Annotated in this window: 42 protein-coding genes and 2 CRISPR repeat arrays (1 of these 44 only partly in view); of the genes, 9 read left to right on the top strand and 33 right to left on the bottom strand. The window is 42.3% G+C overall.

What is annotated here, in order from left to right; translation table 11 throughout:
• The 4 genes in view from CEQ75_RS12040 to CEQ75_RS12025 are tightly spaced (at most 38 nt apart) and all read left to right on the top strand, a layout consistent with a single transcriptional unit that may run on beyond the window.
• Positions 1–1,181, top strand: the 3' portion of a protein-coding gene (locus CEQ75_RS12040) for a spore germination protein (RefSeq protein WP_089610944.1). The gene continues 421 nt to the left of window position 1, outside the view; the window shows 1,181 of its 1,602 coding nt (coding positions 422–1,602); its start codon lies off the left edge, out of view; the stop codon is at positions 1,179–1,181.
• Between the two features lie 17 nt (positions 1,182–1,198).
• Positions 1,199–2,296, top strand: a complete 1,098-nt coding sequence (locus tag CEQ75_RS12035; protein ID WP_089610942.1) for a GerAB/ArcD/ProY family transporter — start codon at positions 1,199–1,201, stop codon at positions 2,294–2,296.
• Positions 2,293–3,492, top strand: coding sequence for a Ger(x)C family spore germination protein (locus CEQ75_RS12030; RefSeq protein ID WP_089610940.1), 1,200 nt, complete (start codon positions 2,293–2,295; stop codon positions 3,490–3,492). The genes CEQ75_RS12035 and CEQ75_RS12030 overlap by 4 nt, the downstream gene beginning before the upstream one ends.
• A gap of 38 nt (positions 3,493–3,530) precedes the next feature.
• Positions 3,531–3,755 (top strand): hypothetical protein, encoded by a 225-nt coding sequence (locus CEQ75_RS12025; protein WP_089610939.1) that lies wholly within the window; start codon positions 3,531–3,533, stop codon positions 3,753–3,755.
• Between the two features lie 12 nt (positions 3,756–3,767).
• Here the strand turns inward: CEQ75_RS12025 and CEQ75_RS12020 are convergent, their stop codons facing one another.
• The 15 genes from CEQ75_RS12020 to CEQ75_RS11950 form a co-directional block, all read right to left on the bottom strand.
• Entirely contained in the window at positions 3,768–5,537 is a 1,770-nt protein-coding gene (locus CEQ75_RS12020; RefSeq protein WP_089610937.1) for a S8 family serine peptidase, read from the bottom strand.
• Positions 5,538–5,859: 322 nt separating this feature from the next.
• Positions 5,860–6,075: a hypothetical protein gene (locus CEQ75_RS12015; protein ID WP_089610935.1), complete on the bottom strand. Its 216-nt coding sequence runs from the start codon at positions 6,073–6,075 to the stop codon at positions 5,860–5,862.
• On the bottom strand, positions 6,076–7,191 hold the full coding sequence (gene trpD / locus CEQ75_RS12010; RefSeq protein WP_198306528.1) for an anthranilate phosphoribosyltransferase: 1,116 nt from the start codon (positions 7,189–7,191) through the stop codon (positions 6,076–6,078). It abuts the gene before it with no gap.
• A 106-nt stretch (positions 7,192–7,297) separates the two neighbouring features.
• Positions 7,298–7,690: a zinc-binding dehydrogenase gene (locus tag CEQ75_RS12005; protein ID WP_089610933.1), complete on the bottom strand. Its 393-nt coding sequence runs from the start codon at positions 7,688–7,690 to the stop codon at positions 7,298–7,300.
• Positions 7,691–7,745: 55 nt separating this feature from the next.
• A CRISPR array of direct repeats spans positions 7,746–12,503; the repeat unit is 30 nt; unit sequence ATTTCAATACATCCAATGTGGAGGTTCCGC.
• A 229-nt stretch (positions 12,504–12,732) separates the two neighbouring features.
• Entirely contained in the window at positions 12,733–13,512 is a 780-nt protein-coding gene (istB, locus tag CEQ75_RS12000) for an IS21-like element helper ATPase IstB (protein WP_089608935.1), read from the bottom strand.
• Complete coding sequence (istA, locus tag CEQ75_RS11995; protein ID WP_089608934.1) at positions 13,509–15,098, bottom strand: IS21 family transposase; 1,590 nt, start codon at positions 15,096–15,098, stop codon at positions 13,509–13,511. The genes istB and istA overlap by 4 nt, the downstream gene beginning before the upstream one ends.
• A gap of 119 nt (positions 15,099–15,217) precedes the next feature.
• Positions 15,218–19,123: direct repeats of the CRISPR family, unit length 30 nt; unit sequence ATTTCAATACATCCAATGTGGAGGTTCCGC.
• A gap of 176 nt (positions 19,124–19,299) precedes the next feature.
• Positions 19,300–19,584 (bottom strand): CRISPR-associated endonuclease Cas2, encoded by a 285-nt coding sequence (gene cas2, locus CEQ75_RS11990; RefSeq protein ID WP_089610931.1) that lies wholly within the window; start codon positions 19,582–19,584, stop codon positions 19,300–19,302.
• Entirely contained in the window at positions 19,581–20,588 is a 1,008-nt protein-coding gene (gene cas1b, locus CEQ75_RS11985) for a type I-B CRISPR-associated endonuclease Cas1b (RefSeq protein ID WP_089610930.1), read from the bottom strand. The genes cas2 and cas1b overlap by 4 nt, the downstream gene beginning before the upstream one ends.
• 18 nt (positions 20,589–20,606) lie before the next feature.
• Positions 20,607–21,092 carry a CRISPR-associated protein Cas4 gene (locus CEQ75_RS11980; RefSeq protein ID WP_089610928.1) on the bottom strand — a complete coding sequence of 162 codons (486 nt, stop codon included), beginning with the start codon at positions 21,090–21,092 and terminating at the stop codon, positions 20,607–20,609.
• A complete protein-coding gene (locus CEQ75_RS11975) occupies positions 21,093–23,477 on the bottom strand; it encodes a CRISPR-associated helicase/endonuclease Cas3 (RefSeq protein WP_089610926.1) in 2,385 nt (794 codons plus the stop codon).
• Positions 23,478–23,544: 67 nt separating this feature from the next.
• The gene (cas5b, locus tag CEQ75_RS11970) at positions 23,545–24,285 is read right to left on the bottom strand and encodes a type I-B CRISPR-associated protein Cas5b (RefSeq protein ID WP_089610924.1); all 741 of its coding nucleotides are present in this window, start codon (positions 24,283–24,285) and stop codon (positions 23,545–23,547) included.
• A 12-nt stretch (positions 24,286–24,297) separates the two neighbouring features.
• On the bottom strand, positions 24,298–25,227 hold the full coding sequence (locus CEQ75_RS11965; RefSeq protein WP_089610922.1) for a type I CRISPR-associated protein Cas7: 930 nt from the start codon (positions 25,225–25,227) through the stop codon (positions 24,298–24,300).
• 1 nt (position 25,228) lies between these two features.
• Positions 25,229–27,025: a hypothetical protein gene (locus CEQ75_RS11960; protein WP_089610920.1), complete on the bottom strand. Its 1,797-nt coding sequence runs from the start codon at positions 27,023–27,025 to the stop codon at positions 25,229–25,231.
• Between the two features lie 4 nt (positions 27,026–27,029).
• Positions 27,030–27,725, bottom strand: coding sequence for a CRISPR-associated protein Cas6 (locus CEQ75_RS11955; RefSeq protein ID WP_089610918.1), 696 nt, complete (start codon positions 27,723–27,725; stop codon positions 27,030–27,032).
• 469 nt (positions 27,726–28,194) lie between these two features.
• Entirely contained in the window at positions 28,195–30,663 is a 2,469-nt protein-coding gene (locus CEQ75_RS11950) for a leucine-rich repeat domain-containing protein (protein WP_089610917.1), read from the bottom strand.
• A gap of 454 nt (positions 30,664–31,117) precedes the next feature.
• Between CEQ75_RS11950 and CEQ75_RS11945 the strand changes: the two genes are divergently transcribed.
• On the top strand, positions 31,118–32,377 hold the full coding sequence (locus tag CEQ75_RS11945) for a copper amine oxidase N-terminal domain-containing protein (RefSeq protein ID WP_089610915.1): 1,260 nt from the start codon (positions 31,118–31,120) through the stop codon (positions 32,375–32,377).
• Positions 32,378–32,631: 254 nt separating this feature from the next.
• Here CEQ75_RS11945 and CEQ75_RS11940 read toward each other — a convergent pair whose 3' ends face one another.
• From CEQ75_RS11940 to CEQ75_RS11880, 13 genes are all read right to left on the bottom strand, one after another.
• Positions 32,632–33,324, bottom strand: a complete 693-nt coding sequence (locus CEQ75_RS11940) for a CDGSH iron-sulfur domain-containing protein (RefSeq protein ID WP_089610913.1) — start codon at positions 33,322–33,324, stop codon at positions 32,632–32,634.
• Positions 33,325–33,503: 179 nt separating this feature from the next.
• A complete protein-coding gene (locus CEQ75_RS11935; RefSeq protein ID WP_089610911.1) occupies positions 33,504–34,001 on the bottom strand; it encodes a dihydrofolate reductase in 498 nt (165 codons plus the stop codon).
• Positions 34,002–34,112: 111 nt separating this feature from the next.
• Positions 34,113–36,473: a trans-4-hydroxy-L-proline dehydratase gene (hypD, locus tag CEQ75_RS11930; protein ID WP_089612616.1), complete on the bottom strand. Its 2,361-nt coding sequence runs from the start codon at positions 36,471–36,473 to the stop codon at positions 34,113–34,115.
• 71 nt (positions 36,474–36,544) lie between these two features.
• Entirely contained in the window at positions 36,545–37,447 is a 903-nt protein-coding gene (locus CEQ75_RS11925) for a glycyl-radical enzyme activating protein (protein ID WP_089610909.1), read from the bottom strand.
• 332 nt (positions 37,448–37,779) lie between these two features.
• Positions 37,780–38,442 carry a nitroreductase gene (locus tag CEQ75_RS11920; protein WP_089610907.1) on the bottom strand — a complete coding sequence of 221 codons (663 nt, stop codon included), beginning with the start codon at positions 38,440–38,442 and terminating at the stop codon, positions 37,780–37,782.
• A gap of 264 nt (positions 38,443–38,706) precedes the next feature.
• Positions 38,707–39,297: a cupin domain-containing protein gene (locus CEQ75_RS11915; RefSeq protein WP_089610905.1), complete on the bottom strand. Its 591-nt coding sequence runs from the start codon at positions 39,295–39,297 to the stop codon at positions 38,707–38,709.
• A gap of 101 nt (positions 39,298–39,398) precedes the next feature.
• Entirely contained in the window at positions 39,399–39,680 is a 282-nt protein-coding gene (locus CEQ75_RS11910; protein ID WP_089610904.1) for a ferredoxin family protein, read from the bottom strand.
• Complete coding sequence (locus tag CEQ75_RS11905) at positions 39,677–40,969, bottom strand: FAD-dependent oxidoreductase (protein ID WP_089610902.1); 1,293 nt, start codon at positions 40,967–40,969, stop codon at positions 39,677–39,679. The genes CEQ75_RS11910 and CEQ75_RS11905 overlap by 4 nt, the downstream gene beginning before the upstream one ends.
• Before the next feature lie 101 nt (positions 40,970–41,070).
• Complete coding sequence (locus tag CEQ75_RS11900; RefSeq protein ID WP_089610900.1) at positions 41,071–42,396, bottom strand: FAD-binding protein; 1,326 nt, start codon at positions 42,394–42,396, stop codon at positions 41,071–41,073.
• On the bottom strand, positions 42,393–43,229 hold the full coding sequence (locus tag CEQ75_RS11895) for an electron transfer flavoprotein subunit beta/FixA family protein (protein ID WP_089610898.1): 837 nt from the start codon (positions 43,227–43,229) through the stop codon (positions 42,393–42,395). The genes CEQ75_RS11900 and CEQ75_RS11895 overlap by 4 nt, the downstream gene beginning before the upstream one ends.
• 247 nt (positions 43,230–43,476) lie before the next feature.
• Positions 43,477–44,379: a D-alanyl-D-alanine carboxypeptidase family protein gene (locus CEQ75_RS11890; RefSeq protein ID WP_089610896.1), complete on the bottom strand. Its 903-nt coding sequence runs from the start codon at positions 44,377–44,379 to the stop codon at positions 43,477–43,479.
• A gap of 220 nt (positions 44,380–44,599) precedes the next feature.
• Positions 44,600–45,061 (bottom strand): hypothetical protein, encoded by a 462-nt coding sequence (locus CEQ75_RS11885; protein ID WP_089610895.1) that lies wholly within the window; start codon positions 45,059–45,061, stop codon positions 44,600–44,602.
• A 269-nt stretch (positions 45,062–45,330) separates the two neighbouring features.
• The gene (locus tag CEQ75_RS11880; protein ID WP_157677443.1) at positions 45,331–46,647 is read right to left on the bottom strand and encodes an MFS transporter; all 1,317 of its coding nucleotides are present in this window, start codon (positions 46,645–46,647) and stop codon (positions 45,331–45,333) included.
• Between the two features lie 414 nt (positions 46,648–47,061).
• On the opposite strand from CEQ75_RS11880, the gene CEQ75_RS11875 reads away from it, so the two are divergent.
• From CEQ75_RS11875 to CEQ75_RS11860, 4 genes are all read left to right on the top strand, one after another.
• Positions 47,062–47,661, top strand: a complete 600-nt coding sequence (locus CEQ75_RS11875; protein ID WP_089610891.1) for an anthranilate synthase component II — start codon at positions 47,062–47,064, stop codon at positions 47,659–47,661.
• A 1-nt stretch (position 47,662) separates the two neighbouring features.
• Entirely contained in the window at positions 47,663–49,132 is a 1,470-nt protein-coding gene (pabB, locus tag CEQ75_RS11870) for an aminodeoxychorismate synthase component I (RefSeq protein WP_089610889.1), read from the top strand.
• Positions 49,133–49,253: 121 nt separating this feature from the next.
• Positions 49,254–49,979 (top strand): aminotransferase class IV, encoded by a 726-nt coding sequence (locus CEQ75_RS11865; RefSeq protein ID WP_198306527.1) that lies wholly within the window; start codon positions 49,254–49,256, stop codon positions 49,977–49,979.
• Positions 49,980–50,720: 741 nt separating this feature from the next.
• On the top strand, positions 50,721–52,106 hold the full coding sequence (locus CEQ75_RS11860; protein WP_089610887.1) for a hypothetical protein: 1,386 nt from the start codon (positions 50,721–50,723) through the stop codon (positions 52,104–52,106).
• A gap of 35 nt (positions 52,107–52,141) precedes the next feature.
• Here CEQ75_RS11860 and CEQ75_RS11855 read toward each other — a convergent pair whose 3' ends face one another.
• From CEQ75_RS11855 to CEQ75_RS11835, 5 genes are all read right to left on the bottom strand, one after another.
• Positions 52,142–52,636 (bottom strand): MarR family transcriptional regulator, encoded by a 495-nt coding sequence (locus CEQ75_RS11855; RefSeq protein ID WP_198306526.1) that lies wholly within the window; start codon positions 52,634–52,636, stop codon positions 52,142–52,144.
• Between the two features lie 683 nt (positions 52,637–53,319).
• A complete protein-coding gene (locus CEQ75_RS11850) occupies positions 53,320–54,009 on the bottom strand; it encodes a cysteine hydrolase family protein (RefSeq protein ID WP_089610883.1) in 690 nt (229 codons plus the stop codon).
• A 51-nt stretch (positions 54,010–54,060) separates the two neighbouring features.
• On the bottom strand, positions 54,061–54,624 hold the full coding sequence (locus CEQ75_RS11845; protein ID WP_198306525.1) for a solute carrier family 23 protein: 564 nt from the start codon (positions 54,622–54,624) through the stop codon (positions 54,061–54,063).
• Entirely contained in the window at positions 54,578–56,713 is a 2,136-nt protein-coding gene (locus CEQ75_RS11840) for a molybdopterin cofactor-binding domain-containing protein (RefSeq protein ID WP_089610879.1), read from the bottom strand. The genes CEQ75_RS11845 and CEQ75_RS11840 overlap by 47 nt, the downstream gene beginning before the upstream one ends.
• Positions 56,706–57,590 carry an FAD binding domain-containing protein gene (locus tag CEQ75_RS11835; protein ID WP_089610877.1) on the bottom strand — a complete coding sequence of 295 codons (885 nt, stop codon included), beginning with the start codon at positions 57,588–57,590 and terminating at the stop codon, positions 56,706–56,708. Before CEQ75_RS11835 ends, CEQ75_RS11840 begins: the two co-directional genes overlap by 8 nt.
• Positions 57,591–57,671 lie beyond the last annotated feature (81 nt).

Below are 57,671 nucleotides of genomic sequence, written 5' to 3'. Positions count from 1 at the left end.
TTTTATTCCTGGACGGAGCAGACAAGGCATTAATTCTATCAATTCGCGGCTGGTCAAGCAGGGCGGTTATGGAGCCGGTTACTGAAACAGTAGTACGTGGCCCCAGAGAAGGTTTCGTAGAGACACTGCGCACAAATACTTCCTTGATCCGCCGCAAAATAAAAAGCCCGAATCTGAAGTTTGAGTCCATGAAAATCGGCACAGAAACACAAACGGATATTTGTGTTGTTTATATGAAAAACATCGTCAATCAAGAAATCGTGCAAGAGGTAAAAAAACGTCTGGAGAAAATAGAAATTGATGGTATCCTGGAATCCGGTTATATCGAGTCATTCATAGAAGATGCCCCTTTTTCTATTTTTCCCACCGTGGGCAACAGTGAAAAGCCGGATACCATCAGCGCGAAAATATTGGAAGGAAGAGTGGCAATCCTTGTTGACGGCACCCCATTTGTTTTAGCTGTCCCTTACCTATTGGTAGAGGCTTTTCAAAACAGCGAAGATTATTATGCCCGGCCTTTTTTCAGCAGCTTAATTAGAATCCTCCGTTATATCTCCTTTGGCATCAGCATCCTGGCCCCTGCTTCTTATGTTGCGATCACCACCTTTGAGCAGGAATTATTACCTGCGCCTTTAGTGATCACCACGGCGGCATCTCTGGAAGGGGTACCTTTTCCTCCTGTGATAGAAGCTTTGATGATGGGAGCGGTTTTTGAAATTCTGCGGGAAGCAGGCGTGCGTCTGCCCCGACCTGTCGGTCAGGCTGTCAGCATTGTGGGGGCCTTGGTAATAGGCCAATCCGCTGTCGCCGCGGGTTTTGTCGGTGCCCCGATGGTAATTGTCGTAGCTCTTACCGCCATTGCTTCTTTCGTTGTTCCGGTATTAACAGATGCCGGTGCGATTATCAGGTTCCTTTTAACTGTTTTGGCGGGATTATCGGGGATCTACGGAATCATGCTGGGCATTGCAGTTATTTTAACCCATCTTTGTTCCCTGCGTTCTTTTGGAATGCCTTATACATCCCCCTTGGCTCCGATGAAGCTGTCTGATATGAAAGATGTTTTTATACGTGTTCCCTGGTGGGCAATGCTTACCAGGCCCCGGGCTTTAGGGATGAAGAACCGGGTTCGGCAAAAAAGCAACAGAATGACCGAACAGGCTGAAAATGATCAAAAAAAATAGAGAAGGGATGGATATGAATGTTGGAAGCCGGCCGTGTTACCTATAAACAGCTGATTTTACTGATCTTCATCAGCAGATTAATAGTAGGCTTGACCTATCTCCCGGGAATAACAGCTCCGCCGGCAAATCAGGATATTTGGCTGGTCGGGATATTCCATTTACCTATAGAACTGCTGCTATCTATCCCTATTTATCTTCTTTGGAAGAGATTTCCTGACCAAAGCATCATCCAATATAGTGAGACCCTGTTAGGGATCGGCGGGAAAATAATAGGGGTACTCTATGCGTGGCTTTTTATTCAATATTCGGCGATTACTTTGACCCAATTAGGGTTTTTTATGTCAACAATGATTCTGCCTGACACCCCGCCCCTCTTTATTGTTGCTTCTATGGTGCTGGTTTGTGCCTATGGGGTGCTACATGGTCTTAAAGTCTTAGGGCGCTTGTCGGAAATCATTGCGCCAATTATAATCATTGCTATCATCACGATTTTTGTACTTATAGCTAAGGATATGGATCTAAAAAAACTTACGCCCCTTCTGGAAACAGGGATCTTCCCCATCATGCAGGGGGGGTTTATTGCGGCGGCCCGGTCAATGGAAATTATCGGGCTTGCCATGGTTTTTCCCTGCTTGAACGATCAGGGCAAAGGTAAAACAGTGCTGATCGCAGGATATACTTTACCCGTAATTATTTTTATGCTCCTGGAAATAGTCTTAATATCAATCTTTGGCGGAGAGGCAGCTAAGAAAGCCACTTTCCCTGTTTTTTTGATGATCAGGACAATAAGTTTAGAAGGTTTTTTGGAACGCATAGAATCAGTTCATCTGGCGGTTTGGCTTTTGGGGATATTTATTAAAGTATCATTTTACTATTATTTAGCAGTGCTAAGTATCGGGCAATTATTTGATTTTAAGGAGTATAAACCGCTGATTCTTCCGGTGAGTGCCATTATTATTCCCTTATGTATCATAATTGCCCCTAACTTAGCCGAACTGCGGGTATTTACCGGACATAAAATATTTACCTGGTATGTTTTGTTCTTTTCGGTAGTGATCCCCTCCCTTCTTCTCTTTACCGCTATTTTGAGAAAAAAGGGAGTGCCCGGAAAATGAAGAAGTTAACTAAGTTAATCATTTTATGCTTGATATTTTTATTGCCAATGTCTTTCCTTACAGGCTGTTGGAACAGTAAAGAATTGGATCAATTGTCCATTGTCCAGGCGATCGGTATCGATCGCACGAACAATGAACAAATAAGCCTTACCTCCCAGATTCTGATACCTTCAGCAATTAGTTCACCGGGATCCTCTTCAGGCGGCGGAGGTACAGGGAGAGGCAGTACCGGGGCACAAGGTGTTTTGATATTAAAAAGTACCGGAGAGACTGTTTATGATGCCCTTAAGAATGCCACATATGAAGCAGATCGGAGAATATATCTTCCTTTTAATAAGATTATTGTAATCGGAGAAGATACGGCTAAAGGCGGTATTGCTCCTCTGCTTGATTTTTTCTTGCGTGATCCGGAGCCCAGGGGTAATACCTATATTTTAATTGCCCGTGGAAATGCCGAAGATATCATTAGAACAACCCATAGGCAAGAATCGGTTCCGGCAAAAGCGTTGGAAAATATGATCACAGGTACTCTTAATACATCGAAAGCGGTAGAGGTTAATTTACATGAAGTCTCTATTGCTCTTGCTGATCATACGAGTGATCTTTTTCTTACCGGTATCGAAATGATCAAGCAGGAAGATCAGGGCCAGGAAATAAAAAAGCCCAAACTCAGTGATACTGCTATCTTGGATTATGATAAACTGATCGGCTGGTTTAATGGCCAAGAAACACGGGGGATGCTCTGGATCCGCGGCGAAGTAAAAGAAGGTATTATCGTCGTTCAATCACCAGGCCCGGATAAAGGGAAAGTAAGCTTGAAAATTATTAATGCATCAAGTCAGGTTAAACCAGAAATGAAGGACGGCAAATTGATGATTACCGTCAAGGTTAAAGAAAACGGCACAATTGGAGAACAAATGTCTCCTGCAGCAAATATTGATACCCCTGAATATTTTAAAGAACTGGAAAAAAGACAGGAAAGGGTTATCAAGGAAGAAATAATGGCAGCCCTGGAAAAAGGACAAAAAGAATGGGGTGTTGATATATTTGAATTTGGTGAGGAAGTCCATCGCAAGTTCCCGAAGGAGTGGAAAGAACTGAAAAAAAATTGGGGTGAAGAAATTAAAAATATTGAGGTCAAGGTAGAAGTAGAGTCAAATCTTAGAATGTTTGGTAAAACTACTTCTCCTGAATAATAAAAAAAATAAAGAAGAAAAAGGAGACAAAGGATCAGATGATAATTGCCGTATTAATCCTGATTTTTAGTGTATTGGCCTTGATAGCAGTTCTGGAACTTTTTAAAAAAAGGCAATGGCAGCAATTAATAACAGTTTTAATGCTGCTGGCTTTCGGTTTTACTTTGAGTTTCCTGCTGGCAATTGGCATTGAGGTGCCCAACCCCAATAAAGGAATTGAGTTTCTGATCAAGGGGTCGGGCTTGCCAAAATTATTTGATTAGACTGGTCTCATTTTATTGTTTTTCTAAGACAATATTAATCATTTGCATCACATCGAAAATATTCAAAGCGCCATCTTTGTTGAGATCGGCCATGTCAAATTCTGCTTGGGTATATGTGCTTTTCTCCAACACGAAGTTGATGGTGAGCACAACGTCCAAAATATCCACCTTGCCATTACCGTCCACATCACCGCTGGTAGGGGCCTCAACTTTCTTTTCAATATTCACAGAAAAAGTTACTGTTTTGCCGCCAACCGTAATCGTTAATGTTTGATTGACAGCAGGATAACTGCTATCAAAACCTGTGATATTCCCCGAAGTTATCTGCTCCACCTTTTTGCTGCTGTCACTATAGGTACCGGTTACTTCCAGCCCGGTGATATCCAATGGTTCACCTACGGTATAGACTAATTTCAACGCCGGTTTCGTGATCTTAATGCTTTGCAGGGTCGGCGCAGCAAAATTTTGCAGCAATTTTTCGGCGTTGATTAAGCCATATCCATAATATTTATCAAACCCCTTACTCCCCAGGTCTGTGCAGGTTGCTTTTAAAGCTGCTTCAAACTCTGCTACCGTAATAGATGGCTTACAAGCGACAGCAAGGGCGGCGACGCCGGACACATAAGGTGCGGAAAAGGATGTCCCGTCAGTATAAATGTAGTCTTGACCATCTGCAAACAGCCCAAAAGCAGTTGTGTAGATGTCTTCCCCCGGTGCGGTCACATCGATTTTGTTGTTATACTGAGAAAAAACCGAACGGGTAAGGTTTCTGTTGACGGATCCCACGCTGATAACCCCATCATAGGATGCCGGATAATCATATGCGAAGGTACCATCATTGCCTGCCGCCGCCACAACTATTGTTCCATGGCTGATGGCATAAGAAACGGCATTACGCTCAGCTAATGAAGATTCGCTTCCTCCTAAACTAAGATTAATGACGTCACATTCTATCTCAGTGGCATCATAAATAGCTTCAATTTCATCTGAGGTGTATGTTATTCCACCCCCCGAGTCCACATTCAAAGGGACGATTGCTACATCCCAATTAAGCCCTGCGATACCCAGGTAATTATTTGTTTTTGCTCCAATAATTCCTGTGACATTAGTGCCATGACCGTCATCATCCCAGTAACAGAAATCATCAAAATAATAGTCCCATCCAGCTCTAATGTCCGCATTCACCAGATCAGGATGATCCCGATATACACCGGTATCAATTACGGCGACATAAACTGAATTTGATCCTTTATTAATATCCCAAGCCTGGGGCATATTAATTGCCGGTAAGGCCCATTGGTTTGGATAGTAAGTGTCTGAGGGAATAACACTTGTTTTTTTAACCTGATCTGCCTCAATAAATTCAATGATTCCTGATGTTCGTTGTTCAAAATCCGGGAGATCTTCCAGTATAATCATAAAAGTGCGCTGCTCACTCATACCTAATAGTTCATATGGATATAAATTAACGATGTCAAATATTTCTTGCATCGCAATTTCTTCCTTAAACTTAACAAGATAACGTTTTCCTGTCTCGGCTGAAAGCTCCTTCCGATCCCCTTTTTCTTTCTTTTGTCCTTTGAGAGATTGACTCTTTTTTAATAGATCCTGATCACTAATTTTTTCTTTAGCACTTTTGAGCATTTCTTCACGAGCTTGATCAACGACTATGAAGGGATTGTTATCATCTGCTTGGGCATATGAAACATCGGTAAATCCAAAGATAATCCCACCCAAAATAACTAGCATCAATAAGGCTGAACTTGGCTTTTTACAAAACATTGGACACCTCCCGTAATTATTGCTAACCCCCAGAACTATAGGAAATATTTGTATTTCTACAAATGTTTCCACATCAATCTAAAAATTCCTCTATTTTCATACACATTTTTCACTTCATAAACAGAGTTCTTGGCATCAGGTGGAATTTTTACTCTATCTGATACTTAGAAATCGTTATCCAGGAACTTAAGGGTTTATCAGTGGCAGTTAGTTATCGGATAAAAATATTGAAAGAGTAAATTAAATGGCGGTTTCTGAATTGAAAAAAATTCAATTCAAAAACCGCCCTCAATTTACTCGTTTTTCTTTTAAAGGGGTGATATCAGAATGTTTTAATACACTTTCCTTCGGTTAACAGCATTTCAATGATCCTGATATTCTTGTAACCGGCTTGTTTAGCACTTTCCGCCAGAGCCTCCAGTCCGTCCAGGCCGCTCTCCTTAACCACCGTTGCTTTTTCCAGATTCACGCATTGGCAGCCGGATTCCACTTTGCGAAGATAACCCTGTTCACATTTCATCCCATATAATGTAATCATTTAAACCGTCTCCAAAAGGCTGTTCAGTTTCTTTAATCCCTGTGATGGGTCAGCATTTTGCGCTTCCACCCATTCTTGTAATTTGTCGATTCCCCGATTGGTTCTGATAATTTCTCCTGCTAAATAAAAACCGTCTTTGATGCTCTGGGTCTTGTTAAATATATACAGGATTAAACCGGCATTCAGGCAAACAATGTCCGTGCAGGCTTGGGTCCCCTTGCCGGACAAAATCGACAGCAGACGGAGTGCTTCGTCCCGGCGATTGCCATAAGGACTCAGTTCCTTTTTATCAGGTCGACTAATGCCAAACTCTTCCGGGGTCAGGGTATATTGGATAATCTCTCCGTTTTCTTTTAACTCAGCAATATAGGTCTCTCCGATGGTGGAGGCTTCATCCATCCCTTTAGGACCGGTCCCGTCCATTCCGAAGAGCACGATGGCCCGTTTAAACCCGATTTCCTTCATCACTTCTGCCACCGGCAGTACCAGCTCACGGTCATATACGCCTCGCACCGCATATTTAGGAGCAGCAGGATTTGCCAGGGAAGCCGCGATGTTTAAGGTTGTGCCAAAGGCAATCTGGGATAAAATCCGACCCAAAGCCTGGGGATGCACTTTGGAGCTCATCCCGTTAAAAATGCCAATCCCGGCTTTTTCAATACTGTTTTTTACCAGGTCGGCTTCGCATTCCATTTCAATGCCCAGTTCTTCCAAGAGATCGATGGTGCCGCATGACGAGGTGATCGCCCGAGATCCATGCTTGGCCATGGTCACACCCCCGGCTGCTGCAATGATTGCTGCGGCAGTGCTGATATTAAATGTTTTCATGGAGTCCATACCGGTACCGCTGTTTTCAACCAGATCACCGCTGATGTCGGGGTTCACTTTCACCGTATCCAGTTCATAAATTGCCTCCCAGCTGCCGGCAATTTCCTCGGCGGTTTCCCCTTTTGCCGTAAGCGCCGAAAGAAATGCCCCCTGCTGCAGATCCGGTTGTTGATTCATCAAAACCTGAACAAACATATCTTTCGCTTTGCTGCGTGATAAATTCTCTTTATTAATTAATTGTGCGATCCCTGCTCCAAATTCTCTCATATCCATATGCATTACACTCATTGTCAGTTCCTCCTCGTTTTATCTTTTTCGTTTTATAATTTTTTGTTTGTTAAGTTATTGTTATGTTTATATTTAATTTTGCCATCCTGCCAATTGGTTAAATTAGCTAAATGGTTAAGTCGATGATTAGATTGGTATCATCCCGGCGGGCCACCATTTCAATGCCCTGAACAAGTTCTTCGAAGGGCAGAATCCGTGTCGTCATATCACTCACCCGAACCATGCCGGAGCTTAACAGTTCCAGAGCAGTCCGGTTATGATTTGAGGAGCAGCCATAGGCACCATACACAGCAAGCTCTTTGTAATGAATGAGATTCCAATCTATGTGCGGCGCATCTTCTCCCATGACCAAACCGCTGAAGAAGCCAAATCGTCCCTTCTTACCCAGGACGGCCAGGCTGTCCGCCACCGCCTGGGGGTCCGGACAGCAGGGAATCGCTGCATCCGCCCCCTTTCCTGCCGTAAGGGTCCGAATGCGCTCTACCGCGTTCTCTTCCATCAAGTGTGGAGGTTCCGCAATACCCGCAACGCAGCAGGCCTGACAAAAGATATTTATTTCAATACATCCAATGTGGAGGTTCCGCGCCTGGGACGCCAAGAACCGACACGGCCTTAAGGAATTTCAATACATCCAATGTGGAGGTTCCGCGGTATGCAATTGCCCCGGCAGGAATAGCTGAAAAATTTCAATACATCCAATGTGGAGGTTCCGCGGTTTTTGCTTCTTTCACCTTATCCAAAAATCTTCTATTTCAATACATCCAATGTGGAGGTTCCGCGTTTTTCAACGATCGATTCAAAGATATGTTCATTGGATTTCAATACATCCAATGTGGAGGTTCCGCAAATATTCCTCTTGCATTATTGTTGCAGTTATTCCCATTTCAATACATCCAATGTGGAGGTTCCGCCTTATTGGAGCCTTTGTTACAGCATATAAAACAAAATTTCAATACATCCAATGTGGAGGTTCCGCAGCACATTGAAAAATATAAGAAAGGAGGTGAGTAAAATTTCAATACATCCAATGTGGAGGTTCCGCGTTCGTCCGGGCAGGCTGCCTAAAAGGAGGATAAAAATTTCAATACATCCAATGTGGAGGTTCCGCGCTGATTCCGGTATCACGCTAACTGGCAGTAGTCCATTTCAATACATCCAATGTGGAGGTTCCGCGCTTACAAGGTTAACAAAACCAACATCCTCTATGTAATTTCAATACATCCAATGTGGAGGTTCCGCAAACCTCCTTTCTGTATGATCAAAACAAAAACTTATATTTCAATACATCCAATGTGGAGGTTCCGCGTATATTGTTAGCCTTTAGTTTCATTCTGCTATATTATTTCAATACATCCAATGTGGAGGTTCCGCGGAGTCTATGGGCAGGACGGTAAAAGTCCACTGTTATTTCAATACATCCAATGTGGAGGTTCCGCTTGTTCGTACCTTTATTGTGTAAACCCCACCATTATATTTCAATACATCCAATGTGGAGGTTCCGCGTTCGCACAAATCAAATTTAACACACTCCTGGCAATCATTTCAATACATCCAATGTGGAGGTTCCGCGTGGAGGGCGTATGAGTTTATTAAGCAAAACTGCATATTTCAATACATCCAATGTGGAGGTTCCGCGCGGCGGCTCTGATAGCAATAAATCAGCCCACAGTTTATTTCAATACATCCAATGTGGAGGTTCCGCTTCCCATGTACCGCGAAAAATAAAGCCCATCGTCCATTTCAATACATCCAATGTGGAGGTTCCGCTGTTTTTTAAATTCATCAGCCAGGCTTTTTAATTCAATTTCAATACATCCAATGTGGAGGTTCCGCTGAGAAGGGGAAAATTACTAATCGGGTGTATCGGCTATTTCAATACATCCAATGTGGAGGTTCCGCAAAGCATGCAGCTCATCATCTTTGTTGTTTTTATCGCATTTCAATACATCCAATGTGGAGGTTCCGCGCGGAAGCGGCGTATTTGATAGTACTTGGAATGCGAATTTCAATACATCCAATGTGGAGGTTCCGCTTGGCACCCGCTTTGCTTTCCATGGGGAAACTTCTATTTCAATACATCCAATGTGGAGGTTCCGCAAAATAGGTCAATATTGTTGAGAGCAGTGATTATGCATTTCAATACATCCAATGTGGAGGTTCCGCTAAGGGCATAGTTGGATATATGCACAACTATGATCAATTTCAATACATCCAATGTGGAGGTTCCGCAAAGACGCCGTCACCACTTTATAAGCCACTTCATTATTTCAATACATCCAATGTGGAGGTTCCGCGATGATCAGCGACATGTGTTATCGGAGGCGATCCCAATTTCAATACATCCAATGTGGAGGTTCCGCACATTTAACAGGATTATGAGCACGACAATTGGCTTATTTCAATACATCCAATGTGGAGGTTCCGCATTCATACTCCATGCCGGATGCTACTGCATAATCCATTTCAATACATCCAATGTGGAGGTTCCGCTTAACGCGCTATTCCATACTCACCACCAACGCCGATTTCAATACATCCAATGTGGAGGTTCCGCAAGGTGGGGCTTTCCCCATGTAAATTGCGGTTTTCATATTTCAATACATCCAATGTGGAGGTTCCGCTTCATGCGTTCCAAGATGATTTTGGCTTCAACTTCATTTCAATACATCCAATGTGGAGGTTCCGCTGATAGTCTTTATCTTTTCGTCGTGCAACTCAAAAATTTCAATACATCCAATGTGGAGGTTCCGCGGCGATGAACCCCAGTTTGGTCGATGCTGAAACGGATTTCAATACATCCAATGTGGAGGTTCCGCGAAATAAAATATTCTCGTTCTTTTATATTTTTCTTAATTTCAATACATCCAATGTGGAGGTTCCGCTTCTTTTAATTTCTTTAGACCCAAGTGCTGATATATATTTCAATACATCCAATGTGGAGGTTCCGCGCAGCCGGAGGTGGTGGTGGTGGAGCATATAACCTATTTCAATACATCCAATGTGGAGGTTCCGCATTTCTGGATAAGTACCCCCGACAAAACTTACTTTAATTTCAATACATCCAATGTGGAGGTTCCGCGTTGTTGCAAGGTTATTGCCCAATGCAACAATCGTATTTCAATACATCCAATGTGGAGGTTCCGCGAAGGATCGGGTCAAGCAATGCACTCAATACCTATATTTCAATACATCCAATGTGGAGGTTCCGCATATCCTTGGGTTGTCTACCTTACCAAGGCCGCCAAATTTCAATACATCCAATGTGGAGGTTCCGCAGCGGTAACTCTTATGAAGAAAGAAATGGTGAAACATTTCAATACATCCAATGTGGAGGTTCCGCATATCCCAAAATTTCATATAGTCGGTGACGAGGTTTATTTCAATACATCCAATGTGGAGGTTCCGCTACCTCGTCAATAAATTGAGTCTTTTCTTCTTCGCCATTTCAATACATCCAATGTGGAGGTTCCGCGACCCATAGTAGCATGCTCTATATATCCCATGATTATTTCAATACATCCAATGTGGAGGTTCCGCTCGTGGCCATCGGCTTTCAAATCCCGCCTCAGCTCCATTTCAATACATCCAATGTGGAGGTTCCGCTTTTTCTTGGTAGTCTTTGGAATAACCCAACTTCCATTTCAATACATCCAATGTGGAGGTTCCGCCAAATTACATCATTTAGCCCGTCCAAAATCTGCACATTTCAATACATCCAATGTGGAGGTTCCGCGACGCGGTTATCCCCATGACCAATGGCCTAACATAATTTCAATACATCCAATGTGGAGGTTCCGCAGAGGCGAGGAAATGCGATACAGTTATGTGATATTAATTTCAATACATCCAATGTGGAGGTTCCGCGGCTGGAACAGTACCAGTGCTTGACAGACGAAAAGTATTTCAATACATCCAATGTGGAGGTTCCGCTGCTTTATTCAAATCTAGTGCCGCTAAACCATCACTTATTTCAATACATCCAATGTGGAGGTTCCGCTAATACATTTTTTATCCCTACCGCCAATCCTCTTGCATTTCAATACATCCAATGTGGAGGTTCCGCCGAGACTTAAAGCCAAAACAGATGTTTTTTGCCTAATTTCAATACATCCAATGTGGAGGTTCCGCTGCAGAGGCCGCGAGAAAACTAGGTATAGTAACATATTTCAATACATCCAATGTGGAGGTTCCGCACTTAGATGATATGTTAGTAAAATATCCTAATGTTTATTTCAATACATCCAATGTGGAGGTTCCGCAAAGTATGCCAGAGCAAAAAGAAGAAACGGAAAGGCTATTTCAATACATCCAATGTGGAGGTTCCGCATCAAAAAATGATTCCTCTAATGATTTTGCTGAGTCATTTCAATACATCCAATGTGGAGGTTCCGCGCACCTCTGTTTCATTAAGTAAAATAGATATATTTGATTTCAATACATCCAATGTGGAGGTTCCGCTACAACAGCATTGCCATATCTTCCCATATCTTTAGCATTTCAATACATCCAATGTGGAGGTTCCGCGATCTTCCTAACCTAGCAATCCTATTAAGCAACTCTATTTCAATACATCCAATGTGGAGGTTCCGCACATATAATCTTCAAAAAACTTATGCTTATGTGAGATTTCAATACATCCAATGTGGAGGTTCCGCTAACAAGTTATCTTGATTGGGCAACTGACAAAGGACATTTCAATACATCCAATGTGGAGGTTCCGCGACCTTTTATCTGCGGTTAAAATAGATATCTGTTCCATTTCAATACATCCAATGTGGAGGTTCCGCCATCCTCTCGGTGTTTAAGTTGCTTACACTTAGCTATTTCAATACATCCAATGTGGAGGTTCCGCAAAGTCCTGCTCTGTTATCCAATATTTACTGCATATATTTCAATACATCCAATGTGGAGGTTCCGCTTATAACCCTCCCATAATTTTATTTTGTCGGGACCATTTCAATACATCCAATGTGGAGGTTCCGCTGCTTGTACGAGAGGATATCTATGACGTACAGTTTTTATTTCAATACATCCAATGTGGAGGTTCCGCCGTGTAAACACCATCTAAACTGGTTTTTATATCCTGATTTCAATACATCCAATGTGGAGGTTCCGCAGGAATGACACATGACAAGAGAACAGTTACACACGTATTTCAATACATCCAATGTGGAGGTTCCGCTTGGAGGAAAAGTTTTATACAAACAGATAAATTTATTTCAATACATCCAATGTGGAGGTTCCGCTTTATTCAAAAACAAGAAGAAAAAGCAACTCAAGATATTTCAATACATCCAATGTGGAGGTTCCGCTTTAAAAAGCGAATTAAATGACATTTGTATTTGTCAACTTAAAATTAGGCCATATAGTCATTTAATTTTCGGCCACTAAGAAAAAAAAATTTAGTCGTTTCATAAGCATATTTAGTTTTCAAAGAGCATTGTTTCACGATGAATGCTAACGCGCTATCGCTTGTTACACCCTGTATAAATGTTTATCAAAAACATGATAAACCTTTATACAGGGTTATTGTTTTTTTCTTCATGCCAGTTGCTGTTGTTGTAACCACTCCTTCGTTTCTTTCATGCGGTACGAGTTTCCATTCATGTTGACGATGTATGACTGATGCGTCAACCGGTCAATCATGGCCGCCGTCATCACGGGATCCTGAAAAATTTCACCCCATCGTTCGAAGGATAAGTTGGTTGTGATGATTGTCGATTTGCGACCAGCCCTCAGCGACAAATGGGTAAACAATAATTCAGATCCTTCCTTATCAAAAGATATATAACCCATTTCATCGGCAATAACCAAATCATATTTTTCAAAGCGGTTCTGGAAGGCTCGAAGAGTTTGCTCTGCTCGGCATTCTTTAATCCGGTTAATGAGGAGGGGAACAGTTGTAAACCATACTTTATATCCCTCCAGGCAGGCCTTTAAGCCTAGCCCAATACTCACATGCGTCTTGCCTGTTCCCGGGTTCCCCGCCAGAATAATGTTGCGCCCCTCCTGAATAAACTCTAATGTTTTCAGCTGCTTTAACTTCTTTTGGGCATCATCTGGCAAATCCGCGATGACCAAATCTTCAAGGTACTTTTTATGTGTAAATTCAGCCAGACGAATGCGATTATGCCGCGAGGCTTCCCGACGAGCATCACATTCCTTCTCCAGTAACTGCGCCAGAAATGCTTCATAACTGGCATCCTGCTGCGTTGACTCCCGAACTTGCTCATCCAAATGCTTACGAATCATAGGGAGTCTCAGTTCTTTGCTATATTCCAATATCGCTTCCTTAAACGCCTTGCGCGGCGCGTTACTCATGCAACGTCCTCCTTTGCTTTTGGTGTATGGGTATCAAACATGTCATCGTACATGCGAAGCTGCTGTGCTGACCGCTCTACAATCTCTTTTCCCGTTTTCGAGAGATTTGGTTGAACAACAGGCATCGCGTCACGATTCCTAGCACAAAGCACTTTAATTTTATCCGTAGTCACTTGAGCCGGATGAATTTTCTCCAGCTCCCGAATAGCTTGCTCGACTTCCGCAAATGGGACATCGTCTCGAATATATTGCAATAGCTGTATAAATTCCTTGTCTTGTTTGGTATAATATGTTTCGTATATTTCTTTTATCCTTTTAGGAGCCTGCTGCCATGCCGCACTACCGGCAAATGCACCAGGTTTTTTCCTTAGCGTATCCAAATAATGATTCAGATCAAGCCGCCACTCGTGGTTGCCGGTTAATCGCACATGCTCCGCTACCAAGGATTCCTGATGGAAGCATCGCACCCGGGTCGCATATGCTTTAATCATGATCGATTCACCTACCAAATGATCCGGTACTGAGTAACGATTCTGATCAACGATGATGGTGGAATATTTGTTCACCCGTCCATAAATCACGCGAGCTGCATCAAATGGTGGAAGGGTGGGCAGCAATGCGGGGCGCTCTTCTTCCAATCGTTCCTCCGCCGTCTGGCCGTTGTACTCATCATGGGACTTACGATTACGCTTAGTGCACACATCCTGCAAATATTGATTTGCCTCCTCCAGGGATTCAAATTCGTCCCGAAAAGCGAAGGCTTTTCGGCGAACGACCTCGACGCTTCGCTCCACATGACCTTTTTCGTTGCCCTTGCGAATATTGCAAAACCGATACTGAAAACCATAGTAGAGCGACAATTGAAGCAATCCTTGCGTCGGCTCCTTCTCCGTTCCAATAAACCTTTTCACCGCGACTTTCATGTTATCGTACACCATGGTACGATACACTTGGCCGATATGCTGGAAAAACAGGGCGTGTGCTTCCTGAAAACACTCTGTTGTTTGTTTGGTGAACAGATAAGCAAAGCGATAGTTCCCGTAAGCCGTTGTGAATACGGCCATCTGAAAAACTTGAAATTTTCCATTAATTTTTAGTTTAACCTCACCCCAATCAAATTCGCAAATGTCTCCAAGTTCATACAGAGCCTTAATAAACGCTTCCTTTGGTTTCCGTTCCAAGCTTCTAATGGTTCGAAGAACGGTACTGTAACTTAGTTGAGTACCCTCGGCTTCCAGTGCTTCAAAGATATCAATGGCTTTTTTTTGCTGCTTGTGCCGCCCCTGATTTCGCTTAGTTTCATTCTCGTCAAGATAGAACTGGATCCTGTTCACAACCTCGTCAGTCATTTTTCTTTTGGGTCGAATGCCCACAGTATACTTGGGGGCAGAAGTGAGGGTGTCGACTAGTGCCTGGATATCTGCCGACCCGCTCGACAATAATTGCTGTCTCCCTTCCTCATATTGTCCAATGTACTTTCCTACGGTGTCCCGATTGATCCCTGTTATTTTCGCAATTTCCCGGCGCGATTTCCCTTCATGAATATGCATCATTAAAATTTGTTGCTTGATGTTCATTGTGATCATCTCTCCCAGCCCCTACCTGTTGAATTTCCTCTCAAGTAGGTTAATCTATTGTGGCCGGTTTTTCAATGACTACGGTGGCCTACTATTAGATTACCATAGACAGACATTATCTCTGGCACATTTCAATACATCCAATGTGGAGGTTCCGCCGTTTTGTCTTTTCCGCTTTTCAAGATCCTTGACTCATTTCAATACATCCAATGTGGAGGTTCCGCGCTTAGAGATATACCGCAACGAGAGGAATTTCCGCAATTTCAATACATCCAATGTGGAGGTTCCGCTTCAAATAATCAAGATTATAACAATATTGTACCCAATTTCAATACATCCAATGTGGAGGTTCCGCTACTATCAAAGATACTGAAAATTTAAAGGAGGGTATATTTCAATACATCCAATGTGGAGGTTCCGCGTTATCCACTTCCCGTTTTCGTCCCATTCTTTTATATTTCAATACATCCAATGTGGAGGTTCCGCTAGCTACCGCCATATCCCCAGCCTTTATGGCATTTAATTTCAATACATCCAATGTGGAGGTTCCGCGAGTTTTTCGATAAGAGGTTTAGGAGGTTAAACTAAATTTCAATACATCCAATGTGGAGGTTCCGCATGAGATTAATGTTCCAAAAGGGATCCTATATTGAATTTCAATACATCCAATGTGGAGGTTCCGCTGGGCTTGCATAGAGTAAGGACCTACAAGGTCACTCATTTCAATACATCCAATGTGGAGGTTCCGCAAAAATAAAGCAGAGCATCAATGCATTGTAATAATATTTCAATACATCCAATGTGGAGGTTCCGCAGCCAACATTATCACCTGCAAGGCCGAGTGCAAACCATTTCAATACATCCAATGTGGAGGTTCCGCTATATCCGTTTAATGGATTAAAAAGGGGTTGATATGGATTTCAATACATCCAATGTGGAGGTTCCGCGGACCCATCCGAATACGCAGCCTAGATCAAACTTTATTTCAATACATCCAATGTGGAGGTTCCGCACTGCGAATATTCATGGCCTATATACGGGATATGCATTTCAATACATCCAATGTGGAGGTTCCGCGCCAATGTGATCATGGCATTTTAAAAAAGGAGGTGTATTTCAATACATCCAATGTGGAGGTTCCGCCTTGCGGTGTATCCGGATCAAGAGACGCACCCCACGATTTCAATACATCCAATGTGGAGGTTCCGCTCAAACCCCAGCTGCGATTAAATTTAAGGTAATATTATTTCAATACATCCAATGTGGAGGTTCCGCTCATTTAACCACCCGCCAATAAAATTATTTTCCCTATTTCAATACATCCAATGTGGAGGTTCCGCTACTTTTCCCCCTTCAGGATATAATTCCGGTAATTTCATTTCAATACATCCAATGTGGAGGTTCCGCTGATAAGCATTTTTTAAAAATCCTTAGATCAAAATCATTTCAATACATCCAATGTGGAGGTTCCGCGACTTCGATTTCCTTTTCAATTTCTTCATTAATTCATTTCAATACATCCAATGTGGAGGTTCCGCGGCGAGGGGTATATGGAAGCGTGTAGCGATTATGTGCATTTCAATACATCCAATGTGGAGGTTCCGCGCTTATAGATGTGGGGCAACTAAGGACGCCAACATATTTCAATACATCCAATGTGGAGGTTCCGCCCGCAGCGGACGAGTACAGACAGAAACCTGGGTCAATGATTTCAATACATCCAATGTGGAGGTTCCGCGTCCAGGTACCAATTTCACGAAAGGAGGTGATATTTATTTCAATACATCCAATGTGGAGGTTCCGCTTAAGACATCTAGGCTAGGAGTAATTAGTCTCGCACAATTTCAATACATCCAATGTGGAGGTTCCGCTCTTCCTGCCAATCCTTTATGTGCTTATTTAGCCAATTTCAATACATCCAATGTGGAGGTTCCGCCGTGCCTGGATCAATCAAGGGAGTTCTCCCTGTTTTATTTCAATACATCCAATGTGGAGGTTCCGCTCCTGAGGCGCTACTGTTTAAAGACGGTAGTTTAAATTTCAATACATCCAATGTGGAGGTTCCGCTTCGTCACCGGTAATAATTTTGTAGAGCGGATCAAATTTCAATACATCCAATGTGGAGGTTCCGCTGTTTGCACCAACTCATAACTTATTAAGTCATAATCAATTTCAATACATCCAATGTGGAGGTTCCGCGGAGCTGCTGGCCGCCTTTTTGGCCGTTGGGATCAAATTTCAATACATCCAATGTGGAGGTTCCGCTGAGTGCTAATAATTGGCATGGGTGGCGCGAGTTTATTTCAATACATCCAATGTGGAGGATCGGATTCCGGAAGGCGCAGCCCAAGTTTGACTTATTTCAATACATCCAATGTGGAGGTTCCGCAGCCGGCTCTGGTGTCACGCTAACTGGCAGTAATGTATTTCAATACATCCAATGTGGAGGTTCCGCGGTTTGCTTGGCACTTCTCTTCTCCCCTTTCTTGGATTTCAATACATCCAATGTGGAGGTTCCGCTAAGTCTTTAAAAAAGCAAATGCCCCAAAAAGCCATATTTCAATACATCCAATGTGGAGGTTCCGCAAATATAAGATCTTTTACTTGTGTATAAACAACACCATTTCAATACATCCAATGTGGAGGTTCCGCAAGACAACCAGAAGTATTAATTTGTCTTTTCCCTTTATTTCAATACATCCAATGTGGAGGTTCCGCCCGTTGGGGCAAGCGGCGCGATATCATGCTGTATCGATTTCAATACATCCAATGTGGAGGTTCCGCTTTAAAAAGCACAGCGGCGGGGAGTTTTGGCGTGAATTTCAATACATCCAATGTGGAGGTTCCGCTACAGAAACAGACCCGAATGTAACTGACGTTAGTTATTTCAATACATCCAATGTGGAGGTTCCGCTATATGTGAAGAATCTTTCCGGAGCCTGACAAGCTAATTTCAATACATCCAATGTGGAGGTTCCGCTTTTACAGCGTGTATTACCTGCATAATGCAAACTAATTTCAATACATCCAATGTGGAGGTTCCGCTTTTCCTTTTAAAGACATATACATTTCTATTAACTTATTTCAATACATCCAATGTGGAGGTTCCGCGTTTAGACAAATAAATAGATTTGGTTTATTAGCTTATTTCAATACATCCAATGTGGAGGTTCCGCCTTTTACAGCGTGTATTACCTGCATAATGCAAACTAATTTCAATACATCCAATGTGGAGGTTCCGCTAGCACTGTCGAATACGGAGGAACAGGATTCTTTTAATTTCAATACATCCAATGTGGAGGTTCCGCAATACTTGCTTAAAGTAAATCAGATTTGCAGGGAACAATTTCAATACATCCAATGTGGAGGTTCCGCTGCATTTATTTTTTCCGAGAAAGCGGACAAGTTTATATTTCAATACATCCAATGTGGAGGTTCCGCGGAGCAATGGCAGAACAATGAAAATGAGTTTGAGATATTTCAATACATCCAATGTGGAGGTTCCGCTATCAATGGTTTAGAAGGTGTGGTTATGGAAATTAATTTCAATACATCCAATGTGGAGGTTCCGCTAAATATCCCCACATCCGGGAGCAATGGCAGAACAAATTTCAATACATCCAATGTGGAGGTTCCGCACTCCTCGAATTTGTCTATCAATCATTCTGTCGTTTATTTCAATACATCCAATGTGGAGGTTCCGCCCAGACGTAATACTTACACCAGCTAAAATTAACGCTATTTCAATACATCCAATGTGGAGGTTCCGCGCAAGGAGAAAAAAATCTAATAACAGTTAGAATTAAATTTCAATACATCCAATGTGGAGGTTCCGCTATTCTGTCCAGTAATTCAAACTCAGCCAAGTCCTATTTCAATACATCCAATGTGGAGGTTCCGCTATCGCATCTCTCCCGCGCCGCTTATTACTTTCTTGGATTTCAATACATCCAATGTGGAGGTTCCGCTAAGTTTGATGAAATAAGCGATGAAGATTTGCTCAAATTTCAATACATCCAATGTGGAGGTTCCGCCAAGATAAAATGGCCGCTTTCCAGTTTAGTAAAAACCGCTAAGCCGTATTACATCAGCTTTTACCGCTCATTTTTCCATGCTGAACTAAATTATAACAAAATTTATCTCTATCGTCCCTCATCACTCTTGTATCAAGCTTCTTACCCTTTAACTATATAGTCTAACATGGAAAAAATCAAATAATTAATGACTCAGGATCAATGCCCGTATTACCCATACTTTCTTCGTGAAAAGATGACTCACTCATTGTTTGAATAAATGTTATAAAATCATACTCCGGGTCAATTACTTTTTTGAGTTTCCCCTTAAGTTCCAAAAAGTTTCCAGGAGTGATATGTCCCCTGAAAACAGATTTTTGATAATGCTTCAGATACTGCTTACATATCTTGAATACCTTCGTTACACGTTTTTCGCCAACATCATAAAAAAGAATTACATAGTTATAGTTGAAATTTTTCATTTCTTATCCTCCAAACTAAAAGGGGTAAAACTTTTCTCCTCCATTATAAATTTAATTAACTTATATCCATCCAGTCTAATAGCATGTTTATAGCTGCACCTTCTTTTTAAAGTTTGGTGCTCAAAAGCCTGGTTCAGACGTTCCTCGAACGCCTCAATAAAGACTTTACGCCCGCTTTCATTGAGTAAGGCATAATTCAATTTTTTGTCAAAATGTTTCTCTACGGTAATCTTCCTATTATTAACACAGTCGAATATCGTCTTAAAAACCAACACCGGTTTAAACACTTCTGATAAATCTAAGCTTAATGAAAAGCGGCGTTCTGCAGGCTCATGCAAAAAAGATATGGCTTGATCTAGGTGGGTGTGATAGATTTCTGTAATCACCTTCGTATACAGTAAGGAATTACCAAAAGATATCAAAGCATTTATGGGATTGTCAGGAGGCCTTTTTACCCTTTTGTTCATCGCAAATGATTCCGGTAAGATGGTTCGGAAACTTTGGTAGAATTTTGCCCAGATCGCCCCTTCTACACGAAGCAGTTGATTGATATCATTTGTCTTATCAACCAAATTCGGAACATCTTTGCGTAACCAATCAAGGTAATCCTTAAATTCATTTTTTCCATGACGATAATAATGATAAAGCACAAAATAGATATTACGGGCAATTCCTTTAACTATTGCCCCGGCAATCATCATTCTTTTATCTTTATAAGCTAAGGCCTGAGCGACAGTCAGCCTACCGCTTATTAATTGCTCCTTCGGATAAAATGTTCCGATATAGTTTCCATGATAACCAAAGAAATGAACGATGATGCCTGCCTTTGATAATAACTGCAGCATTTTCGTACTGAGGGTTATATCATTAAAGCAATATAATTCTCGTGTATCCTTTATTGGTAAATAAATATTTTTCTCATCCTTACGGAGTACAATGGAAAAATCCTTTTGAAATAACTCTCCGGACGAAAAAATATAACGCGTCTCATTACTCTTACTGATTCTTCATCCCTCCCTTAACTAGATAAAGCAATAATCATAGTAGGCACATTTCTTGCAAATAGGCTTAAAAACCGGAGATGGAGGTTGTTCTTGTTCTAGGAAATCCTCGATCTGACGATAATAAGCTTTCCGTTCTTCGATATCTTCCTCCGACATCACTAATGTGTGGACACTTTTACTTTGCTTATTCTTCTCCAGGCATTCTAAGCAACCTTTGCGTATAATCCCCTTGTCATACAGAGTAACTAAATAGAATTCCAACTGGGCTTTCGCCGCAGCTAAATCGGCATCCGATTTTTTGATTTCCGTGACATACTCCGCCGTCAGCTTATCCAGCTTGATTCCTTCTAATGCGATTTCTTCCGTTCCTTGCTTTTTCAGTTCATGCAGCACTTTGCCGATCCTAACGTCCTCCGAATTGTCTTCCATGTTTAGATTATGTGAAAATAACCAGCACTGTCTTTGACAATGTGTATAGTAATTCACAATAGTTCCTGTCAGCATTTATAAAAACATCCCTCCGTAAAACTCCTCTAATGCCGTCCGATCCAACACTCCGTCTGTGACGAATTGCTCTCCGCCATCAATAAAATAATATCCGCCATACTCTTCTACCCCGTATGGTATCTTGTTTCGAAATACGGTAAAAGTAAAATAAGACATCTTTAATGCCAACCTGGAAAATTCAATTTTTCGCTGAGCATATCCCATATCCCGATTCATACCTAAAGCTCTATATTCTTCCCACACATCATAACCATTTAAATCTTCCCAAATATATGGAATGAATAATTGATAACTCTGATCAATTAAACGCATCTGATCCTCTATGCGCTTACAATTTAACTGAACACAATCATTATCTAAGTATGCCAAATTCATCTTATTTGCCATACTGGTCTTAGCAATCAAATCAGCAAAAACCTGGGCATAAATTTCGTCAAAACGCTTCTCCTCTACCTTTCTTCGAATAGCAACATCCCTGACGGAATAACGCAAGCGAGCGTCTCCCCGATAAATTACTTCCTCATTGTCAAGATCAAAGAAATAGGCAACAGCACCGCTAGTGTTCAAGCATGACCGATTGATTCGTCCCAAAAATTGTTCTTCGGCATCCGGAAGAGAAATATCCTTAAAACCAATTTCCATATCAATGTTGACTCCAGCTTCGATTACTTGCGTTGCAATCAAAACCATCTTTTCCCCGTTATTAATCCTTTTTATGATCTGTTCTCTTCTTGCCCCATTATCGTCACCTGTAAGTAAAACAGCATGACATTCTTCCTTGCAAAGTTCGAAAAATTCCCTGGCTGTCTTTTTTTTAATGAATTCCACTAACACTCTTTTATCTTTAAACCGTAATACTTCATCTTTAAGTTCTTCTATAGTAATCTTACCCTTTTCCAACAAAGAGAAATCCAAATGAACTCTTCCTTTAAAAAGAGGATGCTGATAATACTTTTGTGGATCCTTCACTAATGAGACAAACTTGCCCTCGACCGTCTTAAGCAGCAAGTCTAATTGAGGAAGTGTGGCCGACATAATTATGATCTTCATATTTAGCTGCCGGGCGTAGCCTTGGAGAAAAGTAATGATTTCTCGCCAGATACTATTCTTGTAACTTTGAATTTCGTCCAAAATGATTACACTATTACATAGCTTAAGCAGCGGAAAGCAACGTTCCCGTCCGCACCCAAACAAAGCATTAAAGAAATTGATATGTGAAGTTAAAACAATCGGATAGTTATTAAAAAGGCGATCCAGCCAGGCTGCTTCATAATTGTCTTTCTCACCATCTCCACCCATAACAACGGGAGTAAGGGAATTAACCACTGCAATTTGATCTCCGAAAAAAGGCAACAGTGTATCTTTTGTTTGCTCCACCAAAGTATTAAAAGGGAATATGTAGAAAATATTATTAATCTGCGGATCGATCTCAAGAACACGCAAACTAAGATTGATGGCCATGTTCGTTTTTCCAGCTCCCGTTGGTGCCTCCAGATAATAAATATGAGCTTCCGGATTTTCCTTAAGATTAGCTTCTGACTCAATAAATATTTCATTGCGCAGAGCATTGATTGGAGTTCCTCGGAAAGTTTTTGGATCCTTATGGAACTGCCTGATGCTATTGACCAGGGTACTTTCATCATAGCTTTGCTTTAGGTCTTCTCCTCTGTTTTGGATCACCATCGGCTGCACCGGCTGACCTGTCATAAATTCTTCAGTAGCACAATAATCACAGCCCGTTATCAATGCGTAAAGTAATCGACAAAGAATGTAAAAGCTGACAGGATCTTTAATCGACTTAGACTCCTGCATATAATATTGAATGTCTTCAAAAACACTTTCATCAAGCACACTTTGAAAATACTCTTCATCCCAAAGCTCCAACTTAGAAAACTGACTTCCATCACCTAATTCCCCATGGTGTTTATAGATGCAATATGCGAATGCACTCAGACATTTCTTCATTGCTTCTGAAGGATTTTTTAATAGAACTTGATACATATAATCAATATACAAATAACTTGAAGCTAAAGCATGATGAGAATTGTTTGCTTTCCTGATCATAAGCCGGAAATCTTTATTTTCTAAAACCTGATACTGATAACGCGGGTTGATCTTTCCAAAATCATGTAAATAGATGGCATAGCAAAATAATTGATAAACCTTTTCGCCTTCTTCATCAGAAAATCCACAACATTTGATCAAGTCTTTTGTAATGTTCTCAATTCCCTTCTGATCACAATAGATAGCAAGGTAATGCAGAGTTAGATCAGAATGTGCCAGAAGGGTTTCGGTTTCTTTCCTTTCACCAACAATCCTGGTATGGGCGAGATAGCGCGTATCTTTTATGGCTTCAGGAGTTAATAATTCGACAGTTTTCACAATGTCACCCCCTGTCAATGGGATAGAAAGCCATTTTCCCTACTTTCCACCCCATTGTACATCGTGCTTAATAGAAATAATATTGCCGTTGACCATCTGTATATAAATGGTCGGGCAGGTATCCTATGGGAATATTGCCATTTGTGTAAATAAAACGAGCAAATTCATAAAAGTTATGTTTCCGGACTAAAGCTAGAGGGGCATTTTCTACAAATAGATATTGGGATGGTCCTCCTCCATCCAATGCTCTAAGGTCGCCGTCGAATCTAAACAAGGAATCAATTCGAGATGCACGGGTAGGAGTTAGTTCCACCATACTCACCGCATCTATCTGAGCAGGAAAATCATTACGCCCAAGATAAGGAATATAAATACATTGTCCATGGAGTAAACTGTGACAAAGCTTGTCCCATGTCCCATCCGGCAAGTTATTCTGGGCAAGGAAGATCGTCCAGCTGGGATGTTCCAGCCATTGTTCCCGCACCTGAAGATTCCCGCCTTGTTCTTTCGAGGCATATCCGACGCTATTATTAAAATACTGAATTTTCTTTGTGAAATAGCCATTTTCCCCATTGGGGATAATTGCTACATACAGACTCGACAGCACTTGATAAAATTCCGGGTAATCTGGTTCCTTCTGGTCGTATAGCTTGTAATTTCGGTATCCGCTTAACCCCAGAATTGCCCCGAGCAGCCCTAATAAGGCGACCTTATGAATATTATTATAGGTAAAATAAACCTGGGCGTTTACATCGGGTTGGCGAAAGCAAGCGGCCTTCCCCGACAGAGTAAATCGGATGCTTTTCATCAACACCACCTCTTAATATATAGATTCTACTTTGCCGGGCAGCGAACCACAATTTACCTTGATTGTCGCGAGATTGCAATAAATCTCCACAGATTGAATCTGATCATAGTGCGGCTCCAGAGCTTGGGCCAATTTTGAAAGATCATAAAGGATATGATCCCCATCCCTTTGCGCACTGACATAACGATCCAAATTGGCTAAGAATAATTGGCTTTCTTCTTTTAATTCAATAAAGACGGCCAGTTCATTTTCGCAACCGCTTTTGGAGTTGGTATTAAAGGCAGTCGTTGCTACTCGAGCTGCACATTTGAACTTGTCATAAGCTTCCTGCGTGTACCCTTCAAAGCCATTAGCTAATCCAATATAGTCGTGATAATTCGCCGGATTAACCGAGAATGAGTAAACATAATGAGCTTCGTCTGTGACAATTTTTGTCCCCATGGAAGAGGCCAGCTTGTCTTCACTCTTCTCATTAGAATTGCGAAAAGGTGAGAGAATATCTTGAACAAGTATCTCTGTATCCTTGTAGAGATTTAACCCCTGATTAATCTGCACTGCCCCTGTAATACTGATGTTTTGTTTTTTTTCAGCAAAGGTAGCACCAAAATTCATGACATCAATGGCTGAAAAAAGTTTTCCTAAGACTTCCTTTGAAGAAGTCTTTTCATCTAAACTACCGAAAAGGAAGGAATATCTTTCATTAAGATCTCGGGGCTGTAGCTTTTCTCCTCCTTTATCTTCCTTAATTTGCATGCTCTTGATATATAGCACCGGTTCCCCTTGAATCATCCACATCCGCTTCATAGGATACTTTAAAGCTTTGTCACTGCCTAAAATAATATTATCCGCGGTGGTTTTGGGATACCCTGACAAATCCGCATTAAAATTTGCCATATAAGCTCCAACGGCGAGAATACCGTATACTCTATTGTTTTTCTTCATTTCATTTACCCCCTTCATTTTCATCCGGTTTTACTTCATTATTATCCTGTTTACTCTTATCATCATCTTTAAAGTAAATAATATTATTAGCTGCAAATCCGTATAACAGTGCATCACGGTCAATTGATTCTTCATTTTCGGGGGCGTAAGAAGTCACAATGCTTAACATGTTATTAAAACGCTGATTATTATAGTCGATAGCATAAGAATATTTATGAAGATATTTATAATGTTCATCTTTAATAGTTTGAATGTTCTTAGCCGAAACAATCCCCCTCAAAAAGACATCATAGTGCATCTTCTGAGCTTCACTTAAACTGAAATAGTAATAGAGAATCTGGCCTGCCGCTATATAAAATTCCAGAGAATTTTGGCAAGCAATATGCTCATTTTTGTTTTTGCTAAGCACCTTGTCCTTTAAACTTAGATATGTCTCTTCCATGACATAACCCATATCATTTTCCTCCTTGTTAAAATAGTTTAAAAGTGCCAGCCTTACATTTAGCATTTGGGCTAAAGCAGATACATATTCAAGGTTCTGTAACCGAGCCAAGAGCACGCCCATCGAAACCTTGTCCACACAACTTCTAATCGGTACTTCATTTCCTTTCCTCAACCAATCATGCATTGCATCCCGTGACGTTACAATTTGCACGGCTAGTTCTCGTGACAAATTATCCGTAACCTTTACTCTTTCGGTATAATAGTTTCGTATCAAATGTCCGCCATATAGGTATAAATTGATATGAGTCTCCACTTCGTTTAACTTGTTCAATTTTTGACTGGGGTAATTTGATGATTCAAAATAATCTTTAAAGCGAATGGGTTTGTCCATGCTGTTATTAAATCTTGGTAAAAAGTCATAGTCATCGATGGTCACATTGATGCCACGATCCAGGTTGACATACATGGCCGAACTCCGAACTTTTATATCCTTGGCTACGGCAAATAGTCCCGGCAAATGAACTCCCACAGGGATGTAACCGGTATAAAGGGTTTTTCCTTCTAGTTCCAGTCCATTCAGCCACAAGAAGAACTTATGTAGTAGAACTCCATCCTCCGCAGTAATTCGGTAGGGAACTTTAAATTGTGTTGTTTTATGCTCCAGATAAGGTTTTTTAGCATTCATACCCATATTTGCATTAGAAAGACCAATTACCTGTTCATCCATCATAATGTTATAATTGTTACTGTTGAATATGCGCGGCAATAAATAGCGGCCGCTTTCATATTGATATTTTTCAAGGGACACATCCAGGAACAGCTTTACATAGCTATTATCTTTAATATCGTATTGGATAATCATGTCTTTAATAGCATCTAAAACATTCAAAAATTTCGTTTTACATTCTTCGACAGTTTCCGTATTTAAAGGCTGATATCCGGCAGTTGCAAGAATTTCTTCACTTTTTTTATCCTTGATCTTTGGTAAAGCATCAAAATAACGATCAATATGCTCCATTAAATCTGGGTTAATACCGCGCTCACCTATAAAAACATCGTGTTTACAAAACAAGGTATAAATATTGTTACTATGGATTTGTTTTTTGGGGTCAATTGGTTTATTCATTTCTATCAAGGTACTCGCAAAATCAGCTTCTTTAAACCATTCCACTAATGGGTCATTGTCAGGTGCTGTTGACTTTTTGACAAAATAGCAATCTGTCTCATTATTTTCCCTTATGCGGAAATATAGTCCTGGTTTAAGTTTATAATTCTGGATCACAATCGTGTCCACATCAAATTTAGTATCTTGCACCTGGTGATTCATAAACTCCTGGAGCAGTTCCTTAAACATCCTTTCACCTCCTGGCCAAACAGTATCCTAATCCCAGACTATTTTTTTCCAAAGCACCGGATGCCAGCACGATATTGGCCATCTGCTGAGCCCATGGTTGAGGTTTTACAGATAGCTTAATTTTGTGTCCGAGCAATATAGTATTCTTACCTTTGTACTTGATTTTAATTGCGACTTTGTTAAGAATTTCTATTCTGTCAAAAAAGAATTCTGCCGTTTCTTCAAATGAATCGTCTAGGCTTTTGCATTTCTTATATGCGTTTAGATGCAGTCTTTCTGATAGAAGTGCGATTCCATCATTATGTAACCAACATCTATTGTTCAAAGTGCATACGATAGGTGTTAGGGTTATTAATTCATTAATGTGCTTAAAAGAATAGTTTTTTAAGTCACTTGAAATGACCTTAGCAATCCCATGAGTCTTCGATAAATATTGCTTAATCTTTAAAGCAAAGTTTAAATGCATTGTGCGCAGATTAAAACAGTACATTCGACCTTCCCGATAAATCTTATCTTGCTCCAAAGGATACGGAGCGGAAAAACAGTATAGTTTATACCCTCTTTGATGATGGAAATTTTTTAGTTCCTCATCCAGCAGCATGCTTCGGTTTATGAGTTCCGCAATCCCCGATTGCACCTCGTCAAATGTGACATCCTTTAAAAATTGAATTGTAAATACGATTTCATGATAATGGTTCAACTTTTTCACCACCTTTCAATCTCAACGTTATTATATTTGCTAGATAATAATGGTTTGTTAATTCATAATATATCATTCTCTGCGGAATGTCAATCTTTTCAGAGATTTATGAAATTTACTAGTTTTATATTTTTGTTGATAAACTAATATTTTAGGATATACTATAAAATGAAACAAACAAATGTATTGAAATACGTTTTAATATTTGCTTGATGCAGCTTTTTGCAACCCTCACATTTCATGTTTATCAATTAAAAACCACTGCATAATGTTTGTTTCATTTTCATCATTAAAAAAGCTTAAGAATGCCTGTCTGGCGTTCTTAAGCTTTTTTTCTATTTCTTTAAACTATTTGATGCTTTCCTTTAACTATCTTCAGTCCGGCTGTCTATGGTAATCTAATAGTAGGCCACCGTAGTCATTGAAAAACCGGCCACAATAGATTAACCTACTTGAGAGAAATTCAACATCAATAAATAAACGTATCTTCCAAAGTTGACAATACATCAAGATTGCTGATCGGATTTCCTGTTAGTCCCAAGGATTGTAAAGAAGTCAAGTCTTTTAACGGACTAACATCCTTAATTTGATTTTCCTGCAGTGACAGGTTCTCCAAATTGGTTAATGCGGCCAGCGGATCAATACTTTTAATCTGGTTGCTATATAAATAAAGATTCTGTAATCCCTTCAGCTTTGCCAGCGGACGTAAATCAGTAATCTTGTTATAGTCCAAATCAAGGGATTTCAGGTTGGGCATTTCACCAAGGGATTGAAGATCCGATATATCACAAAATGACAGATCCAATGTCGTCAGCGCATTTAGCTTGTTGAGAGGGCTGAAATCACGGATCTTGTTTGCGGAAAAATCAGCTTCTTTTAAATTAACCAGCTTCTCAACCGGGTGTAAATCCTCGATTATGTTTCCGGAGAAATCCACCTCCTCAACATCAGCCAAATATTCAATTCCTTTCAGGTTGGATATCATTTTCCCCCCGGCCCATAAACGGGTAATCCCTTTTAACTCACTTTGATAAATTGGACCCTCATATTTATCAATTTCCTTGCGCACGATATTTTCCAAATTGCTATCGGCAAATACTGCCTCCCGATCTTGTTCATGGCTGATATCCGGATTGGTTATTCTGTCATAATTCTCCCGCTTTATCAACCTATCTTGATACAGGCGAAAGTAATGGCGTATACCCTGGTCATCATGGATGTTCTTTTTAAGATCCAGCCACAATTCCGCTTCTTCATTATTATTTTCACTATTCTTTTCAATGCCCCAATCCCGGATGAGAAAATCATTTTCCCCTGCAATATCCAGGTCCGAGAATTTTCCGGTTTCGGGGGAATATTGCAGCATATGAGGCGATCTTTCCACATGCTCCGGTTGAGGATAATCCACAGAATAAAAGATTTCCGGGATTTTATCTCCGCTGATATCGCCATACTGAATATTGATGTTTCCCTCCGTTAAGTCAATAGGAGGAAAATCCAGTTGAATAATGCGAAACTTATCGTCAGGAGAAGTGATGTAAATAAAATATGCCGGGGCAGTAAAATAATTATCGATACTCATTGAGCTGGCAATCATATACATTTCGTCTGACCTGCCGTCTTGATTCAGGTCGAAAGAGCTATGCTCAATGAGGATCCCATTTTCAATATCTTTTAAATCGATGTCTGTATCGGCCAGTCCTCGGGCCAAAATTTCACTTAATTGTTCCGGCGCATCATCTGTCGCTGGGATTTTTTCATGACTTCTGCCGGTAAAAGGTATTTTATATTGAGCAACGGTTTTATCTGCTTGATCGGAAGTAAAATCAACTCCAATGGCGTAAATCGCGTCATCTTTTATTGCCCAGTCAAACATATAACTGTTGCGATCCCTTTTCAATTCACGAACAATTATTCTCCCATAATAATCGCCGACAATTGGATGTATGCCATAAAAATAGCCTGGTTCACCTAATTGTTGCGCTTGAAAAGGAACATCATTATTTGCTGTTTCATGGTAAGTGATGGCTTCAGCAATATTTAATCTGATTAGATTTCCGCTGAACTTTTTCCTCAATTCAATGGAATCGAGCATCATGGCCCAAAAGTTATTTTCAACCAGCATATATAACCAGCCGTCTTTTTCTTTCATCCCCAATAGATCAGTAGAGTAAATAAACTTCACTTCTTTATCGGGATAGATGGCAAATATTTGGTCTGAACCCATGGTACTGTCCCCAATATGAAATGATAAATAAAGTTCTTTCCCTTCCTTCAGCCGTTCATTAGTGAAATTGTCACCCAAGTCCGTAAAATCATTACGGTTATTCAGATCCCAGCCATATAATCGATTGTTTTTTTCAGCAATTATCACCCAGGTATCACCATAAAGCACTTGATAATTTTCGTCAAATGATGCCTTTAAGGTATTCAGAGCGGTCAGATTCAAATCCATTGGTTGATTGCTGACCATGATTAATTTGCCGTCATTTTTGAACTCTGTCGTTTTTCCCAAAGCATCCCCTATAGTCTGAAACGACAAATATGTAGTTCCATTTCTGAGTATTGCCGGATCGTCAATTTTGATTTTCGCCCCATTCACCAACATATCTTTACTACCGATGGTTAATAATATTTTTTTCTTCCCATCATTGATCTGCACTTCTTTTTTTGTTGGATGCCAGTCTACTTTTGCCTGCAAATTTTCTGCCAGAAAGCGCAGAGGCACCATGGTTCTGCCATTCTCCAGAATTGGTTTTTTACCCGACATCTCTCTCCCATTAACAAAAGCTTTATCCGTGTTTAACGACATAATAATGCTGTCTTGAAATGTGTTTAATTCCAGGTCTTGATTATATTCATTAATATTTACCGCCAATGCTGGACCAGTAGTAGTCACCAACAACCAAATCATAGCAATGAGCATGATCTTTTTCATTCTACCGCCTCCAAATCAGTTTTTTTGAAATCTAATCTCTTTTTAATAGGCCTTCACCCCTTGTCAATTATTTACCCAAGATATTCATCTTATTTATAGACCAATTTTTAACGGGAAAAGTTCCTGTATTTTATCCGCGGAATTGTGAAATCCTCCTTTGGGTAACCATTAGAGACCGCTTAAACCATATTCTGCGAGGCAGCTCACGTCCATCTTGGATTTAATAATGCCTTCCTACCGGTATAATGATTTTTTCATATAGTTGTACCCTACCTGATACATGATATAGTCCATTGTACGTGATTTTTAATTTTGGCTTATTTTTTATGATCTTACATGGATCAATCCATTTTCATTATAAATATAATCTAAGTGATATTATCGCAAACAAGGCAGGAACTTTTTCCATGTTTTATACGTCTTTTTAAGTAATTGGAAGAAGGAGGTGTTACCCGTGAATAATTTTTGCCAAAAAAAGAACCTTATCATGGAAGCTGAGATGCTGTATATTTTGAGGAAGCTGCTGGCCAATTTGATTTTTACCTGCACTATGATCACCCTGGCCAGCCCAGTGGCGGCACTGGGAGAAGAACAAAATATTTACGAACTTCATGTAGAGGATATTAACTACGTGGAAGCAGGGCAAGCTGATTTAACTTATCTGCCTCTGTTTTATCAACGGGAAGAAGATCTTCCTGCTCTGAAAAAAATAGTTGAGGCAGTCAATGCCATGAGCAAGCACCCGATCAAACACTATGAACAGGATGCCTGGAACGCTTTCTTTGATACGGACCTGGTTCTGAAGCTAAAAAATGATACTACGATTGCGATTCAGTTTCTGTCGTCTGATATGGCTAATTTATCCTTACCCGGGCAAGAACCTTTTGGTGTGGATCCAGGGGTTGCCGTCCAGTATAATAATCTGCTCGAACTTTTTCACGTGCCGGAGAGTAATATTTCACTGCCGGACAGGATGGTACTGGGGAAAGCCTATACAGTGCAAGGGGAACATATAGAGAAAAATGAGATAAATCTTTTTATCGGACCTCTGCGCGGTGATTTTGGCGGAAATCAATATGAAGCGGTCAACGGAAGGTGGTTCCCCACCAAGGATGCTTTGTATATTGGTTCCATTCCGGTTAAATTAGGGCGATATAATAGCCAAATTACGATGCCTCCCTTTGGGGAAAATTTAAAGGGTGAAATGGTGCCTATTACTCCGGGCAAATACTCCCTTTATATCTTTTATTCTGGGGGAGAATCAATGCCTTACCAAGTTGTCGCACCCAATCCGGATCCCTTGTTAACGGTTAACGAACAATTGGTGGTTACGGATGCTCCCCCATACCTGGAACAGGGCCGTCTTATGGTTCCCCTGCGCGCTCTCATGTCAGGACTGGGGGCAAAAGTGGTATGGGACGGGGCAGCGAAAAGAGTATTGGTGAATACAGACAAATCCTTGCTCCCCCAACGATCTTCCCCTAATACGATTGAATTGTGGATTAACGGCAGCAAAGAAAACCCGGAAATTCCGCCCCGTCTTTGTCAAAATCGGATATTCCTTCCGACCCGTTTCATTGCAGAATTGTTAGGTGCCCAAGTTCACTGGGATGAAGAGCTAAAAATAGTAAATATTAAAATGGAGGAAAAGAAAGTTGATTCCCAAAATGGTCTCCTGAACTCATGGGGCAAGAGTATGATTAGGAGTGAGTAAGCAGCAAACAGTCAGGAAAGTTGTATAACCTTCCTGACTGTTTGCTGCTTGGAGTCTTGTAACGAAACTTCTGGCACGGTATAAGCATCATAATGAGGATACTTGTCGATATTTTTCTGTTATGATATTGTTAATGCTCGCTAAGGATCCGGATATATCGCTAAACTCAAGGGCGAAGCAGCTATCTTGCAGAAAAAAAAGAATTACCATGATGCAAGCACCATGGTTTAAGGAAAGTTAATAAACTATCTCCATCATTCTTTGTCTTTATCTTTAAATCTCCCAGATACATGTGACACATCACAAAATGGCTTATTTCCTGACCTACCGCACCGACACAGAGCAACCCTATTTCTGATTTCATATGTTTCGCCATCTGATGATTCGATAGGAATATTTCCCTTAACAAAAATACCTGCACTAACACCCTTTTCCGGGTCCTGAATGATCTCAATTGATGGTTCATATGTGGGTTCAATTCTTGCCCCGGTCTTTTCAACAGCTGTCAGTCGTCCGGACGGGCACTCACATGCTGCCTGAATTGCTTCCTTTTTACAGTCATCTTGATCGGATCTTGCCGTTAATTCCCAGGCATCTCCTTTTTCTTGATGGCAAAAACGGGCAAGAGCACACCTATGATCATCTAATAAGTCAATACCAGGTCCTTCCATATAATCGGCTCTGTCTTCATATTTTGTTTTTGAAGCAGTTTCTTCGCCCACAAAACCGACCTTCTCATGGCTTCCATCACAAAATGGAGTGTTTTTTGATTTGCCGCAGCGGCAAAGTGCATATACATCAGATTGGGGCAGTTCACGTCCATCTTGGAGCACATAATGCTTTCCTACTGGTACAATGATTTTTTCGTATAGTGGTACCTTACCTGATACAAGATAAGGTCCATTATGCGTGATTTTGATTCTGGGTTCTTTTTTATGATCTGACATTGGGATCAATTCCCTTCTAAATTAGTAATGAAATTCGGTTTTCCCTAAAGTGAAAATCAGAAAAGTGCCTGTTCCCGGCCTTATTGCTTACATTTGATCTTACTTATTCAAAAAATGTCAAGGGAACGCAGTTTCGACAATTCCGTTCCCTTGACACGCTTAATTCTAGGATACTCAGGCTATTTGATTTTCTCCAGTATAAAAAAGGTATGCTTGTAGTGATTCTTTTCGTCCACGGTGCCTTCCTTTTGCTCGATAACCTTCCACTCTCCCCTGTCATAGCTGGGGAAAAAGGTGTCTCCCGGAAAATCTTCATGAATTTCCGTCAGATACATTTTCTCCACGTAGGGAAAAAGCAAGTTAAATATCTTTGCCCCGCCGATAACAAAATACTCTTCCGGAGCTTCAATCATGGGCTTTAGATCATCCAAATTATGGATAACCACAACATTCTCATCATTGACCTGATAATCTTCATTGCGTGTGAGGATGATATGCTTTCTTCCCGGCAGTACCTTGGGCAATGATTCAAAGGTCTTACGCCCCATGATCATGGTTTTGCTTTGGGAAAGGGTCACCTCCTTAAAGAATTTTGCATCATCCGGAAGATGCCAGGGGAGGCCTTGTTCCTTGCCAATGACATTGTTTTGGGAAATAGCAACCACATAACTTAGCATATTTAACCCTCCTATTTTTGTAATAGCTTCATTAATAATAGCCTCATTATATTATCCTTGCATTAAGATTATTATAAGCCAATACATCGATTTTTCCTACATCTATTTCCCCTAGAATCCAGTCTGTTCCGTGCGTTGAATAATCTCGTCCTGCAATTCCCTGGTCAGGTTATTAAAGTAATCGCTGTACCCGGCTACTCGCACAATCAGGTCATGGTAATTTTCCGGATGACGTTGGGCATCCTGAAGCATTTTACTGTCCACCACATTGAACTGAATATGATGACCGTCCAGAGCGAAATATGCCCGGATCAAATCCTTCAAACCTTCCAGACCGGTCTCTCCTGCTAGTACGCCGGGGGTAAACTTCTGATTGAGCAATGCGCCGCCGGTGCGCAGCTGATCCAGCTTGGCCGCTGATTTGATCACGGCCGTGGGGCCGCATCTGTCCGCTCCCTGTACCGGTGAAATCCCTTCGGAGAGAGCTACCCCGGCTTTCCGGCCATCTGGGGTCGCTCCAATGACAGAGCCGAAGTATACATGACAGGTGGTGGGCAGCATTTCTACCCGGTACTGACCGCCGTTGGGGGTGGGTCTGCCGTTGGTTAGTTCGTAGATGATTTCGAACATATCCATGATCAAGCTGTCTGCCCGGTCGTCGTCATTGCCATATTTGGGCGTCTTATTCAAAAAAATCTGGCGTTCTTTTTCATAACCTTGAAAGTCCGCCCCAAGTACAGTGAGCAGCTGATCCATGGACAAAGATTGATCATCAAAAACATGCTTTTTGATGGAACTGAAGCAGTCGGTGATGGAGCCCAGGCCGACAAATTGGATGTAACGGCTGTTGTAACGGGCGCCGCCCGCGTTATAGTCCTTGCCTTTGGTGATACAGTCTTCGATAATCACGCTCATAAAAGGAGAAGGCATATATTGGGCATACATTTTTTCAATGACATTGTTGCCCCGAATATCCACATCGATGAAGTAGGCGATCTGCTTTTTGAACGCTTCCATTAAATCATCCATGGACTTAAAGTCCCGGGCATCCCCGGTTTCCAAGCCGATTTTCTTCCCTGTTTGGGGATCAATCCCATTATGCAGGGTGATCTCCAGTACCTTGACCATGTTAAAGTAACCGGTGAGAATATAGGCCTCCTTGCCAAAGGCACCCACTTCCACACACCCGGAGGTGCCGCCTTTGCGGGCATCTTCCAGGCTCTTGCCCTGACGCAGCAGCTCCATAACCACCGCATCATGGTTAAAGACAGAGGGAAAACCCATACCTTCTCTGATCACCCGCCCCGCTTCGATGACGAATTTATCTGGATTCTTTTTGCTGATCTGCACGTTGGTCGAGGGCTGCAAAATCCGCATATCCTTGATAATGTCCAAGAGCAGATAAGAAACCTCACTGACCCCGTTGGAGCCGTCACCCTTCATACCGCCAATGTTGATGTTGCAAAAATCGGTATAGGTGGCGCTCTCTTTCAAAGTAATGCCCACCTTGGGCGGTGCCGGTTGATTGTTAAACTTCACCCAAAAGCTTTCCAGCAATTCCATGGCGCTTTCCCGGGTAAGGCTGCCCGCGGCAACTTCTTTTTGATAAAAAGGATCCAGATGCTGATCCAGATGTCCGGGACAAAAAGCATCCCATGTGTTCAGCTCCGTGATCACACCCAGATGGACAAACCAGTACATCTGCAGGGCTTCATGGAACGTTCTCGGCGCATGGGCCGGAACCCATTCACAATTCTCGGCAATCTTAAAAAGCTCTGCTTTGCGCAATGCATCAGTGCATGCTGCGGCCATTTCCCGGGCCAATGCCGCATGGCGCCGGGCAAAAATGATCAGGGCATCGCAGGCAATATCCATGGCCTTTAACTCTTCTTGCTTATTATAGGCATCAAAATCATGAACATAATCCAGCCGGGCAAGCTGTTCTTTGATCTCAGCTTTAAAATCCAGCATGCCCTTGTGATAGATCTTATCGTCACAAACCGTATGACCGGGGGAACGCTGCTCCATAAATTCTGTAAAAATACCTGCTTCGTAGCAAGCATGCCATTCAGGCGTCATTTGCTCCATAATTAAATCACGGATGGCTTTACCCTGCCAAAAGGGGATGATCACCTCTTCCTGGATCGTTTTTGCCTCGTCGCTGACCTTAAAAAAGATCTTATCACGCTGATCCATGATTTCGAAGTCTTCCATGGTATGGCAGCACAGCTCCGGGTAGGTGGGGGCGGACTGCGGCTTGGGACCCCTTTCGCCTACAATCAGTTCCCCATCCAGGATGACAATCGTTTTGTTTTCACAAAGATGTTTAAAAGACAAGGCACGAAGCACCGGGATCGAGACCTTGCCCTGATATTTTTGATAAGCCTCCGTCATCAGCAGGGCACGTTCGATGGAGATGGTGGGCACAGTGCTGACGCTTTGCTGACGCAATTTTTGGATCCGCGCGTTCATGCCCAGGTTTTTATTCGTTTTGGTTTCCTCTTCAGTTTCTACTTTAGTTTCCATATTAATAGCCATATTAGTTAACCTCCTAGATGCACATTTAATCCCAAATTGCGGAGAATTTCCAACAGTTCCTGCATCTGCTCTGATGTGGGCTCTTCAATATGGGAGATCGTGTAGGGCAGGTGCATGCGTTGATATTTTGCTTCTGCCATTTTATGATATGGGAGTAAATAGATCTCCTTTAATTTCAATTCTTGCATCAAGGCACCGATGCTTCGGATCTGTTCCGGTGCATCATTGATGGTTGGAATGACAGGGACTCTAATCCATACCTGGGCTCCTTTTTCCACGAGATGACGAAGATTGCTTAAGACCGGAGCCGCCGGTGCTTGCACATGCCTTTGGTGTGCATCATCATCTAAAAGCTTGAGATCGTACAGAAACAAATCTACATAAGGCAACACAGCATCAAATGCTGCTTCCGGGACAAAACCGCTGGTATCCACGGTGGTATGGTAACCACGTTCTTGGCAGCGTTTCAGAAATTCCACCGCAAACTCCAACTGGCTCAGGGGTTCTCCCCCGCTCAGAGTCACTCCGCCTTTGCTTTGCTGATAAAAGATTTCATCCTTACTTACTTCTGCCAGTACCTCTGCGACAGTCATTTCCTGGCCCAGCTTTTCCAGAGCCAGGGTGGGACAAAGTTCGCTGCAGGTGCCGCATTGGGTACACGCCTCTTTGTCGATATTGATACCCTGGTCAGATGCGCTCAGTGCCTGACTGGGACAGGCTTCCAGGCAGGAGTTGCAGCCGATACATTTATCCTGATAATAAAGGATCTCCGGTTGAAAGGACAGATTTTCCGGATTATGGCACCAGGCACAACGAAGAGGGCAGCCTTTTAAGAAGACGGTACTGCGAATACCAGGCCCGTCATGAATGGAATATTTCTGAATGTTACTGATAATTGCTGTGGTCACTGGACTTCCTCCATAAAAAGCAGATTAGGCATCGGCCAAGTTTATAGTCTGACAACCCGTTACATGGAGTGATATGGGCCGTTCTTCCGATACAAAGTTTAATATAATTATACACTTTTGGGATATTATTTAAAGAGGTAGTTACAGAAACATTGTTCAGACAGATTATGAAATACGGTGGGAAGTGAACTCGTTCAGCTAAAGCTGAATAAAGGTCTTGAAATTTGATAAAGCCAGGGTATCTGTTAATTCCCTGGCTTTTACCTTTAATAATCTTTAAGATCCGCGCTTCGTCATAAGAGATCCAAGAGATCCATTTTTAATTTTACTTATCATCCCTGAATATGCAGAATCTCATTAAGGGGACGTCTTTCAGTGACGTAATTATTCTGAACGCTTTCGGCATCACCATAGCCCAAAGCAATTCCAATCACAATCGAGAGCTCGTCCGGTACCTTTAGCTCTTCCCTGATAATTTGGGGATAAGCTGCCATCATGATTGCAGTTACGGTATTTAATCCATAATGCTGCGCCGCCAGCATGATACTTTGTGACACAGCTCCCATATCATACAAGGACCATTGGGGCAAATTGCGGTCCATACAGGGAAATATCATTACCGGAGCACCAAAAAATCTGAAATTATTTTCCGTAAGTTTTGTTCTGCCTTCTTGATCATCCCTGTCGATGCCTAAAGTTTCAAATCTTGCTGCTCCCATCTTGAAGGTACGACTTTTATGGGCTTCCGGCCATTCTTTTGCAAAAGGAATATCCGGCTCCATGGCAACCCCATTGCGGAAATTTTCCACACATCGCCGGCGCAAATTCTCCAGTGGCTGCCCGGAAGCAACATAAAACTCCCACGGCTGAGTGTTGGCCCATGAAGGAGCATGATTAGCTGCCTCGACAATCTTCCTGATCGTGTCTTGATCTACTGTATCCGGTTTATAAGCCCTGAAACTGCGACGGGTTTGTAAAGCTTCAATAACATCCATAACTCTTTCCTCCCTTTTAAGTCTTCTAAATAAAATTCGCTAAGTAAAATTTACCACATATTTAGTTTACCCTGTATTTTACTATTATACAAGTGGGGTCCATCGATATCCCTTTCTTTATACTATCAGATTATCAGACTATCAGACAATCAGGAAATAAATCTATGGGAAAATGAAAAAAACACGGGGCGACCGTGTTTTTCCCGTTTTCGGAAAGTGTCCGTTTTAAAGGTATAAGGTTATTTGCTATATGTATTCTCACTTTTAGTCATGTTGCTCTTCCGCATCTTCCTTCGTTTGATGAATCGTACCATGAGGATGATTGGGCGGAGCATAGATCGAATACAATTTAATCGGCGTGTTGCCTGTGTTAGTCAGATTATGCCATTTGCCGGCCGGAATAATAAAAATAAAATCTGCACAAACATTAGCCTGAAAATCCAATTGATCCCTTCTGTCACCCATTTGCACCAGTCCCTGACCTTCTTCAATGCGAATGAATTGATCAACGTGAGGATGTATTTCTAAGCCAATATCTCCCCCCACATCGATACTCATTAAGGTCAACTGCAAATGTTCACCGGTCCATAAAGCAAGACGGTAGTTATCATTCTGGGTAGTGGCTTCCTCAATATTGACAGCAAAAGGATTCGGCCCATAATCCATCAGCCGGATAGGTGTGCCCGCCGGCGACTGATCGGGACAGGGGAGACATTGATGCTGCGTCATCATCAATTGGCTGGGGTTATGCATGGGCATATTGGTACAGTAGGGACATTGAGACATCTGTCCGGCCTGATACATTTGGTTCTGCATATGATATGGACAGGGATACATTCTGGGAAAACGATACATGAAGCTCATTCCTTTCATCATCATAGGCAAATTTTAAGCTAATTCTAATCTATGATGCAGAGAGAAAGAATGTGCCTGCCCACCGGTAAATTAATATTTTCTTAACCGTTTTTCCAGGAGACGCCGAAGCCGCCCCTGGGATAATGCCAGTCAATATTGCCGTAAGGACAGCCGATACGGCAGGTACCGCATTCCAGACAGCCTTCATAGCCCACGGCAATCCGTTTTTCTTCCTCATCCCACTGGTAAACATGAGAGGGACAAAACCGGGTACAGGGTTTATCAATACATTGTTCGAGACAGACTTTTCCGTCGATAATATGAATATGACTGGATTGATCCGTATTAAAGCGCACCAGATACAACTTATCATTTAGATTCATAGAAATGCCCTCCATGCTCCATAAATATCCTTGAGTAAACCTCTTTTTGAACGTATTTGATAAACCTTTTTCAGGATCTCCTTTTGCCGCTGTTTTTTAGGGATTCCGTCCACAGTTAAATACATCTTGAGCACCTGGGCAGCCATATCCGGGTATTCTTCCAATAGATGAGGGTTCTCTTCCAAGAATTTACCCATATGGCGATAATGCTTCATATCTTTCATAACAAAAGAATCACGCAAGCGGGATTCATAAACCGCCATGGCCTGGTCGCTGAAATCATCCCTTTGGATGGACTGTGCCGCTACTTCCCCGGCGATTTTCCCCGAGGTCATGGCCATGTTGGCACCCTCCCGGTTTAAGGAATTCATCAGCATTGCCGTGTCTCCCGCCACCAGTAAACCCCGGCGGTAGATCTTGGGCATCTGGTCATATCCTCCTTCAGGGATTAAATGGGCCAGATATTCCTTGGTTTCTCCCCCTTGCAAGAGGCGCTTCACATAAGGCTTTGCTTTAAAGGCTTCGATCAGATCATTGGGCGTCCAGTGCTTTTGGATCAAGGGTTCCAGCAAAGCACCCACACCCACGGACAAGGATTCTCTATTGGTATAGATAAAGGCGGAGCCCATCATGCCGTCAGTGGAATCACCATATAATTCGATGGTTGCCCCCTGCCCTTTCTCCAGACAGAAACGGTCTTCGATGGTTTCCGAAGGTAAGGCGATGACTTCCTTTACAGCAACGGCCACAGTGTGCGTTGTTAAAGGATAGGCCAGCCCTGCCTGTACAGCCAGGAAATTATTAACCCCTTCCGCAAGGATGACCATTTTGGCTCCTAATTCCCCTTCTTCCCGTCCCGTGCGCACTCCGACCACTTTTTGATCCTGATAAAGGAAATCAATCACCACGGTTTCCGTAATAATCATCACACCGGCTTTTTCTGCTTGTTGCGCCAGCCAACGGTCAAAAGGCACGCGAAAAATAGAATGGGCATTATAAGGTTCATCCGCCCATACCGGATCCCGGTATGCGGCCATGACCGACTGATCACCGCTAAGCATGCCAAAGCGCTGTTCAATAATCGGCCGTTCCAAAGGTGCTTCCTTCCAAAATTCTGGCACCACATCATCAGTGGGGTCAGTGTACAGAATTCCCCCCATCATATTCTTAGTGCCCGGGTAGTCGCCCCTTTCGATGACCACGGTTTTCATCCCGGCACGAGCTGCGCTAATTGCAGCAGACAAGCCTGCCGGGCCGCCGCCTACGACAATCACATCAAAGTTTTCCACTCTTGCACCTCCTCTGTATGACATTAAATATTTTCATCCATTGATTCATTAAGACATTAATTTATCAAATCATTAAATCATTATGTTTATTAAACCATTAATTAATTACCGCTGCCCAATCGTTTTTTAAATTCTTCCGTCAGTGCCGGTACGATTTGAAAAAGATCCCCTGATATGCCAAAATTGGCCACGGAAAAAATGGGCGCCTCCGGATCATTATTAATGGCAATGATAAAATCTGAGGTGGCCATGCCGGCCAGATGCTGAATGGCACCGGAAATACCGATGGCGATATAAACCTTGGGCCGCACCGTCACCCCCGATTGCCCCACCTGCTGATCATGGGTTAACCAGCCTGCCTCCACCGCTCCCCGGGATCCGGCCAGGGTTGCCCCCAAAACGTCAGCCAATTCCTGAGCCATGGCCAAATGCCTTTTGGCCCCAAGCCCCAAACCAACGGAAACAATGATTTCTGCCTTATCCAGGAAAGCATTCCCGGCAACTGCGGGGATAAACTCAATAACCTTAGTACGAAAATCATCTTCCCCATGATTAAAGGGGGCGATAATGATTTCACCGGTCCGTCCCTCTACCTTGGGCGGCATTTCCATCACTCTGGGCCGTACTGTCGCCATTTGGGGACGGCTTGTCCGGCAAAGAATGGTCGCCATAATATTACCCCCAAAGGCGGGTCGGGTTTGCTGCAGGTTTTTCGTCTCCGAATCAATACCCAGCACCGTGCAGTCGGCGGTAAGCCCCGTCTGCAGCTTGGTGGCCACGGCAGGAAAGACATCACGTCCCATAGAGGTGGCTCCCATCAGAATTATCTCCGGGCGGTACTGATTGGCGATGTCTGCCATTGCAGCTGTATAGGGTTCTGTACGGTAATCCTTCAGCACAGGGTGATCCACCAGGTAGACCTTCTCCGCGCCATAGGCAAATGCTTGGGGAACTACATCTTCGATCTCAAATCCGATGATCACGCCGCAAAGCTCACAGCCGATGGTATCAGCCAGCTTGCGCCCTTCACCTAACAATTCCCAGGACACAGGCGCGACTACTCCCCTATTGACTTCAATAATCACCCAAACCCCGTGCCAACCCTGATCATCACCTTGAACGTCAGTACTGGTCGGCTTTGGGGCTGTATGATCCTTATCCGTATATTCTTTGATCCCTTCCGGCAAAGGCTCCTGCACATCAAAGGCGGCTCCGCTTTTTTCGGCAGGTGTTTCTTTAGCCCCCATGGGCAATTGGGGTAATGAAAGGGCATCGGTGGGACAGACTTTGACGCAGTGACCCAGATCCTGGCATTTTTCCGGATCAACCACCGCCACCCCATCGACAAGTTCTAGAGCTTCTACAGGACATTCTACCACGCAGGCACCGCAGCCAATACATTTTGCCTTGTCAACAACAACGGTCATGATTGAGTCCCTCCCTTCATATGGGGACTTTTTACAATGATATTTTGCTGGAAAATCTTTTGCACGATGACGGCGGCAGTACCCGCCGGGTCCTTGCTGCCATCGACGATTTCTCCTCCGCTCCGTCCCAGGGGCGCAAAAATTCGGGTCACACTGGTAGGCGATCCTTTAAGGCCCATTTGAGTCTTATCAAAGGGTAAGGTTTTGGCATCCCAAATTTCCGGTTGATAGCCGGATGCTTTCATCACATTGGGTAAGGTGGCATAACGTAAATCGTTCAGTTCCTTTTCTACAGTGAGCAAGGCGGGCAGTTCTGCCTGCACCACCTGGCGGCCATGCTCCGTTTTCCGCTCCACGGTGATAGCGGTTGATGTCAGCTCTCTCACTTTGATCACATAAGTAAGCTGGGGAAAGCCCAGGCGCTGGGCAATACCGGGCCCGGTCTGGGCGGTGTCGCCGTCAATGGCTTCTTTACCGGCCAGCAACAGATCGATAGGTTCTGTTTCATTTAATTTTTCCAATGCCGTGGCCAGAATATAAGAGGTTGCCAGGGTATCAGAGCCGCCAAAGGCCCGGTCACTCAAAAGAATGGCCCGATCTGCCCCGTAGGACATGGCTTTTTTCAGAGCCTCCTTGGCCTGCATGGGGCCCATGCTGATGATGGTTACTCGTCCGCCCATCTTTTCACGGAGACGCAGAGCCTCTTCCAAACTATGGATATCATAGGGATTAATAATTGAGGGCACCCCTTCCCGCATCAGGGTGTTGGTCTCGGGATCAATCCTCACCTCTGACGTATCCGGTACCTGCTTTAAGCAAACTACGAAATGCACAAAATCCCTCCTCTCTTGCATAGCAGCAACAATAACATAGAAGCAACAATTACAATAGCTGATGGTTTCCTGAACTAATTTCCTGAAATAATTTTTGGAAACCATAAACTTAATAAAGACATTTATTAACAAATTTCAACAAATCCAAACGAATTTACTTTATTATACTTGAATCTACTTGAATTTGATTTAAATTAGGTTAAATGATTCTAAATGAATTTAATTGGTGAAACAAGATTACTGTTGGTCAGTCAATCCGATCATATAACCGCAGTGTATCATCCATTTGTTTCATATCGGGATTGCTGATATCATTTAATGGTGTGCCCATAACGATGCAAATATATTCCCGCCCGTTTTTTACCCCAAGTGTTGCCCAACATTGTCCTGCTTCAGGGGTTGTCCCGGATTTTCCGCCGATAATTTCTGTGTCTCCCTGAGGCATCCCCGCCAGCTTTGACAGCACCGTTGACTCCAGGATGATACCTTGGGGATGGTCCGCCGTAGCCGTGGTTTTAAAGGTTCCTTTCGTAAAAATCGCTTTAAAATGTCCGTTTTCCAAGGCATAATCCAATAACTTTGCCAGATCATATGCGGAGCTGTACTGCTCTTTATGATGAAGACCTTCCGGACTGGTAAAATGGCTGTTTTTTAACTCAAGCTCCGCCGCCTTGTCATTCATCAATTTCACAAAATTTTCAACACTACCCGCCGCATGAATCGCCAGGGAATTGCAAGCCTCACCCCCCGAAGTCAGTATCGTTCCATAAAGAAGATCCCGATAAGTTACCCTTTCCTTACCATAAAAACCAGCCATGGAAGCATTATTGGCTACCATTTCTTTATAGGTGGCTACATCGATGGGCGCCACGGCCGATAAATCATCAATATGTTCCAGGGCGACAATTGCTGTCATAATCTTGGTCAGAGAAGCTGGATAAGCCCTGGAATCAGCATTTTTTTCGTATTCGATCTGCCCATTTTCTCTGTCTAAGACGCAAATGTATTTGCTGGCATAATCATCAATTTTATCCTTACCAAATAATCCGCTAAAATTAATCTTCAAATCATAAACATTGATTGTTATCGCCAAGATCGCAAGCGCAATCAACACTAAAAATATCATTGATCTAAATGATTTTCTGCTCATTATTTTTCCAATCCATTTTATCATTTTAAAAGCGTGGCACGGGGACGTTTCGATTAGTATACCATAAAAAACCTGATCTTTGGATCATAATTACCAACTCTTCTCACCTGCTGATAGAAGTTTGGCTTTATTTGATATCCCAATCAATAAAATAATAAAAGGGAACCTCTCTGGTCCCCTAAACTGTAACCTTTCTGCTATGAAAACTAAATTATTTTCATTAAATGTTTCCCTTATTTCTTGATTTCTCCGGGGCAACAATAAATTTTTGGAATAAAAAACCGAGAATTAAGCCAAATACACCTGCCCCACCTATTTGCAAATAATAGTCACTCATCGGCCGCAGGGGGATGAGACCAGGCCCTTCCACCAACCAGGTATAAATCAGTTCACAAAATACCCAACCGAATAACCCGGCAAAGATACCTTTGATCATCACATAATTAAAGCCGGAGATTTTTAGAGCGACATAATAGAGAAGAGCGATGGTAATAGCCACTAGTGAAGCCGTTACCAATCCGATAGTTCCACTGGGCCGATCAATTGTGATCACAAAACTGCTTAATTGGAAAACACTATATTTACCGATACCGAAAAATATCAAGATACGTCCAAATATTTCATGTAAAATTACTGCAATCACGCCGCACAGCCCGGCAACCAACAGCTTGTCAGATTTCACCTTCGGTTCCTCCCCATTTATTGATCTAATAACTAACTGCCACTAATACCTTTGCTTCTTAATAAAGCCGGCATTAGTGGCAGTTAGTTCCCGGTTAACCTTCCTGGCATCAGATGGAGTAAACTTCACCTGATGTCAAAATCGGTTGATCCCTACTGCTTTATTATTTTAACCTCAATAGCCTGAAATTATGACATTAAAAACAATATTTCAAATCATACTCTTCAGATTCAGCACACTCTTAACACTCAGCACACTCTTTTTCTAACTTACGAGTACGAGCTTTTTTTGACGTGGTTGACGAGTAAGTAGGCCATAAGGGACATGAAGATGACAAATCCCAGCATCACAACCATGGCAGAAGCATAGGTTCCTGTTTGGGTTCTGATAGAGCCTGCCAAGGTGGGCCCGATGGAGGAAGATACGATCAGGCTAAGATTGGTAATGCTGAAGTTAAGGGCAAAATTCTTGTTGCCGAAACGGGTCCGAATGAAGCTTGCCGATAAGGTGGGGCCGCTGCCGTATATAATTCCGATAAAGATGCAGCCGGCAATGAAGGCAGCAATAATTCCCGTCTTGAAAAACAGCAGCAGCAGCAGCGAGCCGATTAATCCACAAATACAGGATAAGGTTATGCTAGTGGAAAAACCTGACCGGTCAAAGGAAAGCCCCGTCAGGATTCTGCCCGATCCGTTGGAAAGTGAGACAATGCCAACGATCAAGGCGGCAAAAGCAGCATCCATCCCTTGGTCACGGACAATGGGACCGGCATGTGCGATCAGCATCAACCCGGCAATAGAGCAGCTGATGACCCACAGCATAAAAAGATGGAAGCTCCTGGACTTAATCATTTCTATTGCGGTATATTCATGAGCGGTACCGGCTGCAGAAGATGAACCGGCAGTAGAAAGTTTCTTCGGATCCGGTTGATGTACCTGTTCGCGAATAAGCAGGGCTCCGATAAAGATGAGCACAAAATCACCGATCCCAAAAGTCATAAAGGTGTTTCTCCAGCCGATGGAGCTAATCAGGCCGGTCGCAACGGCTCCCAGGATCATGCCGCCTAATCCAAAGGCGAAGAGCAAGACCCCTGAGATTAGCCCCTTCCTTTCAAACATTGCCGTCAGGGAACTGATCAGGCAATTGTAGGTGACACCGACGCCAAAACCGCAAAATACGCCGTAAGATACGAAAATATGCCATAGTTGAGTGGTTCTGGAGGCAAGAAGAAAGCCGGCCAGAATGAACAATCCGGAAAGCATCAGAATCCGTCTCAAGGGAAATCTTTGCCGCAAAAAGCCGCTGGTCAATCCGCCCAGGCAAAAGAAAATCATGGAAATAGAAAAAATAAGTGATGTCTGCGTCCGATCCCATCCAAATTCCAGCTCCAAAGGCGCCACAAAAATTGACCAGGCATAAATCAACCCCATCATCAGCATTAATAAGAATCCATAAATTGCATAAAATTGTTTTTTGATGATCTTTTCCTCCTGTCTAAAGTTAATTGGATCAATAATTGGATCAATAATAGGATCGATAATATGATCTGACTCAGCAACACCCCCTTCACATCTCTTAATTCGCAAAATTATATCATTTTCCTCCTCATTTTTAAATAGATTAACCACGAACATTAGAAAACTTAATAGCAAATTAATGGCTTTGTTTCAGATTTCCCACCTTGACATACGTAGGCCTGTCGTTTAATATGTAGCCATATAGCACATTTTGAAAACAAACAAAATATAAAACCAAGCAACAAATAGATAAACCTAACAACAAACAAATGAATTTAAACGGGTGTGCCTTTTTATTTTTAAGCGCGATAATTAACTGGACATGATCATCATTAGATCAGGGCTTGATCAGAGCTTGAATGAAAAGAAGACTGCCAGACAAAGACTCAGGTAACTTACGTCTTTGCTTTGGCGGTCTTTCTTTATTTTTGGCAGGCTGCACTATGGTATTGACAAATTAATTTCAAAAGGTAGGGTGAAAAAATGTATTTGATGATTGATAACTATGACTCATTTGTCTATAATTTAGTCTCCTATTTTCATGAACTAGGTGAAATCGTTAAGGTCGTTAAAAATGATGAAATCACGGTGCCAGAGATCGAAGAAATGAAGGAATTAAAAGGTATTATTATTTCACCCGGTCCGAAAAATCCCGAAGACTGCGGCGTATCAGGTGAGATCGTAAGAGCCTTTACCGGTAAGATCCCGATCCTGGGGGTTTGTTTGGGATGCCAAATCATAGGATATGAGCATGGGGCCAGTATTGAGAAAGGAAAAAGACCCATGCACGGAAAGGTTACCGGGATCCTTCATAACGGAAGGAATTTATTTCAAAATCTGCCTCAGAGATATCAGGTGACCAGATATCATTCCCTGGTGATTAATGAAAATACGGTACCATCTAAGTTAATCATTGATGCCGTAGCAGAAGATGGTGCTGTCATGGCTGTCAGCAATCCCGCAAATGCTATTTATGGCGTGCAGTTTCATCCCGAAGCCGTCCTGACTCAATTTGGTCATGAGCTGCTAAAGAATTTTATTGCCTTATCTGAAGAATATGGGAAATGGAGGCTGGCAGTCTGATATGAAGACAGTTATTAAAGAATTGGCATCTTATCAACCGTGCAGTCGGATCTTTGATCTTTTTTGCCGGGACAAAAATGCCGTGTTTCTTGATTCTTCCCTGGAAAATGAAATGGGCCGATATTCTATCATTGGGATTAATGAATATCTTACCCTGATCTTAAAAGATGGACGATTTTTTATCAATGGAGTTGAAAGTGAGGAGAATTTTGAGGAATATCTTAATGAATATATTTTAAAAGAAAAGGAAGAAAACCACACCACCCTGCCCATCGTAAAAGGAGGAATCGGCTATTTTTCCTATGATTATGGCAGAAAGATCGAAAAAATAGCAACCCGGCATGAGCATAAGGATCATGATCAGATCCCCGAATGTATTTGGAATTTTTATGATAATTTTATCATTGAAGATTTAAAAGAAAAAAAAGTATATTTAATTGCCAATGGCGAGCTGGAAGATGCGGAGATGTCAATTAAAGGATTAGAAGAAAAGATCAACCTTCTTTCCTTTGGAACATATAACACGAAAATTGTCGATGATCCAGGTGGGATAAATAAACCAGGTGATCTAAATTATCTAAATGATCTTAATGATCTAAATGAAATAAATAATTTAAATGACACTAAAGATTTTAAAAAAACAGAGACTTTCTCAATTCAACCTAATTTCACCAAAGATCAATACTTGAGCGCTGTTCAGAAAATGATCGATTACATCGTCGAAGGAGATATTTACATCGCCAATATGACCCAGAATTTTAAAGTGAGGAGCCGTCTTACACCCTATCAATTCTTTTTAAAGTTACGCATCAGCAACCCTTCCACCTTTGGCGGATATTTTAATTATGGTGATTTTCAAATTATCTCTGCCTCTCCCGAAAGATTTATGGTGATGAAGGAAGGAGTTATCCATACCCGGCCGATTAAAGGGACCAGGAAAAGGGGCCAAACCCCATGGGAAGACGAACAGCTGAAAAAAGAACTGCAAAATTCCGACAAGGATAAAAGTGAATTATTGATGATTGTGGATTTGGAGCGCAATGATTTGAACAAGGTCTGTGTTGAACGCAGTGTTGTTGTTAACGAACTGTTTCAGGTAGAATCATATGCGACGGTACATCATCTCGTTTCGGATATCAGCGGAGTTTTAAGGCCGGGGTATACCGTTGTGGATTTAATCAAGGCTGCGTTTCCGGGAGGCTCCATTACTGGGGCGCCAAAGCATCGGGCGATGGAAATCATTGATGAATTGGAACATGGGCAACGGGGACTCTATACCGGTTCCATGGGCTATATTTCTTTAGACGGCAGCTTTGATTTTAATATTGTCATCCGCACCGCCGTGTATATTGACGGGTTTTATCATATTGGGGCCGGCGGCGGCATCACTTGCGAATCTGAATTGGAGTTTGAATATGATGAAACCCTGCAAAAAGCCAAGGCCTTGTTTGAGGCATTGTCAGAATTTTAGGCATCTTGCATCTTAGATGCCATAGATGTCATAGATAATATAGATATCATTGGCAACAGAGGGTTTGAAAAATCATGATAGGCGGCGGCTGATCACGAAATGAGGTTGATTGAGGTTGACGATGAAAGAAAAAAATATGATTTTAGACGATGGCTTTATGTTTGGATTAGGAGCATTTGAAACAATATTAATTAAAAACGGACAGGCTGTGTTTTTATGTGAACATTTGAAGCGGTTGAGCAGCGCCTTAAGAGTATTAAAAATCAAACAGGATATCAAAGGGTCAGATGTATTGGCTTATATTGAGCAAAATAACTTAAATAATACCGCTTTAAAGATTATGGTCTCAGAGGAAAATATCTTCTTTACGGTGCGGGACAGCGGGTACAAAGAAGATGATTTTCAAAAAGGGATGCGCATTGGAATCAGCCCGATCATCAGAAATGAAACATCCCCTTTTACCTATCTAAAATCATTAAACTTTGCTGATAATATCTGGGAAAAAAGACAAGCGAAAGAAAGTGGATATGATGAACCCCTGTTTTTGAATACAAAAGGAGAAATCACAGAAGGAGCAACCAGCAATATCTTCTTTGTGAAAGGAAATGATCTTTATACCCCAGATCTAAAGTGCGGGATGATCAATGGAATCGTGCGCGGGTATGTGATCGAAAAGTATGATGCCTTTGAAACAATTATTAGTCAGAATGAGGTTCAGGAATTTGATGAAATTTTCATCACTAATTCCTTGCTTGGCATTATGCCCATCGTCCAATTTGAGGATCTTGAACTGAGCATCGGAAAAATCACCTGCCAAATCCGCCAGGAATATGAGCGCGATATCTGATATCAGAAAAAGGAATAAGTTGACAGGCGGTGACTGACACCGCCTGTCAATTGTCCAACATTTGGGATGCACTTCACATAATGTTCCTCCCTTCCTTCGAATAAATAAGTTTAATAAAATTATTTACAATCTAATTGAATAATCGTTAAATGACAATGCTTGACGATTTCTGGTGATGTTGCCACACCTAGAAAGCACCTACTTCAATTTTTCTTATTGTAACATTTATATTCCACAAATTTTGTCGCAATTTGTCATTAACCCTATTTTTAATAAAAAATAGAAGCGCGACTATAAAATTCGTCTCTTCGGAAGCAAATAAAGTAACTTAAAACTCTACACACTGATAAAACAAAGCCTAAAGGGCTAATTTTTTTGTCAAATTTTAGCGATTTATTGTTGTGTATGTTTGTGTAATGACAGGTGGTGCCTGACATCGCCTGTCAACGTAATAACACTCATTCGAATTTCATAAAGATATTTTAAAAACACAATAAAGTCATTTACTATGCAAAAATTACTATGCAAAAATGGTGTCAATAGTCAGTGAAAATGTCACCTAAAAGTGAGTAGTTTTAATCAGTGAAAATATGACAGGTGGTGCCTGACACCGCCTGTCAACTTATTCATCTTATATGACCACTTCTTAGATTAATTCCTTCCAGGAACATTTAATCACGGTATATTATCGAAAAAATCGGCTAAAATACCCTCGATTACAATAATTGAGGGAGGAATACGATGTCTAAAAGATCTAAAACCATGATTGCTGTCTTTTCCGGCATACTTATTCTGGCCGGTATATCCGGAATAATGTCAATGAATAAGGAGAATGAATCCTCTGCTCCTACTGCATCCTTGAATGATTTGCTATCCATTGTTAATCCCCAAGCCAATTCATTATCTCCTGATATGGAAAAAAGCACTCCTGAGAGACTCAAAAATGGTCAGCAAATTTTTCGCTTTGATACCTTTGGCGATGAAGCCTATTGGGGGGATACCCTGAAGCTGCATCAGGCTATCGCAGGGGAAAAGTTGGGTGGTGTGGGCCCGGGGCTTAGTCCGAAAGATGCTTTAGCCGTTGGTCTAAAGGTTGATGCCCAAGCTTTGCCTCCGAGTTTAGTAAGGCAGTTAAAGGCGGGTAAAGTGGATCTGGATGATCCGGCCAATACCCTGGCCCTTCTCAAAAACAATGCGGTGCTCGGTGTCACAGGTTTCTTTGATGAAGCGGGAAAACTTACCTCCATGGGAATTCAATGTGCCTTATGCCATTCCACCGTAGACGACTCCCTGGCACCTGGCATTGGAAAAAGACTGGACGGGCGGGCCAACAGGGATTTAAATGTCGGGGCCATCATCAGCCTGGCGCCTAATATTAATGTTATTGCGGATCGCTTAGGTGTAGATGTTCCTACAGTAAAAAAGGTGCTGGCCGGTTGGGGCCCGGGAAAATATGATGCTGTGCTCCTTGAGGACGGCAAAGGTTTCCGCCCTGATGGAAAATCGGCAGCTACCTTACTGCCCCCCGCCTTTGGTCTCTCCGGTATTAATCTCCATACCTGGACCGGCTGGGGATCTGTCCCCCATTGGAATGCTTATGTCGCCAATACTCAAATGGGGGGCAAGGGTACCTTTTTTGATCCCAGATTAAATGATCCAAAAAAATATCCCATTGCCGTGAAAACCGGAGATTGGAATATCAGAAACAGCCCTGATTTGATTAGTTCCAAACTGCCGGATCTCCATCTTTACCAATTGGCACTGACGGCGCCAAAAGCTCCGGAGAGCAGCTATAACAAGGAAGCCGCTGCACGGGGCGAAACTCTCTTTAATGGCAAAGCTACATGCGCCAGATGCCATGTCCCCCCCTTGTACAGTGAACCGGGATGGAATATGCATACACCTAAGGAAATGGGTATCGATGCCTTTCAGGCCGATAGATCTCCCGATAACATGTACAGAACTGCCCCCTTGGCCGGACTTTGGACCCACCAAAAAGGAGGATTTTATCATGACGGACGGTTTGCTGACCTAAATGAAGTAATAAATCATTATAATAATTTGTTTAAACTTAAGTTAACGGAAAATGAGAAAAGGGATTTAAGAGAGTTTTTGTTATCCATATAAAAGGATGCAGCCATGGCGCTGCATCCTTTCCCTTTTTAATCTTGGTTAATGGGAAGCTTCTTTTTCTTTGATTCCCTGATTTGTCGTTCTAAGTTCTTGTTAAATTCGGTGAAAAAATTACATACCACTGCCAGTTCATCTTGCTGCATATTCTCAAAAAATTTGAGCTGCCGTTCTTTCCATGATTCATGCCTCTTTTGATGTTCTATAAATAGTAACTGTCCCTTTTCTGTCAGTTGGTAGTATATTTCCTTTTTATTTCCGGGGTTTTGGTAAGATACCACATCTCCGCTGGAAATTAGTTTTTTTATGATTTTACTTACAGCACCGCGGCTCAAGTTTAGTTCCTTCGCAATTTTCGTTACATTTGGTTGATCCAAAACTCCAATTTTATCCACGCAGTTAGTCTCAGAAACCCCATAACCTTCAATTAGATATCTGGAATCTGACTTGGTTAGTATGTCATCCTTATCGTGCATTTCTAAATATTTTGATAACAATATCTCAGGATTTGATTTAGGTTTCCTCATCATATTTTATCTCCACTTTATCTCCACCATATTTTTGTTCTGAGACCATTTTAATGCATTTTCTTTTCCTCCGTCAACAATATCTTTTTCCTACTAACATTATTATTTCCTTGAAAAGGATGCATCCCTTGAATCGCGCACGATTCCATGCAGAGTAAACCTAAAACGCGTGTTAGCATTTCTGCAAACCCGCGTTATGTTTGGAGGCAAGGAACTGAACACCTATGATTATGCTGTTAAGCCCCCCCACCCGCATCGTGGAAGAGTTTTGCTGACGCTAAGAACTCTGTTTATAGGTATTTTTGATTATTCCATTTAAACTAAAGCCTGTTTAGAACCCAACAAAAATAAAAAATATCTATATTGCCACTTGCGCCGTTATACTTTTACGGGTATAATGGTTATGTAGTTAAGAAGGACTTTGAGACTCCTTTTGGAAGCTTCAACGGACACAGTATTACAAGGAGCTACGTAATTTACATTTTTTAGATGTGAGAGTTGAGTAATTACATTATACTTTACACTTTTAAATCACTTTTAAAGTTTCTTAATAATGAGAATACGGCATGTTAAATATAAGGCAACAAACCAGTACTTCAATAAGATTTATTTATCAGATGATGTACAGGCTATACCTCAAACATGCCGTATTTACTCATAGTAAAGTCACTATTAATTTTAGACTATCTTTTAGACTTTTGGTTACGCCATTCTTCCAATAATTCTGACGAATCAACTACGAGTCCCAAATGTAAAGAGACAATGCGGCAAGCAGCCTCTTCTAAATGTTCGGAACCTCGGGTGAGATCCTGTGGGAGAACAATACGGAAATCCCGGTTTGCCCCATCAAAAGCTGTATTAAGAACACAACAGTCAGTCATAGCACCTAATAAAACTATTGTTTCCTTATGCAGATTACGCAACAATAATTCTAAATCAGTGGGATAAAAAGCACTAAGTCTTTTTTTACCATTTACGATATAGTCGCTATCCCTGACATCAACTGCAAACTCAGTCCATTTGCTTCCTTCCAAGGCATGCTGTTCTATCCCGGGAATCGGGCCTACCGTCATCGGAAATACCAGTCTCCAAGCACTAATATTTCCCTTAATGTCGTCAGAACCGTCCTTACGGAGAGTCGAGCGTACATGAATTACCGGTACTTCCAACTCACGGCAAGCAGCAGTAAAATTGTTAATAGGTTCAATTATCTCCCGACCCCTTAGGGCCGGGCAAGGGCAATCAGGATCTTCGCTTAAATGCCCATTATACATGTCAATTGTGATTACCGCAGTCTTGTTAGCATCCAAATACAGATCTTGAAGTATTTTGTCAGTTACCGGCTTTTTAACATTGTCGAAATATGCATTCATTTAAATTATTCGCTCCTTTTTTTATTATTTACTAAAAAATATCGCTGAATATTAAACAGCAGCCTTAGCTGAATCATGCTTGTCTTGTTTTTTTTCAAGGTATGGGCGAATAACCATATTGATAATCGCGTTTAAAACAATAAGGAGGATCAAACCTACCAGCATCGGCTGGGTGAAGATGCCTTGAATAGAAAGCGGCAACAACGCCAACACATCGGCGGGCATCCACATTGTACCCAGACCAATAATAAAAGCTGGTGCAGCTACAGCCATATTTAATTCATCCCACTCTACACCTGCCAACATTTGAATACCACTGAAGGCAATGATACCGAAAAGAATTGTACTTGCTCCACTTAACACCGGCGCAGGAATTGATGCAATAAACACACCAACCTTAGGCAGCAGACCAAGAATAAGCGCCAAGATGCCTGCAGTTAAAGTAACATAACGGCTCCCGATACCAGACACGCGGATTATGCCGATATTCTCCGGATACGATGTAGTGGCAATACCACCGAAAACTGACCCGAGAGTACAACCCAACACCTCGGAGAACAAACCTCTGTTAACCCGATTCACAGACAAAGTCTGATTTTCCCAATCGGCCAGCATGGTATACATGCCCACTGACGATCTGATTATGGTGCAGGGTCTCATTTGTGTCTCCCGAAACAATAATGAAATCCTCAGGATCTCTGCCCAGCTTTTCTGCGGCGATCTGGATCATAGCTGTACGGAAACCCTGACCCATATCAACGCCCGAGGCGCGCATCTCAATCCTGCCATCAGGCAATATTGTCAGGATGCAGCCCCCGTCATCCGCCAAGCCCTTACCGACACCGACATTTTTAAAACCGCTGGCCATGCCAATACCCAGCACCTTGCGTCCTTTTTTCCCCTCAGGGTACATGGCTTCAAAACGGGGGCGCTCCCGTTCAACAATCTTCTGACATTCATTAATAGTGTCGATAATGCCCACGCTTTGTTTGAGAATCTCCCCGGTGACAGTTGTGGATCCTACCTTCAGTGCGTTCCTTCTGCGCAGTTCGAAGGGATCGATGTTGAGTTTTTCCGCTGCCTCATCCAGAAGGGTTTCGATACATATTGCCGACTGATTGATGCCAAACCCCCGGAAGGCTCCTCCCTGGGAGTTATTTGTTCTTATCGTTCGTCCTCGCACCTTAATGTTGGGAATTTCGTATGGACCTCCGGAAAAAATGCAGGCCTGCTGTAAAACCCCTGGACTCAAAATTGTATACGAGCCCGCATCTGAGACGATATCTGTGTCCAGATACAAAATCTTGCCTTCTTCTGAGAGGCCCAGTTCATAATGGTTCTTAAAGGCATGGCGTTTTGTGGTTAACTTCATTGACTCTTCCCGGTTAAGGGGGATCATCACAGGCCGCTGCACAGCGATTGCCGCGACGGCCGCCGCCGACTCAATGTAGGTATCACACTTGCCGCCGAAAGCTCCGCCCAGGGGAGATGCAGTAACCTGTATCTTATCCTCCGGTAGATTAAGAACCTTAGTTAGCATCTTGCGAATCTCAAAAGGGGATTGAGTACATGAAATAACCTGCACACCGTCGTCACCGTGCCATACGCCCATTGCTGCTTCCGGCTCAAGATAGCCATGTTCCACACGCTCCATGTCAAAGTCGCCCCTTAGATGCAGGTATGCCATTTCTCGCCCCGTTTCAACATCACCCATTTCGTGATCAACGGATGCCATCACCAAATCTTTGGCAATACCGTCCTCCATTGTATAAGCACCATCGGTCTCTTCGACATCTACCTTAACCAGCTTCGCGGCTCTGCGGGCGGTTGCCATGTCCTCCGCTATGACCAACGCCAGCATATCCCCATAGAAGTTAATCTTATCCCTGCAAAATACCGGCTGATCAAGTTTAAAGCAACCAAATGCGTTTTCTCCCGGCACATCCTTATACGTCAATATCTTTACAACACCAGGCTGCTTTTCTGCCTCAACCGTATCAAGCCCTTCTAGCTTACCGCAGGCAATGGGAGCCCATACCAAAGCACCGTAAAGCATGTCTTCAGTTTCGTAGTCGGCGGCAAATTTAAGAGCACCGGTAACCTTGGCAACGCCATCCACATCCCAAAGGCGTTTGCCAAATACCCTGCCCTTTGGAGTCTCCACATCCTGGCGTTGTTCCCCCGCGACAATGCTGGACTTTTCAAGGGTGCGGTAATCATCTTTGGATGGATTCTCGCCGCGCATCTTTGCCGCAGCATATTTTACCGCCTCAATGATTTTTACGAATCCCGTGCATCTGCAAATGTTTCCGCCTAACGCTTTTTCGATATCCTCAGGTGTTGGAGACTGATTTCTGTCCAGCAGAGCTTTTGCACTCATCAGCATCCCGGGAGTACAAAAGCCGCACTGCACCGCGCCCATTTCAAGGAAGGCCTCTTGAACCGGATGTAGTTCATCCCCATTTTGTAACCCTTCAACAGTCCATATATCCGCATCTTGGGCTTTCCCAATGGGAACCAAACAGGAGTTTATGGCCTGTCCGTTTACAACTACTGTGCATGCTCCGCATTCCCCTTCCCCGCAGCCGCATTTCGTTCCTGTTAAAGCCAAATGATCTCTTAACACGTCCAAAAGTCTCAGTGAAGCTTCAACTTTGATTTCCCTTTTTTCCCCATTCAGAGTGAAGCTAATATTCTTAATCACTCAAATCACCCCCAAAACCTAATTGTCCGGCAACGCTATTGAGCGCTTGTGCTACAATTATCGGTAAAGTTTTCATCCGATATTCCCTGGATCCGCGAACAGGGTTGCTTCTTGGGTTGGCATCTTCCAATACCAATTGGGCAGCCTGTTGAATATTCTCTTTCGTAATATCTTTATGTGCCAGCCATGCTTCGGCTTTTTTCGCTCTTACCGGGCCGACACCCACAGGTCCCATCGCGATTCTTACCCATTCAAATTTCCCATTTTCCTGCCTTGCCGCAACTGAGGTGTTAAGCATGGGTAAGGCAAGATGTTCTCTCATACCCAGTCTTTCAAATTCAGCTGCTTCGCCGTCTTTTTGACAAGGAATTCTAATATATGTGATGATCTCTTTGGTACTGTCAACTTTGCTTTTTGCGAACCCTGCATACATTTCGCTCATAGATGCTTTGCGCTGTCCCTCCGGCCCTTCTATGATGAATTCCGGTTCCAAGGTGGCCAAGGCCATTGCCCCATCGGCCGCTGGTTGAGCCGTCACTACGTTTCCGGCTAATGTCGCTACGTTTCCAATTTGGAGTGCACCTACCCTGCCTGCCGCTTTGGCAAGTGACGGTGCGTATTTCTTGACCAAATCGGAACAAGATATGGTGGTTAAGTTTACTGCGGCTCCAATCACGAGGGTGTCGTTTTCAATGCCGATTTCCTGAAGTTCCGGTATTCGGGAAATGTCAACAAGTAATTCAGCGTGATACTTACCGTTTTCAAGGTCAAGTAAAATGTCGGTTCCGCCGGCAATAATCCGTCCCCTACCATTAGCCTCTTGAAGCGCTTTTATCCCTTCCTCGACTGTTGATGGGAAAATATAATCCGTAAACAATCTACATTACCTCCCCTATATAATAGTAATAAGAATGATTGACTAAAATATGCAGTTCCTGCGTTGTTTTCGTCTCATAAT

The organism is Dehalobacterium formicoaceticum, assembly GCF_002224645.1.
In the GTDB taxonomy this organism is placed as follows: Bacteria; Bacillota; Dehalobacteriia; order Dehalobacteriales; family Dehalobacteriaceae; genus Dehalobacterium; species Dehalobacterium formicoaceticum.
This window is presented reverse-complemented; position numbering and strand designations above follow the sequence as displayed.

Coding starts and splice junctions, on each gene's coding strand:
- CEQ75_RS11920 (WP_089610907.1), bottom strand. CDS start 38,442: ATGGATGTTATTGAAGCTTTACAAACCCGTCGCAGTTTCAGGGCTTAT.
- pabB (WP_089610889.1), top strand. CDS start 47,663: ATGAAGACAGTTATTAAAGAATTGGCATCTTATCAACCGTGCAGTCGG.
- CEQ75_RS11900 (WP_089610900.1), bottom strand. CDS start 42,396: ATGACCGTTGTTGTTGACAAGGCAAAATGTATTGGCTGCGGTGCCTGC.
- CEQ75_RS11850 (WP_089610883.1), bottom strand. CDS start 54,009: ATGAATGCATATTTCGACAATGTTAAAAAGCCGGTAACTGACAAAATA.
- CEQ75_RS12035 (WP_089610942.1), top strand. CDS start 1,199: ATGTTGGAAGCCGGCCGTGTTACCTATAAACAGCTGATTTTACTGATC.
- CEQ75_RS11890 (WP_089610896.1), bottom strand. CDS start 44,379: ATGAGCAGAAAATCATTTAGATCAATGATATTTTTAGTGTTGATTGCG.
- istB (WP_089608935.1), bottom strand. CDS start 13,512: ATGAGTAACGCGCCGCGCAAGGCGTTTAAGGAAGCGATATTGGAATAT.
- CEQ75_RS11875 (WP_089610891.1), top strand. CDS start 47,062: ATGTATTTGATGATTGATAACTATGACTCATTTGTCTATAATTTAGTC.
- CEQ75_RS11950 (WP_089610917.1), bottom strand. CDS start 30,663: ATGAAAAAGATCATGCTCATTGCTATGATTTGGTTGTTGGTGACTACT.
- CEQ75_RS11980 (WP_089610928.1), bottom strand. CDS start 21,092: ATGCTGACAGGAACTATTGTGAATTACTATACACATTGTCAAAGACAG.
- cas2 (WP_089610931.1), bottom strand. CDS start 19,584: ATGAAAAATTTCAACTATAACTATGTAATTCTTTTTTATGATGTTGGC.
- hypD (WP_089612616.1), bottom strand. CDS start 36,473: ATGAACGCGCGGATCCAAAAATTGCGTCAGCAAAGCGTCAGCACTGTG.
- cas5b (WP_089610924.1), bottom strand. CDS start 24,285: ATGAAAAGCATCCGATTTACTCTGTCGGGGAAGGCCGCTTGCTTTCGC.
- CEQ75_RS11910 (WP_089610904.1), bottom strand. CDS start 39,680: ATGAATCTAAATGATAAGTTGTATCTGGTGCGCTTTAATACGGATCAA.
- CEQ75_RS11845 (WP_198306525.1), bottom strand. CDS start 54,624: ATGCTGGCCGATTGGGAAAATCAGACTTTGTCTGTGAATCGGGTTAAC.
- CEQ75_RS11960 (WP_089610920.1), bottom strand. CDS start 27,025: ATGTTTAAGGAACTGCTCCAGGAGTTTATGAATCACCAGGTGCAAGAT.
- CEQ75_RS12005 (WP_089610933.1), bottom strand. CDS start 7,690: ATGGAAGAGAACGCGGTAGAGCGCATTCGGACCCTTACGGCAGGAAAG.
- istA (WP_089608934.1), bottom strand. CDS start 15,098: ATGATCACAATGAACATCAAGCAACAAATTTTAATGATGCATATTCAT.
- CEQ75_RS11935 (WP_089610911.1), bottom strand. CDS start 34,001: ATGCTAAGTTATGTGGTTGCTATTTCCCAAAACAATGTCATTGGCAAG.
- CEQ75_RS12025 (WP_089610939.1), top strand. CDS start 3,531: ATGATAATTGCCGTATTAATCCTGATTTTTAGTGTATTGGCCTTGATA.
- CEQ75_RS11860 (WP_089610887.1), top strand. CDS start 50,721: ATGTCTAAAAGATCTAAAACCATGATTGCTGTCTTTTCCGGCATACTT.
- trpD (WP_198306528.1), bottom strand. CDS start 7,191: ATGAGTGTAATGCATATGGATATGAGAGAATTTGGAGCAGGGATCGCA.
- CEQ75_RS12020 (WP_089610937.1), bottom strand. CDS start 5,537: ATGTTTTGTAAAAAGCCAAGTTCAGCCTTATTGATGCTAGTTATTTTG.
- CEQ75_RS11865 (WP_198306527.1), top strand. CDS start 49,254: ATGAAAGAAAAAAATATGATTTTAGACGATGGCTTTATGTTTGGATTA.
- CEQ75_RS11855 (WP_198306526.1), bottom strand. CDS start 52,636: ATGAGGAAACCTAAATCAAATCCTGAGATATTGTTATCAAAATATTTA.
- CEQ75_RS11915 (WP_089610905.1), bottom strand. CDS start 39,297: ATGTATCGTTTTCCCAGAATGTATCCCTGTCCATATCATATGCAGAAC.
- CEQ75_RS12015 (WP_089610935.1), bottom strand. CDS start 6,075: ATGATTACATTATATGGGATGAAATGTGAACAGGGTTATCTTCGCAAA.
- CEQ75_RS11965 (WP_089610922.1), bottom strand. CDS start 25,227: ATGAAGAAAAACAATAGAGTATACGGTATTCTCGCCGTTGGAGCTTAT.
- CEQ75_RS11940 (WP_089610913.1), bottom strand. CDS start 33,324: ATGTCAGATCATAAAAAAGAACCCAGAATCAAAATCACGCATAATGGA.
- CEQ75_RS12030 (WP_089610940.1), top strand. CDS start 2,293: ATGAAGAAGTTAACTAAGTTAATCATTTTATGCTTGATATTTTTATTG.